The sequence below is a fragment of the Acinetobacter sp. 102 genome, assembly GCF_037028485.1.
In the GTDB taxonomy this organism is placed as follows: domain Bacteria; phylum Pseudomonadota; class Gammaproteobacteria; order Pseudomonadales; family Moraxellaceae; genus Acinetobacter; species Acinetobacter higginsii.
This window is the reverse complement of the sequence record NZ_JAZEZK010000021.1, coordinates 1-57,671: the sequence shown is the minus strand read 5'-3', so window position 1 is coordinate 57,671 and position 57,671 is coordinate 1. Positions and strand designations below refer to the sequence as shown.

Below are 57,671 nucleotides of genomic sequence, written 5' to 3'. Positions count from 1 at the left end.
TTAACACCTACCTATAGTGGCTGTCCTGCAACTGATTTATTAAAAGCGCAGATTGTCGAGGCGTTGGCAGCAGAAGACCTCACTCCCGCAAAGGTGATTGTTGATTTATCTGAAGCATGGACAACCGACTGGATGTCTGAAATAGGCAAGAAGAAGTTACAAGACTATGGTATCGCGCCGCCAGAGGGTTTAGCACATCAGTGTGGAACACATGTTCATTTAAAAGATGGTGTGGTGTGTCCGCGGTGTAAAAGTCGAAATACCAAGCTGCTCACGGAGTTTAGTTCGACCGCGTGTAAGGCCTTGTACAAATGTCAGGACTGTCTTGAGCCCTTTGATTATTTTAAATGTATTTAAAGTTTTAGATAAGGAAATCAGCCATGAGCCAATTTATTCCCTTAAAAGTAAAAAGTATTACCCCTCAGACAGATCAGGCCATTTGTATTGCGTTTGATCTTGTGCCTGAGCAACAAGAACAATTTAAATTTCAGCCAGGTCAACATTTAACGATTCGCCATTTAACTGAGGCAGGTGAGATTCGTCGTTGCTACTCGATCTGTAGTTATGCACCGAAAGAAGATATCAGTATCGCAGTGAAAAAGATGGATCAAGGCCAATTCTCAAATTGGGCCAATGATTATTTAAAAGTTGGCGATGTTCTTGATGTGATGCCACCACAGGGTGTTTTTTTTCAAAAAGCAGCCAGATCTGGCGGTCAAGCATTTTTAGGTGTTGCTGCTGGCAGTGGTATTACCCCAATTTTGTCGATTATTAAACAGGTTTTGTTTGAACAATCGACATCGAATTTTACCTTGCTCTATGGTAATCGTTCATGGAAACAAACCATGTTTGCTGAGCAAATTATGGATTTGAAAGATCAATTTAAAGAACGCTTCCAGTTGATCAATATTTTTTCCCGTGAATTCAACGAAAGTGAGTTGATGAATGGTCGAATAGATGAAACAAAATTAAAGCAATTGTTTGATCATGACGTGCTAGAAAGCAATTTTGATCATGTTTTTGCCTGTGGCCCAGATGAAATGATGGACACAGTCGAAAGCCTGTTACCGACCTATGGTTTAAGTAAAGACAAGATTCATACTGAACGTTTTAATACCGGTCATGTCCGTAAACGAGCAGTCGATGCTGATGCGAATCGTAAGGAAGAACAAGTCAATATTGTACTGGATGGTCGTGAACTGATCGTGTCAGTGTCTCAAGACGATGAAAGCATTTTAGATGCAGCATTACGTGCAGGTGCAGATTTACCTTATGCATGTAAAGGCGGCGTGTGTGCGACCTGTCGTTGTAAGGTGCTCTCTGGTGATGTTGATATGTTCTTGAACTACAGTCTTGAAGATGATGAAGTCGAAAAGGGCTATGTGCTGAGCTGTCAAACCTTACCTAAAGGCTCAAATGTCCGTTTGAGCTTTGATGAGTAGAGGTGGCTATGCAAGAGCTGATCAAAGCCGAAATAACAATTGATGGTGTAATGCTATTAACCCTCAATCGTGCTGAAAAACGGAATGCTTTAAATAATGCGACTTTGCAATATTTATGCGAATTGCTCGAAGAGGCAGAACACAATGCCAGAGTCAAAGCCATTATTCTAACAGGCAATCAATATTGTTTTGCAGCAGGTGCTGATCTTGCTGAGTTAGCAGAAATGGATTCAGTGGCTTTACAACTCGATATCCGTCCAAAACTATGGCAGAAGATTGATGCGTTTAGTAAACCAATTATTGCAGCTGTGAATGGTTATGCCTTGGGTGCGGGATTTGAACTGGTTTTACACACAGATATCGTACTATGTGGTGAAAATGCCAAATTCGCCTTGCCAGAAATTGGTTTAGGCATGTTACCAGGTGCAGGCGGCACACAACGCTTAGCACGCTTAGTCGGGCAACAATTGACCATGCGCTGGGCGATGACAGGGGAGATGCTTTCGTCACAACAGGCAGAGCAACACGGTATTTGCAGCGAAGTGGTCCCTACAGCATTAACTGTGGAATATGCCATTCAATTAGCCAAGAAAATTGCTCAACAAGCACCCTTGGCGATTCGGGTAATTAAACAATCGATCAAAAGTATTCATGAAACAACACTGAGTCAGGGGTTAAAGCTTGAACGCCAGAATTTTGTTTGGTTGGCGGCAACAAATGATCGAAAAGAAGGAATTAACGCATTCTTTGAAAAAAGAAAGCCTGTATTTAGAGGTGAATGATGGACTATCAAAATATTATCGTAGAAGAAAAAAATGCGGTGGGTTATTTAACTTTTAATCGACCAAAGGCACTGAATAGTTTTAACGTGGATATGCACCGTGAAGTCGCTGAGGTCTTGGGCTTTTGGAGTAAAAACCAAGATATTCGTTGTGTCGTGATTAGTGGTGAAGGCCGCGGTTTCTGCGCAGGGCAAGATCTTGGCGATCGTGTGGTTGATCCAAATGCTGCTGCGCCTGATTTAGGTTACTCGATTGAAACCTACTATAACCCGCTGATCAAAATGATTGTCAATATGCCCAAGCCCGTGATCTGTGCGGTAAATGGTGTGGCAGCGGGTGCAGGTGCAAATATCGCTTTGGCTTGTGATTTGGTTGTCGCCGCGAAATCTGCCAATTTTGTACAAGCATTTTGTCGTTTAGGTCTGGTTCCAGACTCAGGTGGAACCTGGTTTCTGCCACGTGCAGTAGGTCAAGCCCGTGCAATGGGGCTAGCTTTGCTGGGAGATAAACTTCCTGCGGAAACCGCAAAAGAATGGGGCATGATTTGGGATGTTGCCGAAGATGCTGAGCTGAAATCAAAAGTCACTGAACTGGCAGAACGTTTAGCCAAACAGCCCACCTTTGGCCTGTCACTGATTAAAAAAGCCATCCACCAATCCAGTAATAACAGCTTTGATGAGCAGATGTTCTTGGAGCGAGATTTACAACGTATCGCAGGACGCTCAGAAGATTATCGTGAAGGGGTGCAAGCTTTCATGAATAAGCGTGAGCCTGACTTTCAGGGGCGCTAAGCATGATGAATCTAGATTTGTCTCATGCCAAAATTGCCGTGATTGGTTCTGGAACAATGGGGATCGGTATTGCTCAATTGGCGATGGTCAATGGTCATTCGACGGTTCTCTACGATCTCGATCGTGAAAAGACCAAACAGGCGGTTGATGGATTGCATCAGACCTTCGCGAAGTTGACAGAAAAAGGCAAGCTAACCTCTGAGCAGGCACAGCAAGCACTTTCACGTTTGACCATTGCTGATCAAATCGAAGCATTGGCAAGTGTCGATTTGGTGATAGAAGCGGTGGTTGAAAAGCTGGAAGTGAAACAATCTTTGTTTAAGCAGTTGGTGACGATTTGTAGCGAACATACTATTTTAGCCACCAATACCTCATCTATTTCAGTGACAGCAATCGCATCTGCTGTTCCACATCCTGAGCGAGTGGTTGGACTGCATTTCTTTAATCCTGCACCTGTGATGAAGTTGGTCGAAATTGTACAGGGTTTAAAAACAACGGAAGTTTTATGTCAGTCATTAAGAACGCTCATGCTGGCTTGGAACAAAATTCCTGTGTTAACCAAGTCAACGCCTGGATTTATTGTCAATCGTATTGCCCGTCCGTTTTATGCAGAAGCATTTCGCGCTTTGCAAGAACAGGTCACAACCTATGACCAGCTCGACTATGCCTTAAAGCAGTGCGGTGGTTTTGCGATGGGGCCGTGTGAGTTAACCGATTTAATTGGGCAAGATGTTAATTTCTCAGTCACTCAAAGTGTTTATGAAGCCTTCTTTTATGAACCGCGTTATCGCCCAAGCCTGATTCAGAAAGAATTGGTTGATGCTGGTACATGGGGACGTAAATCAAAGCAAGGCTTTTATCGCTATGATGAAAAAAATCAGTATGCGACTTTTCAGCCTCAGCTTATTACTGCGCCGTCTTTTCATGCTGATGTTCAAGTCAAAGGTACATGGGCGCAATGCCCGAATTTATTAGAACGTCTGGGCTTAAGTCGTGCTTTAGCAAGCAATGAAAATATCATCCAAATTGATGATGTTGATTTGCGTCTAAGTCATGGAGAATCTGTCAATATCGATTATCCAAATCGTAAAACGGTATTGATGGATTGGCATCATCATTTTGAACAGGCACAGGCGGTGGTTCTTAGCCATAACCATCTTTGCCAAGCGGATGATCTTGCAACTGTTGAGGATTTCTTTGCCCAATCCCAGATCAAGGTACTTTGGATCAGTGATCATCCAGCACTATTAACCTTGCGTACTATTGTTTTACTGATTAATGAAGCCTGTGAAGCAAGTCTGCATGGTGTTGCGAGTATGGAAGATATTGATAATGCCATGAAATATGGAGTGAACTATCCTAAAGGGCCGTATCAATGGATGATGCAATTGGGTGCTGAATACGTCTTGGCAACGCTAAACAATTTATATGCCATCTATGGCGAAGAAAAATATCGTGCAAGTCTTTATCTCAAACAATACGTGGCGAAGCAGCAGTGTATTCGCGGTGATTATTCAAAAGATTTAAAAGCCTTTGCATAGACAGGAGTCAACATGGAAGACGTTTTAATTTGCGATTTTATTCGTACCCCAATTGGTCGCTATGCAGGTGCATTAAGTTCAGTGCGTACTGATGATCTTGCTGCATTGCCGATTAAATATTTAAAAGAAAAGCATGCTGATTTACCTTGGCAAGAATTGGATGAAGTGTTTTTAGGCTGTGCCAATCAAGCGGGTGAAGATAACCGTAATGTGGCGCGTATGGCAACCTTATTGGCTGGTTTACCTGAAGCTGTTCCTGCAATGACAGTGAATCGTTTATGTGCATCTGGTTTAGATGCAGTCGGCTTGGCTGCACGTTCAATTAAATCGGGCGAGTCTCAATTTGTACTGGCAGGTGGCGTGGAGTCAATGAGCCGAGCGCCCTTTGTTCAAGCCAAGCCGACAGAAGCATTTGGACGCAGTCCGGAAATATTTGATACCACGATTGGCTGGCGTTTTATTAATAAAAAGATGAAAGCCGAATATGGTACCGACAGCATGCCGGAAACGGCTGAGAATGTGGCTGAGAAATACCAGATTAGCCGACAAGATCAGGATGAGTTTGCGATTCGTAGTCAACAAAAAGTGGCAGTGGCGCAACAAAATGGTTTTTTTACAGATGAAATCTTGCCCGTTGAACTGGTCGATCGTAAAAAGAACATCACCATTTTTAGCCAAGATGAGCATCCAAGAGCAGAGACTAGCCTAGAAGGCTTGGCAAAACTCAAAGCCCCATTCCGTAAAGAGGGTGGTTCAGTCACTGCGGGCAATGCTTCTGGTGTCAATGATGGTTCGGCCTGTGTGTTATTAACCAATCGTCAGTTTGCCGATAGCCACGGATTAAAACCTTTGGCACGTGTGGTCGCGATTGCAAGTGCAGGTGTTGAGCCAAAATATATGGGCATTGGGCCTGTGCCAGCAGTTCAGAAACTTTTAAAACAAACAGGTCTTCGCTTAGATCAAATGGATGTGATTGAGCTGAACGAGGCATTTGCAGCTCAGTCTTTGGCCTGTATGCGTGAGTTGGGTTTAAAAGATGATGATGCACGTGTTAATCCGAACGGTGGTGCGATTGCCCTTGGACATCCACTGGGTATGAGCGGAACTCGTTTGGTGATTACTGCCACCAGAGAATTAAAAAGACGTGGTGGTCAATATGCACTGTGCACCATGTGTGTTGGTGTCGGCCAAGGTGTGGCCCTTATTTTAGAAAATTTAAATTAATGTAGATGGTTCTCGTGTAATAACGACATAGGAGATACGGCAGTGGATAGCCTGATAACACAAGATGTAGAAAAAATGACGCTTGCGGAGTTACGAGCGCTACAAACCAAACGCTTAAAAGACACCTTGACATATGTTTATGCCAATAGCCCTGTCTATAAGAAAAAGTTTGACGATGCAGGTGTACATCCCGATGATTTCGTCAACTTGGATGATCTGGCCAAGTTCCCATTTACCACCAAACAGGATTTAAGAGATAACTATCCCTTTGGAATGTTTGCGGTGCCACAGGAGCAGATTGTTCGTTTACACGCCTCTTCAGGTACCACAGGGAAACCCACTGTCGTTGGCTATACCCAAAAAGATATCCATACTTGGTCGGATATCGTAGCACGTTGCCTGCGTATGGCAGGTCTAAGTGCCAAAGATATGATTCAGGTCGCCTATGGTTATGGTCTGTTCACAGGTGGTTTAGGCGCACATTATGGCGCTGAACGCTTAGGTGCAACCGTGATTCCAATGTCAGGTGGGCAGACGGAGAAACAGGTGCAACTGATTCAGGATTTTAAACCGACGGCAATTATGGTGACGCCATCATATTGTGTCAGCATTATTGAAAAACTGGAGCAGCAATTAGGCAGTGCCCGTAATACCTCGTTAAAAGTTGGGATTTTTGGTGCTGAGCCTTGGACCAACGAGTTACGCCGTGAAATCGAAGAACGTTTAAATATCAAAGCGCTGGATATTTATGGTTTATCGGAGATTATGGGGCCAGGGGTTGCGATGCAGTGTCTGGGCGAAGGTGAAGGCTTAACCATTTGGGAAGATCATTTTTATCCTGAGATCATCAATCCTGAAACAGGTGAAGTATGTAAAGATGGTGAATTGGGCGAACTGGTATTCACCACCATCACCAAAGAAGGTTTGCCGATTATCCGCTATCGTACCCGCGATTTAACCCGTTTATTGGCAGGTCAGAATCTTGCCATGCGCCGTATGGATAAAATTGTAGGGCGTAGTGACGACATGTTGATTATTCGCGGTGTCAATGTATTCCCGACACAGATCGAAGAACAGATTTTACAAGTGCCGAGTCTGGTACCGAATTATGAAATTCTGGTGGCAAAGAAAGGGCATATGGATACTTTGCATATCCGTACCGAAATGTGCCATAACTGTGACAAGCAGGCGCAGCAATTGGCTCAGCAGTTAATGCAGCGGATTAAAACCATGATTGGGATTTCTGTTACGGTGGAAGTGGTGAATGAATTGACCTTGCCACGTTCTGAGGGTAAAGCAAAACGCGTCATTGATATGCGTCAGATTGCTTAACATTATAATCATTCAGGGTATAGTATTCCCTATATCCTGAATCTAAATGCCAAGATAAAAGTATGAGTGTAAAGTTACAGCAAATTATTGATTCAATTATTCAGAATGAACCCTTAAGTGGTACCTCATTGATTTCGACTATTTTTGGCGATTCAGTGCTGCATCGAGGTGGAAATATCAGTCTTGCCAGCTTGATTCAGTTAATGGAGTTGTTTGATTTTAATGATCGTGCTGTACGAACTTCTGTTTTTCGTTTGGTTAAAAGTGATTGGCTTGGTTCAGATAAAATTGGCAGGACCAGTTTCTACCGCATTACCGATGCCAGTCGTTCCAAATATTTGCAGGCTGAGCAACGGATTTATAATGATCAGATGAAAGAGTGGGATCATTCTTGGGACCTGATTTTGATGTCGAGTTTGGATACAGACAATAAGGCATTTTTAAAGAAAGAACTGGAATGGTTGGGTTTTGCTAATATTTCTACCAATCTGATGGCTTATCCAGGTTCAAACCGCTTGCAGCTACAAAAGCTGTTGGTTGACTTAAATATGAGTGAACAGGTGGTGGTGTTTAAGGCTGAGACCTTACAGCTGTTTAATAACTCAACCGAAACGATTGGCCGTATGTTAGAAACCAATTGGCCGATTGATGAGTTACGTCAACGTTATCTGCAATTTCTGGATATGTTTCGAGAGATTGGCGTGATTTTGATGCAGGATGACGAAAATATTGAACCGATTCAAGCCTTCCAGATTCGGACCTTATTGATTCATTACTATCGTCGTATTTTACTGAAAGATCCTGCATTGCCCTTAGAACTATTATCGGCGGACTGGCCTGCAGTCAATGCCCGTACATTATCCATGAACATTTACAAAAAAGTCTTTGAAGCGGCTGATGACTATTTCTTATCGGTTGCGGCAACATCGGAAGGGCCAATGCCAAATGCAACTGCACATTTCTGGCGTCGTTTTGGTGGCTTAACCCAAAGTAATGAGAGATTGAGTCATGCCTTGCTATAGCATTGATGGGGTGATTCCTGTGGTTCACCCCCGTGCATTTGTTCATCCCACTGCGGTTTTAATTGGTGATGTGATTATTGAAGCTGGAGCTTATATTGGGCCATTTGCCTCATTGCGTGCGGACTTTGGCCGTATTCATATCAAAGCAAATGCCAATGTACAGGACAGTTGCATCATTCATGGCTTTCCGCAAAGCGTCACCCTTGTTGAAGAAATGGGACATATTGGTCATGCTGCGACTTTACATGGTTGCCGTATCGGTAAAAATGTGTTGATTGGTATGAATAGCGTCATTTTGGATTATGCCGAGATTGATGAAAATAGCATAATTGGCGCAAATAGTTTGGTCAAAACCAAAGATCAAATTCCTGCCAATGTACTGGCAATGGGGAGCCCAGCAAAAGTTGTGCGAGATTTAACAGAACAAGAACGCGCATGGAAAATAAAGGGCACTCAAGAATATATTGAGCTTGCACAGCGTTGTTTAAACAGTATGACAGAAGTCCTGCCTTTGATTGAAAATTCACATGATCGTAAGACCTATCAAGATTTTCAGTCTGATCACCAAATCAAGCCAACAACGGCCTAAATAGACCATTTGAGCTGATCAATTTCTTTTGAACATTTGCGATAACAAGACATCAAAAAGCAACAGTTTGTTTTTAAATATTAGTTGATGATGGAGTGTAAGTTTTTCTACTTCTTCGTCAGAAAAATACAGGCAAGTATTTGCCAGTACATTTTTGGATGTAAACCCGCCTAAAAGTGAATACTTTATTTAAGGAAATACAACGAGGTTAATGATGTCTATTTTAACAAAAGAAATTTGGGATCAAAAATTATTTCGTGGTACATGGCAATCTGCCAAAAACGGTTATCAAGTGGTTGAAGTTGCGACTGGTGAGTCCTTAGGGCAGATTGGATATGCAGATACATCCGATGTGGTCGATGCAGCTCAGCAAGCCAAGATTGCACAAAAGCAATGGTGGGCGCTTAGTTATCAAGAGCGTCAGGTGGTTTTTGAGCGCGCAGTTCAGATCCTAACGGAGCATCAGGCTGAAATTATCGAGTGGCTGGTGAAAGAAAGTGGTTCGCTACAATTAAAAGCAGGTTTTGAGATTAATATCTCAATACAGGTATTAAAGCATTGTATTGGATTACCAGCCGTTGATCAGGGCACATTATTGCCAACTACGGCAGGTAAATTGAGTTTAGCCAAGCGAGTGCCTTTAGGTGTAGTTGGTGTCATTTCGCCGTTTAATTTTCCATTATATCTTGCGTTGCGTGCGGTTGCACCAGCCTTAGCGCTTGGAAATGCGGTGGTACTAAAACCTGATGAACGCACTGCAGTCTGTAGCGGTTATGCAATTGCCCGTATTTTTGAATTGGCTGGTTTACCACAAGGATTATTACATGTACTGCCTGGTGGTGCTGAAGTGGGTGAGGCCCTGACCTTGGATAAAAATATTGCCAGTATCCAGTTTACTGGTTCAACCCATGTAGGTCGTATTGTGGGTGCCAATGCAGCTAAAACACTGAAAAAAGTATCACTTGAGTTAGGTGGCAAAAACTCACTGATTATTCTGGACGATGCCGATATTGAGCTTGCAGCAGAGAATATCGCGTGGGGTGCTTTTTTGCATTCGGGTCAAATTTGTATGACTTCTGGAAAAATCCTGATTCAGGAGAAGATTTATCCTCAAGTCAAACAATGTGTGCTTGAGAAAGTCAAAAATTTTGTGGTGGGTAATCCTTTGCAAAGTGATGTCACGATTGGCCCACTGATTAATGCCAAGCAATCGCAACGGGTTGAGCAGTTGGTTAAGGATGCGATTGCGCATGGAGCAAAACTAGAAGTGGGTGGACAAGCCAATGGTGTTTTCTTTGAGCCAACGGTTTTAGCTGATGTAACACAGGACAATCCGATTTTTACAGAAGAGATTTTCGGTCCTGTTGCCGTTCTGATTCCTTTTAGCACGGATGAACAGGCAGTTGAACTTGCAAATGATGGTGACTATGGGCTTTCAGCGGGGATTATTACTGCAAATGTTGGGCGCGGCATGCAGCTTGGCCAACAATTGAATGTAGGTTTATTGCATATCAATGATCAAACCGTAAATGATGAAACTGTGAATCCTTTTGGCGGCTTTGGTGCATCAGGCAATGCTACACGGATTGGTGGGCCTGCAAATGAGGATGAGTTTACCCAATGGCAATGGATGACCATTCAGGCGCAAGCACCACATTATCCATTTTAAGTAGGGTTAACAAATTCCTTGTGATTTGTCCCTAAAACTTTAGGGACAAATGCTGCTAAATCACATTACGCAGTTCATTGGCGGTGTTGCGTAGTAGCGGTAAAATCTGTTGCACTAAATAATCCTCTTGTACACGATTGGTCTGTGACATGCAGTTTACAGCGGCAATCGCTTTTCCTTGAGCATTGATCACAGGTACTGCAATTGCGATGACACCGAGTTCATGTTCTTCTTTAGAAAGGCAATAATCTGCTTGTGAAATACCTTTCAGCACCTCAAAGAACTTATTTTCATCCGTTATTGTAAAAGGGGTTAAACGTTTTAAACCAAACCTTTTAATCCAGTCGTGTTGAGCTGTCTCTGGTTGGGCAGCCAATAAGACTTTCCCTGTTGACGTTGCGTGTGCAGGTAGACGATTGCCTAAATGCATGCCATAAGGACTCACCCTTAGATTATCTTGTTGAGGCAGATAGCTACGGGCGATCGGTACCACTTCATTATCATCTAAGACCACCAATGAAAAGGTCAATGACGTTTGGGCAGATAAAAGATTAAGGAAGGATTGGGCAATTTTAGGTAGATGTGCTGAACTTAAATAAGAACTAGAAAAACGTAATACACGATGCGTGAGCCAGTAATAATGTTCATCTGTGTCTAAATAGCCTAAATATTTTAAAGTTTTAAGATAACGCCGTGCTGCTGTTCGGCTAATTCCAGTCCGTTCAGCCACTTGAGTGACATTTAAACGTTGTCGATCAACCCCAAAAGCTTCCAGTAAAGCTAAACCTTTTGCCAAACCTGCAATGTAGTCTTCCTGACGAATCTGTTCATGCGAATTGGGGTGCTCTATCACAGCATCAACCTTAACCATGCTTCCATTCCTGTTATTGTGATGTTTTGTCCGCTATCCGGACAAATAAAATGATAAACGGTTCTTTTCGACTTGGCTATATCGTGCACAAAACTTAAAAGCAGTAAGTTAAATGACAGGAGATCACAAGGAAGATGTCATGGAAATTTTAACAACGCAGGTTGCGATTATTGGTGCGGGTCCAGCTGGATTGCTACTTGGGCAGCTTTTATATCAAGCAGGTATTGAGCATATTATTATTGAACAACGTAGTGCAGATTATGTCGCTTCGCGAATACGTGCTGGCATCTTGGAACAAGTATCTGTTGATTTACTTAAGCAGGCAGGTGTTGACCAGCATCTAAACGAGAAAGGATTGCCGCATTCAGGCATTGAGATACTCACCAATGGACAGAAGCACCGCGTTGATTTATCTGCATTGACAGGTGGAAAGCAAGTCACGGTTTATGGTCAAACAGAAGTGACCAAAGATTTGATGATGGCACGTGAGGCCGCACAACTTAAATCATTTTATGAAGCACACAATGTACAGGTTAGCGATTTTTATCAGACACCTAAAGTGCAATTTGAACATCAAGGGCAGGTATTTAAAATTCACTGTGACTTTATTGCAGGCTGTGATGGCTATCATGGAATATGCCGAGCCAGTGTGCCTCAGGATAAAATCAAGACTTATGAAAAAGTGTATCCATTTGGCTGGTTAGGCGTGTTAGCCGATGTACCACCTGTAGCCGATGAATTGATTTACGTCCAATCAGAACGTGGTTTTGCTTTATGCAGTATGCGTTCAGAAACACGTAGCCGTTATTACTTGCAAGTGCCGCTTAATGATCGAGTTGAAGATTGGTCAGATGAGAGATTTTGGGAAGAGCTGAAATTGCGTTTAGATGCTGAAAGCCGAGAAAAGTTGGTAACAGGTTCATCGATCGAAAAAAGTATTGCACCGCTACGCAGTTTTGTGACTGAACCGATGCGCTTCGGCAAGCTGTTTTTAGCAGGTGATGCGGCACATATTGTCCCGCCAACGGGCGCAAAAGGATTGAATCTGGCAGCCTCAGATATTGCTTATCTCTCCAGGGCATTGATTGAATATTATGTCGAAGGTTCAGATCAGGGCATTCAGGAATATTCAGAAAAATGTTTACAACGGGTCTGGAAGGCCGAGCGTTTTTCTTGGTGGATGACGCATTTGTTGCATCGCTTTGAAACAGAAAGTGAGTTTGAACATAAGATTAAACAAGCCGAACTTAGCTATATTCTTGGCTCTACGGCGGGCAAGACGACTTTGGCAGAAAATTATGTCGGCTTGCCTTATGAAATAAAAAATAGTACTGAAGAAGTTCGTGCCTAAGTCGGTTCTGTAAAGCAAATAAAAAAGGCCTGTCTAATCAGTTAGACAGGCCTTTTAAATACAGCATAGGTAAGTTATTCAGCAAACTGCGGAATCATTTTCCGTACATTGGTTTTCGCATCAATCACGGTCATAAAAGTATAAGCACCAATAAATTTACGGCTAATGAACATAAACTCTTTTGGTGGAACCGAGAAATAGCGTGAAGCCATCGATTGCCCAGCCTGTTGCATCACTCGATTATGCAATTGGCTCTTTTTCCAGTCATAACGGTCCTGATCATCCATAATACCAATTGGCATATCAGGATTGTTACTCGGGCAGCTAAATGCTTCTGTTGCAATCAGGAAAACATCTGCCATACCTGGTTTAACATTTTCAGGCATGGCATCAAAGAATTCATAACCTGTCATGGCTTTGACCATGGCATTCTTATCATGGTCATAACCCGCATGGATCAGATTGCGTGCAACCGTGAGCAAGTTATTGTCGAATTGTCGAATCGCACCAAAATCGAGTAGCACAATTTTATCTTTAACGTCATCACCATTGCCTAAACGAACCAAGTAATTACCAAAGTTCGGGTCGGTCTGCATTTCACCCCATTCAAATAGCTCACGTACCGCAATTTCTAAAGAAGCTTCGCCGAGTTGGTTGCGACGCTCTTGGGGCAGGGAAAGCATCACTGGACTATTGACTGGTACGCCACGCTCAAAGGTCATGCACAACACTTTTTCAGCGCAAAATTCCTCAATAATTTCAGGTACTACATAACGCGGATCATCTTTCAATCGCTCAGCAAAACGACGTGTGGTTGCCGCTTCAATGCCATAATCGACTTCACGATGCATCATTTCACGAACTTCATCGAACCACTGATCAAATTCACGGGTTTGAGGCACCATACGTGTTAGTTTCAGCATGTTTTTGAACAGATTCATGTCGGAATCAATGGCTTCAGCAACACCAGGATACTGGATTTTTAGGACCAGCTCTAAACCATCTGACTTACGTGTAGCACGATGTACTTGAGCAAGTGATGCTGTTCCAATTGGCTCATGATCAATAGTGAGATCATTTAATTTTGAGCCCAGTTGTTCTTGCAAATGTGTTTTGATTGCAGGCCAAGCCAGTGCAACTGTTTGGTTATTCAATGTGTTTAAGGCTTGTGTGATTTCTTCAGGTAAAAAATGTTCACCGTATAAAGCCATCATTTGTCCAATCTTAACAATTGAACCTTTTAATTTACCAATTTCAGAAACTAAATAGTGTGCCTGCTCAGCCATGGCCTTTTTTCGTTTCTTCTCTTTTTCTTCTTCGCTCGAGAATATAGAAGTGGCACTTGCTGTCGCCCAGCGTGTTCCAGCAAGTAGAGAAGCTTTTGCAATAGATAAGCGACGATCCACCGATGAGGTTTTTAGATTCTTAAGCTTATCGTTCTGATCTGACATGAAAGAAAAGTCCTATGCTGAAATCGGAGGGTTGAAAGCCGAGACTTGAATTGTAGCGGATATTACCGCTTTTGAACGTATTAAAATAGTTCAATCTCTTGAATTATCAGTCTAAATTTGTGCAATAGGGTATCTTCATAAAAATAGCCTAAGTAGAAATTTGCTATTTACTATACAAATGTTCTAAATTTTAAACTGAATCTTAAGTGAAGATTTCCTCATCAACGCAGCACGATTGCTGTGAATATGTTTCACTAGCATCTGTTTTACTTGACTGTGGTGAAACCCAACTGCATACGCTTTAACGATAATAATACTTGGCAGCGTAAAGAAAAAATACTTGGTGTCGTCTAAAGTCGCATCTTTGAAAACGCCTTCTTTAACAAGTATCTCTCTGAGAAATTGTTTTTCAGCTTGTACTGTGCTGGATGATTCATCATCCCAATAATTCTGACGCATCGCCATCAAATTATTATGCTTATAACTCATATAACCATTGAGCCTGTTTATTCCACCGTTAGCCAATATATGAGGTTGTTAGAGTATTTATCAAGAATAGATTTATATCAAAAATAGCCTAAGCAAATTTAAACCTTTATTTAAAAATGCTACACTTATCACACGACCAACATTAGACAAAAATACAGAATTGTTATGACACCTGCTTGTAAACTATTGGAAAAAAATAAAATACAATTTTCTATTCATGAATATGAACATGATGTGAATGCAAAAAGTTTCGGGTTAGAAGCTGCAGAAAAACTCAACTTAAAGGTGGAAGAAGTTTTTAAAACATTAATGGTGACCGATGAAAAGAATTATTTCATTGCAATCTTACCTGTGCACCATCAACTTAATCTAAAAAAAGTGGCGACAGCAGTAGGCTGTAAGAAACTACAAATGGCGAATCCTAAAGATGCGGAGCGCTTAACAGGTTATCTTGTGGGGGGGATTAGTCCATTGGGGCAGAAGAAGCGACTAAAGACGGTTATTGATGCAACGGCGCAAACATTCAATAAAATTTATGTCAGTGGTGGGAAACGGGGACTGGATATTGGTCTTAATCCACAGGACCTCGCAAAATTACTGAGTGCTGAATTTTTTGATGTTTTAGACTAGAAAAATAATTTTTACAGACAATGTTTTTTATAAATTATTGTTATATCTATTTTTTTTAAGAATCTACAAAAGCAATTAGCAATTAAAAAGTTATCATTTTATTTAATGAGAATTATTATTATCTTTTTGTATCTTTATTAAGCTAAATTAATATTTAAAACAAATTAATTCAATAAATTAGATCGCATTTTTCAGGTTCTTTTATGGAATTGAAATAGTAAATGATAATAATTATCATTAGTTCTATCTTAATCGCAAACTCCCTTGTGCTTAAGATGTGTTTCAGGCCTAAAACATTTCGAAAAACAAATTAACTCTCTTGAAAGAGGATACCGTCAGATGCAATCACTTGCCAATCGGTTGGCGATGCAACATTTCGTCAATGCATATACGCAAGAAACTGGCAAAGGTCACTTGCTAGATAACAGTCAGCAAAGTCCACAACAACAAGCGTTTAGCCAAGGTTTGACGCTGTTATCAATCCCTATCCATTCTATTCAAGCGCAATGTAATTTCCCTTTATCTTATGTCAGTCGAGTCGGGCGACATCGTTTAGCAGATCTTCCACAAATTATTATCCATGGACAAGTCAAACCATTTAGTACTGTTGCAATTGTCGGGCTATTGCTTGAGGAATTGGTTTTTGAGTCCTCTATTCCATTAGATGCAGCTTCTTTGCTGGAGAAGTGGATTCAGAGTCGTGATGCATTACAACAGTTTTTAGCGCAGCGCGAAGCTGATTTCGACGACTTGGTAAAAGCAGGCCAGAATTTTATTGAAACCGAACAGGCACTGATTCTAGGGCATAGCATGCATCCAGCGCCGAAAAGTAGAACAGGTTTTGTACATGAAGACTGGTTAAAGTTTTCACCTGAACATAAAGGCAAGACGCAACTACATTATTGGCTGGTTCATCAGGACTATATCTCAGAAGGCAGCGCTACGGATGAAAGTATTTCAGCTCAATTAAAAACAGCGTTACAGTGGTATTTGTCTGAAAATGATCTCAATCTGCTCAAGACCCACACAGCATATAAATTACTCCCATTACATCCTTGGCAAGCCCGCTATTTGCAAAGTAAGCCTTGGTTTGAACGTTTAAAACAAACGGGACAGTTAATTGATGTTGGCTTACGAGGCTGGCAATTTTCTCCAACCACTTCGATCCGAACACTTGCGAGTTTTAATGCGCCGTGGATGGTAAAACCATCGCTTTCGGTGATGATTACCAACTCTATTCGAGTCAATTTAGCGAAAGAATGCCACCGTGGTGAACTCACTCATCGTCTATGGCACAGTGAATTTGGTCAGAATATTTTAAAGCATTGCCCAAGCTTAAAAGCAGTGAATGATCCAGCATGGATTGCTTTGAAAATTGATGATGAGGTTGTGAACGAAAGTATCTGTATTTTCCGCGATCAGCCATTCCATCCTCAACAGCAAGTCACTTGTATTGCATCCTTATGTCAGGATCATCCAAATAAACCTCTAAATCGTTTTAATGCTTTATTCGCAAAAATTGCAAAAGCACATCATGAAACCGATTTCTCAGAAATTGCTTTGGATTGGTTTAATCGTTTTCTCGAAGTCAGTTTGCAACCGTTGATGTATGTCTATCATCGCCATGGTATGGCATTTGAATCGCATCAGCAAAATGTGCTGTTGGAACTAGAGAATCATTTCCCAAAAAGCTTATGGCTACGTGATAACCAAGGTTTTTATTATATCGAAGAGTTCGCCACTGAAATTCTGCAAGCGCTGCCTGAGCTGAAAGAAAAAGCGTTTGCCGTCGGGCCTAAAGATTTCGTGGATGACCGTTTTAGTTATTATTTCTTTGGCAATACCTTGTTCGGCATTATCAATGCGATTGGTGCAACAGGCTATATTACTGAGGATGAATTACTTGGGCATCTAACAAGTTTCTTGCAGGAACAATTGCAGCAATATCCAGACAGTACTTTATTACAGGGATTATTGTTCAATGCAACCTTGCCTTATAAAGGTAATTTGCTCACACGTTTACATGAATTAGATGAGTTGATTGCGCCTGTCGAGAACCAATCTGTCTATGTCGAACTGCCAAATCCGCTGCGTATTTCACAGAAGGATGTCAGTTATGCTTGATTTTATTGGAATTGGTCTAGGGCCATTTAATCTGAGTCTGGCCAGCCTACTGCATAATAAAAGCACACTGAACTATGCAATTTTTGAGCAGAAAGCCCAGTTTGACTGGCATGCAGGAATGCAGTTACCCAATACGGTATTGCAAGTGCCGTTCATGGCGGATCTGGTCTCAATGGTTGATCCAACCAGCCCATTTAGCTTTTTGAATTATCTGCGCCATCAGCAACGTTTATATAAATTTTACTTTTTAGAACAACCGCATATTCCACGTTGTGAGTATAACCATTACTGTCAATGGGTTGCAGAACAACTTGATTGTATCGAATATCAATCTCGTGTTTTGAAGATCGAACCTCAAACCATTGGCTTTAAAGTTGTGGTGGAATCGGAGGGTGTTCAGCACAGTTATTTATGCCGTCATCTGGTTATCGGAAGCGGTAATGTGCCTTACTTGCCTGAATGCTTGGCCAAAGTGCAGCAACAGCAACCACAAAAATGTCTGCATTCTGCACAATATATGACGCATGCCGATACAGATTTACACGGCGATGTTGTGGTACTTGGTTCAGGACAATCCGCAGCCGAAGTCTTTATTGATCTGTTTGATGAGCAGCAAGATACAGCCAATCATCAGTTCGACCTACACTGGTTTACTCGTTCTCAGGGCTTCTTTCCAATGGAATATGCACCATTGGGGCTGGAACATTTTAGCCCAGACTATGCACAGCATTTTTATGCTTTGCCAGCTGAAAAGAAAGAGCAACAATTGCAGCAGCAGTCTTTGTTATACAAGGGCATTAGTGCAAAGACCATCCGTGAAATCTATCAAAAACTTTATCACCGTAGCATTGCGGGTCAAAGTTTGCAGACACATTTACATAGCCAATGTGATTTGAAAGATGCAGAAGTCTTAGATACGCAAAAAATTCGACTGCATTTCCAACATCGTGCCACGACACAGGCTTTCCATTTAGATTGTGATTTCCTGGTTGCTGCAACAGGTTACTTTACCCCTGATTTTGGTTTTATGCAGTTGCTGAAACCTTATATTGAATTTGATCATAAACAGCGTTGGCAAATCACTGAAGACTATCGTGTTGTACATCATCTAAATGGTCATATTTTTGTCCAGAATCAGGAAATGCATAGCCATGGGGTCGGTACACCAGACTTAGGGCTTGGCGCTTACCGTGCAGCGACGATTATTAACCAGTTGCTTGGTGAGTCGCTTTATGAACTCGATCAGCAGGCGCAGACCTTCCAGCATTTTGAGCTCAATCAGAATCCTAAAATCCAAATGGCAGATGACCAAGCACTTTCAGTCGAGGGTGTTTCTGAAAAAGCTGTGAGCCAAAACCAGTCTATTTTAAAGAAAACAGAACAGAGCACGATTACAACGCATGCAGGTAGTCGTTGTGCAAATACACGTACACAAACTGTGTCTGTACATTCAACTTATGAGAAATTGATATGAACTTTGCAACTTTAAAAATTAATCAGCAGCAATGGCGTGCCGCTGGACAGCGTCTCATTGAAATGGCGATTGCAGAGTTTCTATATGAAGAAATTATTGAAGTTAAAGCCTTATCAACAGGACGTTATCAGTTGGATTTAGGCAATCGTCATTATGAATTCCAAGGCCACCCATATTTGCTTGGACACTGGAATATTCAGGAAGGCTCAGTACGTGATGTAAGCAACGGTCAGCACAGTGATCAGCCTGCTTGGAATTTACATGAGTTTATTGTCGCAATGTCTGACAAGGCAAACGTAAAGCCTTTCACCAAAGCGTATTTGATTAAGGAAATGAATAATACTTGGTTGGCAGAAGCGCATTTATTTAATGAAGCGCGTTTACCAAGCACAGCCGTGCTGACTGAACCGCACTATAAAGTTGAAGGCATGCTACGTGGTCACCCTTGGTTGATTATGAGCAAAGGCCGCATGGGCTTTGGTTATGACGATTATTTAAGTGCTGCACCAGAGCTATCACCAGAAGTCAAAGTATTATGGTTGGCCGTACATCGTGATTTGGCTGAGTTCCGTAGTACAAAGCAGTGGGATGCTTGTGGTTTATATCAACATGAATTTGATGCTAATGAGCTGCAACAGTTCATCCAAATTTTGAAAGAAAAGAATTTAGATCCGCAAAATTACTTTTTGATTCCTGTACATGCTTGGCAATGGCATCAATGGCTGGTTCCAACTTATGCCAATGAAATTGTTGACCAAAAAATTATTGAGCTGAACATTAGCCAAGACAGCTATGTGCCAATGCAGTCTATTCGGACATTATGCAACACATCAAACCTACAACGTCATTACATTAAACTGCCTGTTAGTATTTTCAATACCGCTGTTTATCGTGGACTCCCATCAAAACGTAATCTTGCAGCCCCAGCTGTAACCGCGTGGTTAAAGCAAATCCATCAGCAAGATCAAGACTTACAAAAAACTGGCGTGATTTTCTTGGGTGAAGTGGCGAGCTTAACCATTCACCAACCTTGTTTTGACCGAATTGAAGGTGCACCTTATCAATTTAAAGAATTGTTTGGTTGCTTGTGGCGTGAAAGTGTCGATCGCTATGTTGATCCATCACAACAAGTGCTTTCTCAAGCAGCACTATTACACCGAGATATTTCAGGTCAATCGATCCTAAGTGTACTGATTCAAGCGTCTGGTTTGAGTCCTCTGGCTTGGTTAGCACAATTTGCTCAAGTCTGCCTCAGTCCGTTACTGCTTTGCCTGTATCGCTACGGCTTGGCTTTTTCACCGCATGGCGAAAATACCATGTTGGTACATGAAAATGGTGTGCCAAAAGCCTTGGTATTAAAAGACTTCATTGATGACATCAATTTAGTGGATGAAGATTTCCCTGAATTGGCTCAATTGCCATCTGAAGGCGGTTTGTTATTACGTCATGAAGCAACAGATTTAAGTCATTTCATTTTCACTGGGCTGTTCATGGTGCATTACCGTTATATCTGTAATGTGTTCTTACAAGATTATCCAGAATATTCAGAACTCGATTTCTGGCAGACCATTTCCAACACCATTGTTGCGTTTAACCAACAACATCCAGAACTGGCTGAACGAGCTGAAAAATTTGCCATGCTGCGCCCAACGTACACCAAAATTTGTTTAAACCGTGTTCGTTTATTTACCACCAGTTATAACGATGAAGCAGAGCGTCCTGTGCCTGTTTTCCTTGATCCAATTGCAAATCCCGTGAGCCCTGAAACATTGGCTGAATGGTCAGCTCAACAAGCTGAATCTAAAGCGGGTTAAGTCTTTTTCTAAATTTATAAAGGTTCGATATGAAAACTATTTCTCAGCAATTACCAGATTATTTTGAATACCACGAAGATGGCACACAATACTACTTACGCCAAGTGCAATACCCACAAGATATTCCTTTGCTACATCAATGGATGCATGAGCCACATGTCATTCCACAGTGGCAATTGAATAAGTCAGAACTGGATTTACAGGTTTACTTCGACAAGATGCTGGCGGATGACCATCAACGTTTATTGATTGTGGGTGTGGATGGCAAAGATGTGGGCTATACCGAGATCTATGAAGGTAAGCGTGATCGTTTAGGTCGTTATTACGAAGGTGATGACAATGATCTCGGTTGGCATTTGCTATTTGGTGATAAATCTGTGTTTGGTAAGGGCTTTTTACGTCCAACCATTCGTTTGCTCAGCTTCTATATTTTTGAACATTCACAAGCCAAGAAAATTGTGGGTGAGCCTGATCATACGGTTAAACCTTATGCCGCTGTGGTTGCAGAACTCTGCTACGAAACTCAACGTTTAATTCCTATGCCAGAAAAAACGGCAATGTTGTATTACTGCTTTAGAGAAACTTTTTATAACAAGTTTGGTGAATATTACCAAACGTCACAACAACAGCTAGCCAATCAGCCAGCCAAAATCCTGAGTGTTACATGAGCCTATCTATCAATGAGATGCACATCTTGGACATGCGCTTTGCCGAGCATGTCTCAGTGGCAGAATTTGAGCAATGGTTAATGCATATTCAACAATATTTCGAACAAAAAAGAAGTTTTGTGCTGATTATGCAAACCGAGCCAAACACTGAATTTCCAGAAGAATATCGGGTGATTCAGGGGAAATGGTACAAACAATATAAACAAGATTTTTACCAGTATTGTTTAGGCCTTGCCCGAATTGCCCAAGATGAGGCAGATCGTATTCGATTAGACACGCCAGCTTTGCAAAAAGCTTGGCATGTTCCTTATTTTGTCAGTTTAGAAAAGACCGCTGCCGTGCAATGGGCGATGCAGAGGTACTTATGAATCAACAAATAAAACCTGACCAAGATTTTCCAATCAAAACAGTCTCTGCACTGAGCTTATCTGTGGTGGTGGTGTTGTACCTTGCACATGCATTGCCGCTGTACTTTTACAATGTTGCCTTACCTGCAATTCTACGTCATCAAGGGGTCGATCTACGCTGGATTGGCATGTTGTCGCTGCTATATATCCCATGGGCATTTAAGTTTTTTTGGGCACCCTTAATTGATCGTTTCTATTTTAAGGCACTTGGAAAACGCAAAACTTGGCTTTTATTCACCCAAATAGCCTTGGTATTAGGTGTCGTTGCCTTGGCTTTGACACAATTCGATTATGGTCTAAGTGTATTTGTTATTGTCGGTTTATGGATTTCAACCTTTGCCGCAACCCAAGATATTGCGATTGATGGTTATACCGTCGAAACCTTTTCTGAATCCGAATACCGATTAGGCAGTATGGCACAAAGTATTGGCGTGGCGCTGGGCAGTATGATTGGTGGTGCTGCAACTTTGTGGCTTTATCAATTGTATGGTTGGCAAACAGCGCTGATTTGTTTAGCTGCAATGACAGCATTCACCATGCTTGCAGTGTTTCAAATTAAAGAAAAAACCAATACTGAAAAAATTGCCAAACAAGCGCCGAGTCTGATTCGAGCCTTTAAGCGCCCTGAGATGCTTTGGGCCTTGGCTTTGATTGTCTGTTATCGCGTAGTCGAAGCGCCAGCAATGGCCATGCTCAATCCGATGTTGATTGATCAAAAATGGTCATTGGCAGAGATTGGCGTACTGATGTCTGTGATTGGCGCGGGCATTGGGTTATTGGCAGCAGTGACAGCCGCATTCCTGTTAAAAAAAATTGCAGCAACACAATTACTGATTTGGGCTGGTTGGGCACGCAGTTTGGTCTATGCCTTACTGGGCATCGCGGTCTTACTCAGCTGGTTTAATCAGTGGCAAATGTTATTGGGGCTATTTGTTGTAGTTATTTTGGCGATTCGTTATATCGCGATGACTGCTTTATATGCGCACTTCATGCATACCAGCTCTAAGGAACAAGCTGGAACAGACTTCACCATTTTGGTCTGTTTTGAACTCCTGGTTTATTTCATTGGCGGTGCAATGTCTGGTTTCTTGGCCAAAGCATTTGGTTATGGAAATTTCTATCTCATTCTCGCAGCAGCATCTGTGTTGAGCGTCTTGCTCAGCCAAGTGTTAATCCACAAAGCAAAACAAACGAAACAACTCACCTAGGGGTAATTTATGAAAGTACGTTCACTTTCGACATCATTAACGCTGTTAAGCTTAGCAATCAGTACTCAGCTATATGCTCAAACAGTTGAAACAGATGCATCTGTTCAAACGACTGCTGCTGTTACAAGTCAGAAACCAACACAACTTGCACCTATTGTGGTGACAGCCTCGCGTTCAGCACAAAGTATTGCTGAAATTGCAGGTACGGTGTACCGCATTGAACAAGAAGATATTGCAAAACAAGCCGCTGCGGGTAAAAGCACAGCAGATATTTTAGGCTTATTAGTTCCATCGCTTACACCAAGCTCTGGTACAACCAGTAACTATGGAATGACCATGCGTGGTCGTACAGTCCAGTATATGATTGATGGTGTACCACAAACGGGTTCGCGTGATAGTTCACGTCAATTAAATAGTATTAGCCCTGATATGATTGAGCGTGTTGAAGTGGTCTCTGGTGCAAGTAGCATTTATGGCTCTGGTGCAACAGGCGGGATCATCAATATCATTACTAAAAAAGGGTCGACCGAGGGTGTTCATTTTGAATCAAAACTCGGTGTAACTTCAGGCGATAACTTTAAAAATGATGCCTTGGCTTATGAAGCATATCAATCTGCTGCATTTAAACAAGGGGACTGGAATGGTTTCTTAGGGGCAAGCTATACCAAGCGCGGTGAGATTCAAGACAGTCATGGCGATCGAATTGGACCTGAAGTTGCTCAGACTGACCGTCAAGATACGGAAACCATCGATGTCAATGGTCGCTTGGGATGGCAGTTTGCTGATAAGCAAAGTATTAGTATTGGTGCACAATATTATAATGATGAACAAGACAGTGACTATGGTGCAGACTATGGACCAGGCTTAGCTGTTTTACTTAGAGGTGCAAAACCAAGCCAGAAAGCAGTGAAAGGTTTGGAACTAGACAGTCAGCCAAGAACAAAACGTGCAGCTGTAAATGCGCAATATGAAAACCAAGATTTCTTTGGTCAGACTTTAAATGCAGAAGCTTACTATCGTACTGAAAAAGGTCGGTTTTATCCAAGTGCAAACTATTTAGCACATGCAGCCCATCCTCAAAAAGGGATGTATATTGTTACTCAATCGGAAACTGATATTGATGTATTTGGTGCGCGTTTAGCTTTACAAAGCAAATTAAACCTTGCGGAACGCGCTTTACATCTCACTTATGGTGTCGATTATGACAAAGAAAAAGGCAAGCAAACCGCACAGCTTTATGATCTAAATACTTTTATGAGTAGTAATGGTCTGAAGTTCAAACCATTAAATAATTATGGTTTTGGTCCAGATGTAGATACTGAGAAGTTAGGTTTCTTTTTACAGAGTCAATTTGAAGTCACTGATCGCTTAAATTTACAGGCAGGCGTGCGCCATGAGCGAATTGATAGCCAAGTGCAGGATTCTGTTCCTTATTCTGAAGCGATGATTGCAGATTTTATTCCAACATATAATCCAGTAACTTTAAAAGGTGGGTCGGTCAAGCATGATGCGACTTTATTTAACTTAGGGGCTGTTTATCATTTAACAGATGCTCAACAAGTCTTTGCCAATTTCTCTCAAGGTGCAAACTTGCCAGATGTACAACGTATGCTCAGAGACGTTCCAGCAAACTTTGTCGTAAGCAATCAAACCATTGATCCAATTAAAGTGAATAGTTTTGAGCTAGGTTGGCGTCTACAAGACAATGCTCTAACCACAGGGCTTACTGCGTTCTATAACAAGTCGGATAAATCTTTGAAATTTGGTCCACCAAACTTTGCAATCGAAGTGATTGATACCGATGAGCGTGTTTATGGGCTAGAAGGTAATGTGAAGTATGCGGTGACTGATGCATGGAATGTCGGTGGTACTTTGGCTTATACACGTGGTCAATTTAAAAATACCAGTGGCAAATGGCAAGAGTTAGATGCCATCCGTGTTGCACCCTTAAAAGGAACTGTCTATTCAGATTGGCAATTTAACGATGGTCTAGGTTTGCGTGTTCAAACCTTGGCAATTGGCGGTACAGACAAAGCGCGTAAAGAAGCCATTGAAAATGGTAGTCGCCCACCTGCTGAAATTAAAGGTTTTGCAGTTATGGATGTGATTGCCAATGCGAAAGCCGGTCCGGGTACTTTAGGATTTGGTGTTTATAACGTTTGGAATACTGATTATAAGTCTGTATATAGCCAAGCAGTTTCGACAGTGTATGGCGATATTTCTAGTCTAGCTGCACAAGGTCGTACTTATGGTTTGAGTTATACCCTCAAATACTAATCTAATCAAAAAGGCATCTGTTTTAGATGCCTTTTCTTTTGATGATTTTCATGATGAACAATAATTTAAAGTTTTTAGCGCTAGCTGCTTTGATCAATGGAACTTGTTTTTCCATGATTCTCCCTTTACTTGCCCCATTGACACGACAATTACATTTATCTGAATTCCAAGGTGGTGTGATTGTTTCAGCAGGGGCAATCTGTATGGCAATTGCCTCGATCTGGATTGCGAAAAAGAAAAATCAGCTATCTCCCAACCAACTCGTCAATTATGGCTTTTGGGGAATGACCTTTACTTGGGCTATTTTCACCTTGATTCTGTATTTTGGATCACAAGCGATTTTACCCACGTTATTGATTTTTATCTTACTGGTATTGAGTCGTGCTTCTACAGGTATTTTTATGGCTTTGCCACAAATTGGTCTGCAAAGCTATGTAATGACACATGCGAGTGAAGCCGCTGAACGTAGCAAGCAAATGGCGATGTTTGGTGCGATGAATAGTTTTGGGATGATTATCGGCCCGTTTGCAACCTCAGTTTTATTGTTTGGTGGTTTACTTTTCCCAATGTGGATTGCTGTGGCTTTACTTGGCTTAGTCAGTATTGCACTCGGCATCCTGTTTAGTAAAAGTCCGCAAGTTCAGGCTGAGTCATTCAATCCGCAACAAGATAAAGATAATGCACGAGCGAATGAGCCAATTCTGAAGCAAAGTCTGATCTGGTTAACTCTAGGTTTTGTCACTTATGTTGCAATTGTGACTTTAAATATGACGGCAGGTTTTTATATTCAGGATAAGTTTTATCTCAGTAGCCAACAGAGTGCAGTTTATTTTTCTCAATGCATGTTGGTCGTTGGCATTTGTCTAGTACTGACCCAACTTTTAATCGTGAAAGTGTTTAAACTCAAATTAAATAGTTTGGTGATTATTGGTTTAGTCACAATGTGTTTTGGTCTATTACTTTCACTCTACGCACCTACAATTTTTGTATTTCAGGCAAGTTATATTTTTTATGGTATTTCTGTGGCGTGTTTATTACCTGCATTTACCACAGGTGCTGCTCAAGCCGTATCCCAGCAATCACAGGTTAAGATGGCAAGTTTTTGTACGGCAACACAGGCATTGGGTTTAATTGTTGGCCCCTTACTCAGTACATTCCTGTACCGCTTTAATACCCATTTCCCATTCTATCTATTACTGTTTTTAACCATGTCGATTGGCCTTTATTTTAGTTGGATGTTGATTCGAAAAGAGGATGAAACCGCATTGCTATTTGATGAATAAAAGGGATTTTGGCTAAAAATGACTCATCTTTTTCCTCATAATGCAAGTATTCCGACTGTTTCAGTCATATATTGCTATGATGAGTCGCCTTTGTGTTTATTTTTTGATCAAATTTATTTCATTTATTGACGTTTTGGATTTTAACGGGATTTTTTATGTACCCTATAAAACGTCATAACAAGATAGATAAAGGAGTAAAGATGCTTATTTTTCATGATTATCCTGTTCAAGGAGCACTTTTTGACATGGATGGAACAATGTTTGATACCGAGCGCTTACGCTTTCAGACATTGAAACAGGCATCAAAAGAGCTGATTGGACAGGAATTTTCTGATGAATATTTGATGCAGTGTCTCGGCTTAAGTGCCAAAGCATCGGAGCAACTGGCACAAAAGTTTTATGGTACAGATGTTCCTTATACTGCCATTCGCAAACGTGCAGATGAGGTGGAATTGGAGTCTGTACGTAAAAATGGTGTGCCGATTAAAAAAGGTTTGGTTCAAGTTTTAGAACGTTTAAGAAAGTCTGGTCTAAAAATGGCAGTTGCGACCTCAAGTCGTCGAGCAATTGCAGAAGAATATCTAATTAATGCCAATGTTTATAAATTTTTTGATTTGTTGGTCTGTGGGGATGAAGTTGAAAAAGGAAAACCACATCCAGAAATCTTTTTAAAAGCGGCGCAGAAGCTAAATTTACAACCGCAACAATGTTTAATGTTTGAAGATTCGGAAAACGGGATTTGTTCAGCCTATGATGCTGGCGGTATCACGATTTTATTCAAAGATATTAAAGAACCCAATGATCATATGCTCTCTAAAGCAAATTTTTACTATCAGGACATGTATGAGTGCCTGAATGCTTTGGATCAATATGTCCCTGAAATGGGTATGCCACAATTACAAGAATTATTTCCGCAAAGTGTCAATCAATTGACTGTTGGGATTCATGGCTTTGGTGCCATTGGTGGGGGATATGTAGCACAGATCTTGTCCTATTGGGATGGTTACACACGCCCAAAACGGATTCTGGCATCAACCCGAAATCGTCTTTATTTGGAATCCGTGAACAGTTTTGGCAGCTATAGTATTCGATATGGTCAGTCTTCCTATGATGAGCGTATTGATAATCTCACTGTGATTGATGCTGACAATGAACAGCAGATGTTAGAGATGTATATGCAATCTAGCCTGATCGCACTGTGTTTGCCAGAACAGGCAATTGAGTCCGAGGCGAAAACGATTGCGAAGGGACTATTGGCCCGTTTTATGTCAGCTGATGCAGACAACAATGAGCCGATTACTTTTTTGATTATTCTGAATAAAGTGTGCGCAAAGTATTTGGTCTTAAAACATATCCGTGAAGCCTTACTTTCTATGACGGATGAAGATATTGCAGAACATATTTTAAGTGAACATTATTTTTGCGATACCGTGGTCAATCGAATGGTGTCAAAACTGACGGATCAAGCCTTATATCGTCAGCTCAATATCAAGCACAATTTATTTAAACAATATCAAAATGATCTCAATCCAGAAACGATTGAACTTACAGAGGAAACCGCCCTCACTGAAAAGCAAGAACAGCAGATTACTCATTGTTTAGAAGACATGCGTGGGCAGTTTCAAACAGGGCAATTCTTACAAAATATGGACTTGATCCTATTCCATAGTGAAATGGATATGCCGATTTACGTGGAAAATCGCAGTCCATTGTTGAGCAAAATGCGCCAAATGATTTTGGTGGATCAGATTTCTGAGATTCAAATCATTAAAAATCGACTATGGAATGGATGTCATGCCATGTTAGCGTGGTATGCCAGTGCACTTGGACATGAAACCATTGGTATCGCCATGGCCGATTCCAAAATCATGAAATATGTAGAGCAGGTGGTCAACGAAGTTAAATTGGGTTTGGCTAATATGATTCCCAACCAAGCCAAAGAACTGGATCGGATGGCGGAAAGTTTTCTGCATTCTTGCCGAGCCGCCTATAAAGATCCATGTGAGCGTGTAGCTCGTGATCCGCTTAGAAAACTCAATCTGAATGAGCGTGTTTTAGGCAGTTTAGAATCTCATGTGCAGCAACAACTTCCTTACCAGAAGTTAATGCAAGGTGCAATTTATGGCTATGCTTATGCGCTGAAAATGCTTGAGCTGGACGAGATTAAGATTGTAAAACATGTCCAGACCAATATTGAGCATATGGACATTACTGAAAATCAGAAGAAAGCCTTATTAAACCAGCTCTATCACGGAATTCAGGCGCAACTCAATGATAATGCATTCATGTCACAGTTGGAGGAATTGAAACCTCTAACTGTATAAGCGGCAATGATCACGGTGAAAGTACCTTAACTTCTATCTGGGTTTATGTTTGAATAACACAACTTTATCTATGATGCTGAAGTTGTGTTATTACAAGCAGACACCCAGTTGATTGCGACCGCAATACGCGATTATCCTGAATGGCACAAGGGTCGCTCAGATTATGGGCTTTGGTATATAGAGATTGATCAACCTGAATTGATTCAATATTTAGATGAAATCCAGGCACAATTTTCAGATCTATTACTTCCTGCACAGCAACGCCAATATCACATTACTTTATTTGTGTGTGGTTTCTTGCAGCCTGCTGTCAAGCAATACGACGATGATTTTCAGATTCAACAATTACAGCAGCAGATTAAGCAGATTGAAGCATTACAGCTCACAGCTTTTGAGCTGGAAATCACACAGATCGATAGCTTTAGTAGTGCTTTGTTCCTACAGATTAAAGATCAGCAGGGTGTACTAACCCAAATTCGGCAGCAATTTGCCCATGTATCTGAAGAGATCGCAGCACTTGAATATTGTCCGCATATTACTTTAGGTTTGTATGATGAAGCTTGGCCGAGTGATAGGGTATTGCAGCGGATACAACAGCTTCCGTTAAAAACCATGAAGATTCAGGTCAAAAAACTGACTTTCGGCTATTATAAGGCACAGATTTTACAAGGATTACTGTATCCTTATCAGCAAATTGAACTAGGTTAGATATGTTGCAACTAATTTTAGGTGGGGCCCGCTCAGGTAAAAGTCGTTTGGCAGAACAAACCGCCAAAGAGACAGGTTTATCGGTCATTTATATTGCAACGGCGCAGGCCTTAGATGCAGAAATGCAGCAGCGTATTACGCATCATCAACAGCAACGTCCAGCCCATTGGCAAGTGTTTGAAGAACCGATTTATCTTGCCGACCGGCTTTTACAATTGGATCAGCCTGATCAGCTGATTTTGGTCGATTGCTTAACCTTGTGGCTGAGTAATCTTTTATTGGCTGAAGACCCAGCCTTGCAACAACAACAGATGCAAAAACTATTTGAAGTCTTACCGCAACTACACTCTCAAATTATTTTGGTCAGTAATGAAACTGGACTTGGAGTGGTACCGATGGGAGAAATCAGCCGTTGTTTTGTCGATGAAGCAGGGCGTTTGCATCAGACCTTGGGGCAACTTGCCAATAAAGTCATGTTTTGTGTCGCAGGCTTTCCAATGATTTTAAAAGATGAGAAATAACATGACTGAACAAGCACAATGGTTTTTAGCTGCAGTACAACAACCAGATTTAGATGCCAAACAACAAGCTGAACAACGTCAACTGCAATTGACCAAACCTACAGGGGCTTTAGGGCAACTTGAGCAGCTAGCCATTCAATTGGCGAGCTTACAGGGCACAGTACATCCTCAAATTCAACAACCTTGGATTACGATTTTTGCAGGCGATCATGGGGTGGTTGCAGAAAATATTTCGGCTTATCCGCAAGCCGTGACCCGTCAAATGCTGCAAAATTTTGCCTCAGGTGGTGCAGCTATTAGTGTGATTGCCAAACATCATCATGCACATTTACAGGTTGTGGATTGTGGAACTGTAGGTGAGGCCTATGATTATGTAGGGGTTGAGCGCCATTGCATTCGTGCAGGTACAGCCAATTTCGCTCAACAAGCTGCAATGACGGAGCAAGAATGCTTAGCAGCTTTGCAATTGGGTAAAGACAGCGTTGATCGCGCCAAAGCACAAGCTGCTGATATTTTTATTGCAGGTGAAATGGGGATTGGTAATACCTGTTCAGCTTCAGCACTGGCGTGTTTATTGTTGAATGAAGATGCCGCACAACTGACCGGTGTGGGAACAGGGATTAATAATCAACAGCTGCAACATAAAATCTCTGTCATTGATCAGGCAGTGAAACAACATCAAGCAGCTGTTGCTGACGATGCTTTAAAAATCTTGGCTGCTGTTGGTGGTTTGGAAATTGCTGCAATGACGGGTGCCTATATTCGCTGTGCACAACTTGGTTTGCCAATCGTGGTGGATGGTTTTATTAGCTCGGTTGCCGCTTTATGTGCGGTACGCATTCAGCCCCACAGTCGTGCATGGATGCTGTTTGGGCATCAATCGGCTGAATATGGCCATCATCGTGTGCTAAAAGCCCTAGAGGCTCAGCCTATTTTAAATATGAATTTGCGTCTTGGTGAAGGTAGTGGTGCAGGAGCTGCATTGTCGATGCTGCAACTGGCTTGTGTGTTGCATAACCAAATGGCCACCTTTGCTGAAGCTGCTGTGACAGGTGATAAAGTTGCACCTTGATTTGCTGCGGCACGGTGAAACCACACTGAGCCATACTTTGCGTGGGCATCTCGATGATGCCTTGACTGAACACGGTTGGTTGCAAATGCAATCCACCGTTCAACAGCAGCTTGATGCTCAGGTACACTGGGATGTGATCATCAGCTCGCCCTTGCAACGCTGCCAAAACTTTGCGGCCGCATTAGCCAAACAACTCGAATTGCCCTTACTACTCAATGTTGAAATCAAGGAAATGTATTTTGGTGATTGGGAAGGTGTTGCGACTCAAACTATTTATGAAACAGCACCTGAATTATTGGCAAATTTCTGGCAATTCCCAACTCGATATCATGCGCCGAATGGAGAGTCGTTGAATCAATTTCAACAGCGTGTCATGCACGGTTTTACTGAAATTTATGTTCAAATGCAGCAACATAACTGGAATAGAGCATTGATTGTGACGCATGGTGGGGTGATTAAGTTGCTGACCTGTTTGGCACGTCAGCACAAACTAGATGAACTATTAACCATGCCCGCAGAGTTAGGAACGTTATATGCTTTAAAGCTAACTCAAGTTGACAATCAAATTCACTTTTCTGAAATGACAGCAACTTAGTAGTCATAAAATCTTATTCTGTTTCCAGTATTTGCTTGGGTCATGTAATCGAATTGTCATTGCGACTGCCTATGATACATGGCATTTCTTGACCTATAAGCAAATCATTCATGAATATATTATTGAAAAGCAGTGTGTTATGCGCGAGCATTGTATTAGCGGCATGTAATAACGACGATCACTCAGAATCGCAAACAACCCCTGAAAATAACGCTGAATCAAAATATTATCAGACTAAAACTCCATACCAACCACAACAAGATTTCAAAAAATATGAAGCCATTCCGCAAGGCTTTCAGCCTGTATTTACAGAACTGGTTGCACGTCATGGCTCACGCGGTTTATCCAGTATTAAATATGATTTAGCGCTGTATAACCTTTGGAAACAAGCCAAAGCTGAACATGCACTCACACCTTTAGGCGAAAAGCTGGGAGCAGATTTAGAAAGCATGATGAAAGCCAATATTCTTTTGGGTTATGGTGTGGATGGCATTCGTCAGTTTGGCTATGGCAATGAAACGATGCAAGGTATTCAGGAGCATCGTGGTATTGCTGATCGCTTATTACAACGCTTACCAAATCTGTTTAAAACCGCAGCACAACAACCGACATCAATTTTAGTGCAAAGTTCGGGTGTAGACCGTGCGGTAGATAGCGCCAAGTTTTTTACTGCTGAATTGATTCAACAGCAACCGCAATTAAAGGCACACATCACCCCAATTTCATACACCAGTTTAGCTAGTAGTAGTGTGCCAACGATTGAAGATGGTGGGGTGGATCGTTTTAAGCTTTATTTTCATAGTTTGAATAAAGATCAAGATTTAGCACAGCCTTTATCAGGACAACAACAGGCAATTTACGATGCCAGCCAAGCCTATCAGCATTTTGAAGAAGAGGATGCAGGTCTGGTCAATAAGTTAAATGAACTTGCGAAAAATAGTCGTGCTGAACAAGTGGCAAAGAGCGTATTGAATCCACTGTTCAAAACAGAATTTATTCAAAAGTTGGGAACCACGGGCTATGTATTTAGCAATACTGGTTCATATAGCGTCACTTCGCCTAAAGGTGAAACCATCACTGAAAAAGGTAAGGGTAAAAACAGTATTGCCAGTGCTGTGGATGCTGCGGCCTATGTCTATGAGTTATATTCAATATCAGGCGGTATGAAAACTGAATTGAAGGGTGTGAATTTTGATCAGTATATGCCTGTAGATGCTGCAAAATTTTATGCTGAATTTAACGATGCCAATGATTTTTATAGCAAAGGGCCAAGTTTTACCGAATCGAAGAACGTCACCAGTGCAATTGCTCAAGGCCTAAAGCAGGACTTATTTAAACAAGTCGATGCGATTGTAGATCAGCAGCAAGCACATCGTGCGGTATTACGTTTTGCCCATGCCGAAATTATCATTCCATTGGCGACCAGTTTAGAGTTGCACAATATGATGCAACCTTTGCCTTTACGTCAAACCTATAGCTACAACAGCAGCACTTGGCGAGGTGAGGTGGTGTCACCCATGGCAGCGAATCTACAGTGGGATATCTATCAAGACAAGCAAGGCACAACCTTGGTAAAAATGTTCTATAACGAGAAAGAAACGTTGTTTAAGTCGAGTTGTAACTACGCACGTTATAGTACGAACAGTTTTTATTATGATTATTTGAAGCTTAAACAATGTTATCAAATTCAATAAACTAAGATATTCAGTCTTTTCATTTGGGAATAGCTTGCTATTCCCAATTTTATTTCTTCATAATCCATGCATGATAAACCCGTTGTCATTGAGAGGTTGCATGACACCTTTTTGGATTGCCTTGCAGTTTTTGACTGTTTTACCAATTGAACTCAAAACGATGCCAAGCGCAAAACAGAATGGTCAGGCCATGCTGTTTTATCCTTTGGTGGGTTTATTGCTTGGGTTGATTTTGTTTGCATCTGCCATGTTATTGGCAAAGCTTCCGATCATCTTGAGTGCGGCAGTGATTCTCGTACTCTGGATTTGGCTGACAGGTGGATTACATCTGGATGGTTTAGCGGATACAGCCGACGCATGGGTCGGTGGATTTGGTGATCCTGAACGAACCTTGAAAATCATGAAGGACCCTGCATGTGGTCCAATCGGGGTGCTGAGTTTAGTTGTCGTCTGCTTGCTGAAATTTGTGGCCTTATACGTTTTGCTTGAACAACAAATGGCTGTTTTTTTAATCGTCTTGCCTATGCTTGGGCGCAGTGTGCCACTGTTTTTATTCCTTACTACGCCTTATGTACGTGCTCAAGGCTTAGGCCGTTCTATGACAGATTTTATGCCTAAAAAACAACTTTGGATGGTTTTTGTCATTACAATAGCATTGCTTTGTATGTTTAAATGGCTTGGATTAATTGCCTTACTGGTTTTTTTAGTGCTGCTTTTTTATATGCGATCATTATTTATTAAAAGAATTGGCGGGATTACTGGGGATACTATAGGTGCTGCAATTGAGCTGGCTGAAACTGGCGTGCTTCTCAGTGCTGTGATTGCTTCGTTCTATATCATTTAAAAAAATTGATCACTTGGATTGGCGTGATCCTCCTGTAAACAGAAGAATCACTTTGAGTGATGTTAGCGTTTATGCAGTTGAACCCAGAAACCCAACACAGCGAGTAAGGCAACCAGTGCTGCAATCGTAGCTAGAATGATATCTCGAAGCGTTTTATCTATCGGCAACCATGTCCATTTGTGTAAATAAGCAAAACTAAATCCTTCTAAGGCATCTTGTTGTGTGACCTGAGCTGCAATCACACCGCTGCTCGGTTCTATATACAGTCTGAGTTGATTCTCTAACTGGGTCTCAACCTTGATCACAGGTAAGCGTTTGTTGATAAATCCATATTCTCCTCCAAAACTTGTCACCCATGAGGATTGTTTAATCTGCTCTGGCTTTAAATCTAAGTAGCTAGCAGCTAATTGTTTGCTTTGTTCGAGAATATCAAGCGCTTTACCATTACCCGCATCTATAAACTGAATCGCGGGAGCTGCTGTTTTGGTCACGTGATGATCATGCGCTTTGTTTGCCGCCGTCATGCTGCCTTGTAAAGGAGCTTGTCCGATAGCTTGAATCATCCATGCAGCACGAGTATGTGTCTGGCTAAAGGTGGTGGGCACAAGATCCAGACGCTGAATGGGCTGCTGAGTAACCTGCTGCCATACTTTGGTACTTAGATCAGCCGTATGGAACACAGGTTGAATATTTTTTATATCGGGCTTTTTTTGCCAGATATGATAGAAACCACTGAACACCCAGAGCAGAATAAAGACACTTAAACTGATACCTAAATAGCGATGTAGAAATTGGATCGGTTTTTGCCCTAGACGGTGATTGCGCCGATTATGAATCTTAAAGAATAAGCCAATCCCCATAAAAAGCATGCACAATATGCCAATCAAAGCGATTTGCATGAGAATAGTTTGACCTGTCCAAGTTTGATCACCCCACGTCCAGGTATGACCTAAGCGGAATATTTTTGCCATCCACATCATTTGATCATTAGACAGCGTGGCCAGTCGTGCTTGTGAAGGATCCACATAGGCACGTAAACCATTTTGAAAATCAACACGCCAAACTGGCAGTAAACGATTGACACTCGGATAATCATCGCTGAATTCGGTGATGATTTGACTGGATACAATTTCTTGTTGAGAGAGACCCGTGTACCAGCGCGCTAAACGTTCGGCATCTTGTTGTTCTGCATTAACCAGCAATTGACTGGTCTGACTATCATAGTATTCAGCAATCTTTTGATTAGGCTGTAATATGCGATAGGCAATCTGCTGATTTTCTAATTCAATTACCTGCAAGGCTGAAAATTGCACGATTTTATGTTGCTTGAGAACATCTGTTGCCGCTAAGGCATGTGTTAAATCCAATTGTTGAGATGGAGGCATTCGTTTTACAGGCTGAGGTTGTGTTGCACTCATCATCGGATGCAACACACCTGTTAAAGACCAAAGTAAAACGAGAACGCCCAACACCATCCCAAAACTACGGTGCAATGCCAGTAGTTTTTTCAGTTGTTTGGCATTCATTGCTTATTTCCCAAAATGATAACGTAAACCTAATAAATAGGTACGTGGTGCAGCGGGGGTATAACTGACTTGGTTATTACTAAATGAGGTACTTTCCGCATAATGCTGATCTGTGGCATTCAGGATTTGCCCGTAGATTTCATAAGCATTTTTACGGTAATTGGCGCGCAGATTCAGCAAAGTATGGCCATCATACTTTTCCGTATTGGCATCATTAATCCAGTAAGAACCGACATAAACCGCTTCTGCAGAGAGTAATAGCTCAGGTATTGGTTTGATCTGGTATTCAAGCGTACCAAATGTTTTAGGCGCACTTGGCATGGTGTTGCCGCTATAATCTAAAACACTCGACGGTTGAAATTGCTGATATTCATGTTTGGCCACACTACCTGAGAGTTTTAAGCGCTGATTATATAAATCACTGAGTTTCCATGTTCCCCCAATTTCAATTCCCTGATGTAAGGTTTTGCCTGCATTGCGTGGCTCGCGTGTGTTATCTGGCTTGGTATAGCTCATCACTTCATCTTCGCCTTCTAAGCGATATAGGGTGATTTCACCATCTAAGCGATCATCGAATAATTTAAAGCGCAGACCTGCATCAATATTATTAAATGTGGCTTCTTTCAAGTCAGGTGTCACCAGATTCGCCCCGTATAAACTGCTCACCTCTGGCGGTACAAAACCTTGCGACCAATTACTATAAAGATCAAGCGCTGGGGTGATGTTCCAGACAAAACCGACTTGCGGGCTAGCTTTCTGAAAATCACGTTTCTCATTCGGTGCGCCTGTGGTTTTTGATGGAATTAATTTATTTTCATAGTCATAACTAATCCAGTCATAGCGTGCACCACCAACTAAATTTAAAGTCGGTAACACTTGCCAATTGGCTTGTGCATAGAGGGCTTGGTTATTGACGTCTACATTAAAGTCGCGTAAGCGCTGGCGTTGTTGATAACCGGTATATACCAAGGTATTCGGGTCACGGAATACCTGAATATCATTGGTTCTGGCTTGGTTAGGAGAATGGTCAGCCATCGCCCCAACAATCAGTTTGACCTGATCAAATGTCGCTGAATGCTGCGCATTTAAGCCATAGGACTGAAAGGCGTTATAGGTAGTTTGACCGCTATAAGTACCCGTCGGTGTGCCATTTTTAACATCGGTACGGATGTTATAACTTGGATTTTGTTCGGTAGTATTGTCACGATAATATAAGGTAACTTGACTCTGTTGCTGATCATTCCATTGATGGCTAATTTGAGAAGAAAGCCGTGTGGCATCGACTTCACGATAGGTGAATGTTTGGTAGCTGTATCCAGGACGTTTGCGATAATCATCCGGATTTAAGCTACCGGTCATATCCGCTTTTAAATGGTTATAGCTGAGGATATTTTTGATTTGGGTGGCATCAGAGATATGCCAGTCGTGTCTGAGTGTCACACTCTGTTTATTGCTTTCAGCATGGTCTTGCCAGCTATCACCACGATCACTGGCATAGGCAGAAAGTCTTAACCCATGCTCACCCCATTCGCTATCAAAGCTATTCGATGCACCGACATCGACACGGCGATACCCTTTAGAACTGGCACTGATGCCCAGATTGGCTGTGGGTGTAGTACTCGGTGCTTTGGTGAGGAAATTAATGGTTCCACCAATCGCATTGCTGCCATATAAGCTGCTAGCAGGGCCACGTAAAATTTCGATACTATCAATGCCCGCCAAATTCACCTCATATAAGGCATTGTGGTTAAACACACCCACAGGACGAATCGAAATACCATCTTCTAAATATTGATAAACGGCTGCTGTGGTAATCGGTTGGCGAATGGACATCATATGCTGTTCATTGCCCAAGTCATTCATTAACACGCCTGGGGTTTGATTCAGCACTTGTCCAATAAAGGTTGCATGTTTATCTTCAATCTCCTTGCTATTCATTTTACTGATCGCAGCAGGGGTATTATTAATCGATTCACCTTCACGACTTGCGGTGACAACAATGGTGGCTAAGGTTTTGGTGGTATCAGATGGCACAGTTTCAGCAAAAGTAGCAGAACTATAGCCAACAGACAGGCACGCAGCCGCTAATACAGACAAACGGAATTGAGTATTCATTATGAACTCTATAAAAAGCAATAACTAAGGGCGCACCAACGTTATTAACGGGGCACGAAGTAAAATTTGCGATTTATAAAGTCAGTGGTGGGGCTTGTTTGATCGGAAAAATATAAAAGATGCGGGCGATGTGCAGATCTTCTGTCCACGTATGGCACAGGCAGCGAACACGACTGAACCAAGCCAGTAGAAATATAATAATGAATGCAATCAGCGGGACGATCACAGCGGCATCTAAACCATGGGAGCATAATGGACAATGCTTCATGATTTGGCTGGCCAGTGCATACACGTGTTGTGCATATTCACTCAGCTGGGCATGTTTGACATGCTCTAGCTGCGGTCCGTGATGCATGTCGTGCATACTCTGTTGATGATGACCTGAATGTGTCTGTGACATCAACGAGACATTTTGAATTTCTGTGACTTGGCAATGGCTTGGCATTGCATAAAGTGCAGGAACGACGCCTGTATGGACCATCGTTGGTAGGAAGATATGCCAGAGTAAACATAGCAAAGTAATCGCGCCAAAATAGGCACGCCACTTAAGCAAATGTTGACGAAAACTGGACTTCATATCAGCGATACGTCGTAGGAGAAATGTGGCAGCAGTATAATCAAAAAATGACTTATAGATCAAAGCAAAATTAAGGTATTCTGAGACTGCTGAATTCAATTTTTTATAGGCAGATCAGCGTGTCAAAAATAGCAAATCATTCTGATTGGATTGTCAGAGCTTCAGATAGTGATCGCTTGGAAAGGATTGAAGCTTTCTTTTCTGATCATGCATATGAGTCACATCAACATGATACCTTTGCGATTGGTCGAACCTTGTCTGGTGTGCAAAGCTTTCATTATCGTGGTGAGGTTAGACATAGCCAGCATGGCATGACCATGGTATTGCATCCAGATGAAAAACATGACGGTAGTGCAGGGACTCAAGACGGCTTTCACTACCGAATGATGTACGTTGAACCTGCGTTGATTCAAAAGATCATGAAAGGCAAACCACTGCCTTTTTTCAAAGATGGGCTGAGTGATGATCCACGGCTTTATCGAGTCACCCACACACTTTTGCAAAATATGCAGGATCCATTGGATCTTTTAGAAGAAGAAGATGCTTTATATGACTTGGCGACAACCTTGTATGAAGTTGCAGGTCAGCCAGTACGTGCGCGGCAACGCTATGATTATATTGCGGCGGAGCGTGCTAGAGAGTTTATACACGCTTCACTGGGTCAGAACATCAGTTTGGATGATTTAGAACAGAATATCCAACGTGATCGTTGGAGCCTTTCTCGTGATTTTAGACTGCTATTTGGCACCAGTCCGCATCGTTATATGACCATGCGTCGGCTAGATATCGTGAAAAGGTGTTTGATGTATGGAGAGTCACTGACTCAGGCCGCCATCATTGCTGGTTTTTTTGACCAAAGCCATATGACTCGGCACTTTAGCAAAGCCTTTGGAATTACCCCAGCAAGATGGAAAGAGATTTATACACATCAGAAATAAGCTGTGCTTGCGACTAAAAAAGCTTTAAATAAGATGCATACCTTTTAAGAAATCACTCAACATAAATAGACCTGAAATAATTAAAAAGATACCCAGTATTTTATTTAGATGATTGAGCCAAATTGGATTACTCAATTTTTTGCCAATTACTGTTCCAGCAAATGAATAAAGCAACGGAGCACCCGCTGCACCGAGAGAAATGAGTAATGAAACAATCAGAATCAAGCTACCAGTGATATGTGCTGCAGGGTACATAATGGTGGTCACAGGTAAAATCACCAAAATCGCTTTCGGATTCAAGCTTTGAATCCAGAAACCATTCCAAAAGCTGAGGCTTTTGTATAGGGTTTGATCTGTTTTTAATTCGGTATGCGCTGTCATCATTTTATAGGCGATATAAAAGGTATAAAGCGCCCCGATCAAGGCAATAAAATGCAAATACGCATGGGGAATCAGTGCCGCACCTGCATAACCAAATACAACAAATAGCATCAGCATGGAGCAGCCCACACCTGCAAAAAAGCCTAATGTTCTGGAGAATTGTCCTGTTAGCCCAGCATTTAATCCCATAAAGTTCACTGGACCTGGGCTGTACATCACACTTAAGGTATAAAGAAAAATTTCCATGACCAACCTAAATGAATCAATAACAAAGGATGATCAAAATAGGGCAAAGTACTATGGGCTGTATTGTACGTTTGTGCAAGCTAGCCGAATTGACGAACAAAAAAAACAGGCTCATAAGAGCCTGTTTTCATCGCAGTTAAAAGATCGAATTAACGTGTTGGTAAGACGTCTTTCAATGCTTCATGCATTTCGAGTAATGCTTTTTCTGTGGTTTCCCAATCGATACAGCCATCAGTCACTGACTTACCGTATTCAAGATCGCATAGATTTTCAGGAATATCCTGACGACCACCTTTTAAGTGACTCTCTACCATGATCCCAACGATTGATTTGTTACCATCAAGGATTTGTTCCGTGATGTTTTTCAAAACCAAAGGTTGTAAGTACGGGTCTTTGTTTGAGTTGGCATGACTAGTATCAATCATGATCTTGTTGCTTACTTTAGCTTTTGCCAAAGCTGCTTCCGCTTCAGCAACTGAAGTTGCATCATAGTTAGGTTTGCCATTACCACCCCGTAATACCACGTGTGCATAAGGGTTGCCTTTGGTATTGATAATCGCAACTTGACCATTTTCATTCAGGCCCAAGAAGCTGTGACCATGTTTAACTGATTGCATCGCATTGGTCGCAACAGTTAAGCCGCCATCTGTACCGTTTTTGAAGCCAACAGGAGATGATAAGCCAGAAGACATTTCACGGTGAGTTTGGCTTTCCGTGGTACGTGCACCAATCGCAGACCATGAAATCAAGTCTTGGTAGTATTGTGGTGAGTTTGGATCAAGTGCTTCAGTTGCACATGGCAAACCTTTTTCATTCAAATCAATTAGTAATCCACGACCGATATGCAAACCTTTTTCAATATTGAAAGAGTCGTTCATGTCAGGGTCGTTGATTAAACCTTTCCAACCAACTGTGGTACGTGGTTTTTCAAAATAAACACGCATCACCAAATATAAGGTGTCTTTTACTTTTTCGCTGAGAACCTTGAGGCGATCAGCATATTCATGTGCAGCTTTAGGATCGTGAATCGAACAAGGGCCAATCACCACAAACAAGCGTTTGTCGTTGCCATCTAAAATGTTACGTACAGTTGCACGTCCTTGTAACACAGTTTGAGAAGCAGCATCAGATAAAGGGAGGTCAGCTTTCAGTTCTGCTGGGGTAATCAAAGTTTGAATGCTTTTAATATTAACGTCGTCGATATCTGGCTGAGAAACTGGATTTGACTGTAGAGTATTCATTGCTGTCACAAATTCAATCGAAAGAAAAGGTTATTTTGTCTACGAATATAGCATGAAATGCCGATTGATTAACTAGCGAAAAGCATAATTTATGTAGAAATAATCGGCATTACAACGCTTAAACAGTTGTTGTTACGTGCTTTGTTTGCTGAACCACAACTGCTTGATGTGTTTCAACTGGCTTTGGTTTCGCCTTAATTGGGTTCACCATGAAGTTCACACCCAAAGCAAATAGGGTAATGCCTAGAATTTTACGGATTAGTCGTTCTGGCATACGTGAGCTGATGAGTGTACCGACAATAATGGCTGGAATTGAACCCACCAATAACCACATTAACAGGGTAAAGTCGACATTACCTGAGGACATATGACTTAGACCAGCAACTGCTGTCAGTAATACCGCATGTACCACGTCTGAACCAATGATACGGATCATAGGAAGGTTCGGGAACATAAGCACTAAGGCCATGATACCGAAAGCACCTGCACCCACAGAAGACAAGGTTACAAAGATACCGAGCACAATACCCATAATCACAATGTAATGACGTTTGTGTTGCAATGCATGCTGTTCACTTTCCATATCCGCTTGTTCACGGTTACGGAATTTGTCAAAGAACTTTTCAATTTGCGCACGGAACACAATTGAGATACCGGTCAAGGTCAGCATAAAGCCCAAAACCATGGTCAATACCGCTTTATAATGGGTGGACTGACTGAGATAATGTTCAAGTACCCAAGAGGTTGCAAAAGAGGCTGGAATACTGCCTAACGCGAGCCAGAGTACAATTGGCCAGACAATATTTAGTTTTTTGGCATGAACCACTGAACCACAGAATTTTGAGATTGAGGCATAAAGTAGATCAGTACCAATGGCAATATGCGGTTCGATCTTAAATAGACTGATCAGGATTGGGGTCATCAATGAGCCGCCACCGACACCTGTGATACCGACACAGAAGCCAACCAATACCCCAGCCATAATAAATTCTATAGGACCAAACATCGACAATATGCCTAATTATGCAAAAATCAGCATATCTTATGCTTTTTTTAGATAACTCGTTGTGATGAATAATGATTTGCTTATGCAAAAAAAAGCTAAAGAAAGCCAATTTTCTAGATTTTTAGATCATCTTTAGTCAGATCAGCTTGCTTTATGAACTGTGATTGGTTTATTTTGAGATTCATACACGGATTGTATGTTTGATCATTTCGCTCTATGTCTATCTTTATTCGAAGCCTCATTTCATTGCTGATTGCTATGTGTTTTATCACCAATAGCTATGCAATGGCTATGTCTATGAATGAAGTAAATCAACCTGTCGTAGAACAAGTCATGACAAATCACGATGCGATGTCTGATTGTAGAATGTCTATGATGACGAAGCATGACCGTATGGACAGTGGCAAAATGGATACATCACACTGTCAAAAGAGTCTGTGCTGTGTTGCTGCAACTTTTGAACACAGCCATCATTCCATTGAGCGAAGCATACAATCAATTAAAACAGCAAATTCAGCTTATTTAGATCAACTGACTTTAGGGATCTATCAGTTACCTTATCGCCCCCAAATCATGTTCTGTTTTTATAAATTCAAATTTCTTTTTTTATTTCAAGGACATGATGATGTTTAATATTAAAACCGTATTGCTTTCAACACTCTTATTGGCCACGACTGTACCTGCTTTTGCTGCGAGTGATTGCTGTAAGGAAAAAGAGGCTGCTAATAAAAAAGAGTGCTGTGAAAAAAAGATGAAATGTTGTGATGACAAGGACAAAACGGCTGCTCAGGAAGATCATAGCCATCACGGGCATTAATTTCTAAGTAATCAAGCTATCCTTGGCAGAAGCTAAGGGTAGCTGTTGTGAAAAATATAAAGAAAGTGATTAAGTTTTTTAGTCTGTGTTTATCGTGTAGGTCTAGAAAAATAAAACTAATACATATAAGAACTTAATTGTTAACGGATAATGCCAAAAAATAAAATGGAAAATGTAGATTAATTTAGGATTATTTAATCAATTTTTTGTTTTGTATGAATATATTTAAAGATAAGTCGTTTTTTCAAAAGGTGCGAATCAATTAAATAAAATATAAAAATTGTTTTTATACATGACTAGACTAAAATTATTGAACAAAGGGAATGTCGCTTAGTTATTCATAATTCCTTAATAGGGCTTAGGTCACCGATATTAAGCAATCATACAATAAGTATATAAAGAGCGTTAATTTATGTATTTCCATCATCTATTTGAGATAGAAACAGATATTTTTAAAGGTGTGGCACCCCGTCCTGATGCGATTAATGAACTCATAGGAGGGGATGAATTCGCAGTTTGGCTGCGTGAAAGGTTAATTCTACAACAAATTTCCTGCAAAGATATTTATGCTGAAGATCATGGATGGGACTTTGTGCTTAACGTCGTTGGCAGAAGTTATCTCATCGTATGTTCTTGTGAGTTTGAAGATGAGGAACTTTCAACGGAGTGGCATTCTGTACAGATTGCACAAATTAAGGGCGAAATAATAGAAGCTGATCCAATTCTAGATTTGCTACGTAAGTTACTTATAGACGCATCTGAATTAACAGTATTAGCTGACGAGTCTATATCTCGACGTTAACTCGCATTAATGACATAGATAAAATTTAGCCTTTGAGACGCTGCATCTTTATTTCTTTGTAGGCTTCAGCTCATTCACTGATAACACCAACACAAAGGTCACGGGTGTGGCGAAGATCCACCAACTGATAAAGCCAATTGAACTGCCAAAGGTGAAGCAGAGTAAACTACCTGCAATCAAAAAGCAGATATAAGCTAAAACTCTCAACTGGGCTTTATAGCGAATGAAAACTTGTTGTTTGGCTTTACTGATTTGCTTGGCGCTACATTTATACAGCAACAACATCCCGATGAGGGTCAATACAAGGCTCAACAGAATCATGCGTTGACCTCCAGTTGTTTCGCTAACTTAGTTTTAATTTTTTGAACGGATTTCGCTTGAATCGGCTGGATATTTCTAAAAATAAACACAGCAAATAGGGCACAGATCAGCAGGAACAAATCAATTCGCAAGAATATCCAATAGCTGTGTAAATCAGTGATGAGCTGATGTTGAATCAAGTACACCAAGTTATAGACAGGTAGAATCAAAGCAATCAACCCGAAAATACAAATCTGTGATTTCCATAAATAGTGTTTTTTGGTCAATAAAGCGATGATAAAGCTCAGTCCCCATACGCTGAAAAAGGTATAAATTTCATAGTTGGGTGTGGTTTCAGTGATATGGACCAATCGATTGGCGAATAGATAGCCGAGCATTGCCATAGGAAGGCCGACAAAGGCTGCAACATTTAAACGATCCACCAAATAATAGCCAAAATGAAATTGATTCGATTTATTTTGAATCTGGCGTTTTAAGCTCCAGAGCAAGAGGCCAGACGCAATCATCAAACATCCCAAAATGCCTGAGCAAAAGAAAGCGAAGCGCAGTATCGGCTGTGCAAAAGTCGCCATATGTAGGCCATAAACACCCGCATTTAAGGTCGCAACAGTACTTTCATTTCGGGTATTAGCCAATACCTGACCTTGTCCATCAAAGGTGATTTGTGCCTGATTTAAGGTAATCGAACGATCTTCTAATTGCTTAAAGGTAATGATGGCTTGGTCTGTATTTGGTTTTTTGACCTCAATCGATGCTAAGGCTTGATCTCCCCATTGTTGTTTTACTTTTTCTAATAAGCTGCTCATGGGCAACATTTCTGCTTTTTTAGGTTCAGCTTGATGCGTTGTGCTTTTTTCAGTGGTTCTGATCTCAGTAAAATATTGAAATGGATTCTCTGGATAGAGTTTCTGCATGCCCCAAGGCAAGTACAGATAGAAGAAAATTGCCAATCCTGTAAAAGTAATGGTCAGGAAAAAGGGCAATGCCAGTACAGAGGAGACATTATGAAAATCTAACCAAGAACGCTGTGATTTAAAGGTTCTAAGGGTAAAGAAATCGGTAAAGATCTTCTTATGCGTGATAATCCCAGAGACCAAAGCAATCAGCATAATAAAGGCAGCGAGACAGGCGATTAGCCGTCCGACCATGATGGGAACACCATAGAGCTGAAAGTGGAAGTTATAAAAGAAATCTCCACCTTGGGTCGCTGAGAGTTTTAGCTCTTGCCCCGTATTGGCATCTAAACTACGGCTTTCATAGCCGCCGCTGGCTTGTTGCCAGTACATTTTGTTGACAGGTTCTTCATGATTGGCAATGTTGAGATACCAAGATTTGGCATCAGTCGCATTTTTAGCTAAATAATCCGTTGCTGTACGAATAGCAGTATCTTGATTAACTTGATATTGCGCCAGCTGTGGTTGCATCCATAGATTAATCTGATGTCGATAATAGGAGCTGGTACCCATTAAAAAAATGGCAAATAAAAGCCAGCCAAAAATTAAACCTGTCCACGCATGCAACCATGCCATTGATTGGCGAACGCCTTTATTTTGCATTTTTAATTTAAACCCACAGATAAGCCAAACAAAGCGCCTGTCAAAACCAGACTAGTCAAGCTGAGTTTCCACAGTGAATGTGCGCAAAAACTCAAAATGATAAAGGCTAGATAAAATAGAATTGAAATAAATGCCGCAAGATAGATTGCCTCTGCCTTGTCTAATAGATGGCTAAACAATGAACCGAGTCCAAGGCTCAAATACATCATGCACACATAGCCAACAACAAAACTCAGCACAAAGCGATAAAAAATGCTCAGTCGATAGACAAGCGAAATAGATGCAGATTTAGCCATAAAGGGTCTTGAAGCGAAAGAAGGGGGAAATGAATCACATATGGAAATGATTCTTGTTTATATTAAATCTTAGCGGAATCTCAATCAATTCTTCATTCATCGTAAATCTAGATTGTATTTTGAATAATAAATGTCATCTTAGATCAGAACTAATGTTCACCAATCATGAACAATTTGCGCGGTATAGGGTGATTCGATGTAAAATCATTCTGTTAGAATCATTTAAACATTTCTGTGGGGCGTGGGTCTTGTTAAAGCAAAAACTAAAAATTGGTATCGTGGTGGGAGAAGTTTCTGGAGATACTCTAGGAGTGAAACTCATGCGCAGTTTTCGCGAACAAGGCATCGATGCTGAATTTGAAGGGATTGGTGGTCCACAAATGATTGCTGAAGGATTTCACAGTTATTATCCGATGGAAATTCTTTCAGTGATGGGAATTGTTGAAGTCCTTAAAGATTTAAAAAAACTGTTTGCTGTGCGTGACGGTTTAGTTGAACGCTGGACAGAGCATCCCGTTGATATCTTTATTGGTATTGATGCACCCGATTTTAATTTACGCCTCTCTAAAACTATTAAAGAAAAACAGTTACCGATAAAAACCGTGCAATATGTCAGCCCATCGGTATGGGCATGGCGTCAAGGTCGTGTTCATGGCATTAAACGCAGTATCGATTTGGTTCTATGTTTATTTCCATTTGAAAAAACCTTTTATGAAAATTATGAGGTTGCCGCTGCCTTTGTTGGGCATCCATTGGCAAAGCAACTGCCGTTAAAAAATCCAATTACTGAAGCCAAGCATCAATTAGGCTTGTCTGCGCATAAAACCCATATTGCTTTATTACCAGGAAGTCGCCGTGGTGAAATTGAACGATTGTTACCACTGCTCACGGGTGCTGCTGAAATTCTTCATCGGAAGCATCCTGATCTGGAGTTTTTAATCCCTGCAATTAATGATGCACGCAAGCATCAGATTGAAAAGGGCATTCAAAATCTAGATACCAGCCTGAAATCTAAAATTCATGTTCTGGAAAATAGCGATGCCGAGTCAAAAATTGGCCGTATGGTGATGAATGCCAGTGATATTGTGGCTTTGGCTTCTGGTACCGCGACTCTTGAAGCAATGTTACTGCACCGTCCAATGGTGACTTTTTATAAATTGAACTGGCTGACCTATCTGATTGCGAAATTCATGGTCAAAATTCCATACTACTCATTGCCGAATATCATTGCAGGCAAGAAAGTAATTGAGGAACTGATTCAGGCCGATGCAACGCCTCAGCATTTAGCCACTGAAATCGAAAAATTAATGGATCATGAAACGGCGCATATTCAAATGATGCAACATTTGAGCATGCATAAACAGTTGATCTCGGGTAATACCGAAGATCCAGTACAAGCGATTCTCAATTGTTTAAATGCAGGCTAAATAAAAAAGGTGGCGATTAAGCCACCTTTTTTATGCATATGCTTCAGGCACGAAGGATTAGTTCGTAACCTGTATATTTACGGATATTGATCACACCAATATCGAATAATAAGTATTGGCCTTTGATTCCTTGCAACACACCGCGAATTTTTGGGGTTTTATCCAAATTCAGTGATTTAATCTTTTCAGGATAATGTTCAACGGGATAAATAAATTCACGTGGCGTTTCATCTTCCAAGAATTCCAAGCTTTCGTTAAATTCAAGGTTCTGATTGAATTCTTCACGGATGCTTTGAATTTTCGGAGCGAATTCTTCAAGAATTTGATCACGTTGTTCAAGCAGATTTAAAGGTTCAGCTTCACCTTTCAGCAATTTGCGCCAGTCGGTTTTATCTGCGATTTGTGTACCAATTAACGTTTCCAAATGCCCAGACAAACGACGTGAACCGACTTTCATAATCGGTAAAGCTTGCGTTGCCCCTTGATCTAACCAACGGGTTGGCATATTGACGATACGGGTAATCCCGATCTTTAAGGCACTTGAGTTGGCTAAATACACAATATGTGGCTGGAAACAAACATCATGTGCGAACTGGTCTTCACGACAGGTTCCCAAGTGATAATGGCAGGTTTCAGGTTTCATGATGCACAGGTCACATTCGGCCTTGGTTTTAAAACATTTAAAACAATGACCCTGCGAATAAGACTTCGGTGTTTTTGCGCCACAAGAGGTACAAAAGATATTGCCAGTCCATTCGATCTCAATTTCTTGACCTAAAACAAAAGGAAGGTCAGTTTCTGAACGATCTAATATAAATTTATATTCAACATTTGCCTTGCTTGTTGATTGATCAGTTACACTATGCGTTTTGAGCGCTGCATGCATTTTATGACAAATGCCTTGTAGTTCCATTAATAAACTCTCATCTTTTCAATCAAGGGTTGCAGTTATGGCTGAACAAAATGTCATCACTTCTATGCTAGACGATTTATCTCAAGAACAGCCCATTCATACTGCACTTTGTATAGGTCAGCAGATTGACCAAAATGCTTCAATTCAATGGCATTATTTTAGCGTAACTGACTTTTTAAGTCTGCCATTTACGCAGCGTTATGATTTAGGTTTTGTATTATTTGATACAGAAGAAATGCAAAACATCACCGAAACGCAAAAATCACAGCTGTTGGTGAAGTTACGTGACCTGATGGCCAAACGAATTGTCGTGGTCAGTAAACTGGGCGATGAAAAATTATTGCGTTCGCTTGGCTTTACTCAATTGATTGATAAAACCACACACGGCAGTGATTTTGCTTTATGGCAATTTAATATTTTGACTTATAAGCATGTACCTGACTGGTTTAACTCCAAGTTCTGGGCGAATCCTGAGAATTGGAATAAATTCCGCTGGTAAAATAATCAGGCTGGAAAGAGTTGCAAGTTCTTGCAAAATTTAACAATTTAACTTTGTTTTGTGCTTTCAAAGCAGCGTATGCTTTTTGGATAAATAATTCCAAAGGAAAGTTTAAGTCATGACTGATTTAACCAACATTGTTGAAATTTTAGCAAAGCAAGCTTTAGGCGGTCAGCAACAATCAGGCCAAGCGGGTGGTTTAGGTGGAATTTTAGGTTCTGTTTTAGGTCAACTTGGTGGGCAACAGCAAAATACCCAAAGCCAGCAAGGTGGCTTGGGTGGTATTTTGGGTTCAGTTTTAGGACAATTGGGTGGTGGAAATACTTCAACCCAAAGTAATGCAACTGGTGGTAATACCGCACAAACTTTATTGATTGCAGTTTTACCATTGGTGTTAGCTTGGATTCAAAAACAAGGCGGTTTACAAGGTGCATTGGATAAACTAAAAAATGCCGGTTTATCGAATCAAGTGCAAAGCTGGGTAGATCCACAGCAACAAAATGCACAAGATGTGCCAGAGCAAAATATTCAAAGTTTATTTGATGACCAAGATGTAGAACAAGTTGCACAACAAACTCAAGCACCGAAACAAGCGATTTATGGTGCAATTGCTTCAGTTTTACCGCAAGTGATTGATTCTTTAACACCGCAAGGTAGCAGTACCAATCCACAAGAAGCCAACCAAGATATTCAGCAAGTTTTGAATTTGGTGAGTGGCTTCCTTAAAAAGTAAAAAATCCGATGCGAAAAAGCCTGTTCTCTTGAGCAGGCTTTTTTCTAAGTTATATATCTACATCATTGCGATTCTGACAGCAATGATCTATTACATTGCTGCTTGGTCTTTTTCGCCCTAGATGTTGCTTTGTATACAGTACTTGGTTCAGGGAACAGTTTGAGCAGTGAAATATAAAGCAGTGCTGCGAGTGTAATACTGATCGGTAAACTCAGATCAAGACCGTTGAATAAATGTCCCCAAATACCAATGAACTGATCTGGTAAATGAACAAAGCATAAACCGATAAGCGCACTGGGTATCCATGCGATGATGCCACGCCAATTCCAACCATGATGAAACCAGTAAATGCCACCCTTTAGGCCATTTGCAAACACCTGTAAATCATCATTTTTATAGTAACCTTTCCGTGTGATAAATCCGATAATCATAATGATGATCCAAGGACTGGTACACACCACTATTAGAGTGGCAAAAGTCATGACGCTTTGAGTCAGATTCGCTGCAAAACGACCTAGAAAAATAAACAGGATGGACAATAGGCCAACCCAGATCGTGGCTTTAACACGTGTGAGTGATTTTGGAAAAAGACTCGACATGTCCAAACCCGTACCGTACAAGGCTGTAGTTCCAGTAGATAAACCACCAATCAGTGCAATTAAACACAATGGAATAAAGTACCAAGCTGGCGCAATTTGAATTAGTCCTGCGATGTAATTATTTTGTTCAATAAACACGGGAGCACTGCGAGCAACAATGCTGGCGGTGACTAGACCAAACAGAAAGGGAATTAAGGTTGCAAGCTGTGAAGCAAATACGGCTACCATGATTTTATGGGAGGCTGTTTCTTTCGGAATATAGCGCGACCAGCCACCAAGGAAAGTACCAAAGGAAATTGGGTTACTGAATGCAATCAAGGCTGCACCTGTGAAAGCTGCCCAAAATCCAGCTTGTCCGAGTTGAATTTGTCCTGCGTAAGTTGAATCAAATTGCTTGGAAAAAGCAAACAGACCTAAAAAGAATAATAGACTTGATGCAATCACGGCCACTCGGTTCACCAGTAGCATAAAGCGAAAGCCATAGATACAAATCGTAAGTACCAATAAGGCAAAGCCACTATAAACCAATCCATATAGCCAGTTACTTTGATAAGAACTGTCAAATAGACGTTGGGTTGCACCAATCAGTGCATCGCCAGAACTCCACACGGAGAGCGAAAAAAATGCGATGGCGGTAAGTAAGGATAAAAATGAGCCGACAACTCTGCCATGTACACCAAAATGAGCGCCAGAAGCCACGGCGTTGTTGGTTCCCGTACGTGCACCAAAAATTCCCATTGGCGCTAAGATACAGGCCCCCAAGATAACCCCACACAAGATTGCCCAGAATCCAGCTTGAAAAGAAAGACCAAAGACAATCGGGAAGCTACCTAAGACACAGGTCGAAAAGGTATTAGCACCACCAAAACTTAAACGAAATAGATCAAAAGGGCTTGCTGTACGGGCATGTGCAGGTATTTCTTCGATACCATAACTTTCGATTGTTGTAATCTGTTTAGAACGATCTCTATGCATAATGCGCTACTCTTAATATCCATTTATCAAGTTCAGGTTTGCTTGTTTGCTCATCCATTAAGCGGCTTGTTTGGGGCTGACGTGCTTTTGTTCAGCCTGTTCCTGAGAAAGTTGCTTTTGTCTTAATCGGGTAATGCCACAAATGCCAATGAGGGACAGCAGCGAGAGAAAACTAAATAAGAACGCCAAAGGTAACCATTGGCCTGCATAATGTTGAGCCAAAAAAGTGCCAATGATGGGGGTGGTTCCACTGGTGATTGCCGCAATCATTTGATAGGAAATGGAAATCCCTGAATAACGGACATGTGTAGGAAAAGCTTCCGCCATAAAGCCAGCGACAACGGCATATAAAGAAGACAGCGCAATGACCGCAAGCGTAATCCCCAACACGATGTAATAGATATTTTGGGTACTCACCAGCATAAACATTGGATATGGAATGGCGATACAGAGGATTGCAGCCCAGAACAGAAAACGATGTGTCCCGACTTTACTGGCATACCAAGCCGCAATTGGCATGGCTAAAAATTCAAATAGGGTGACCCAAAACAAAGCATCTAAAATCGTGGGGCGGCTGATCCCCATATATTGGGTGACATAGCTAATCATGAAGGTATTGGTGAAAAAGAAACCCGCTGTCCCAATGGTAATCGCCAGCCCAGCAAAAACCACTTGAGGCCAATAGTTTTTAAGCAACTCTTTTACTGGGTATTTGGCTATTTCTTGTTTGGCTTGCATCTGTTTAAATTCAGGGGATTCTTCTACGCCTAGACGGATGGCTAGGCCAATAAGCATAAATACAAAGCTGAGTAAAAAGGGTATACGCCAGCCCCAACTCAGTAAGGCTTGTTCATCCAAAGACGTAATACCTTTAAAGACTAAAAGGCACAGAATCAGACCCGCTGGGCTGCCCATTTGGGCAAAAGAGGCGAAAAAAGTTTTTTTATGGGCAGGAGCATGTTCGCTGGCCATGAGTACTGCGCCACCCCATTCACCACCGACTGACAAGCCTTGCAAAAAGCGTAGTACGATGAGAAGAACAGGGGCCCAAATCCCAATATGCGCATAGCTGGGAATCAAGCCAATCCCAGTGGTGGCCAGTCCCATCAGCAGCATGGTAAATAACAACATTTTTTTGCGACCTAATTTATCGCCTAAATGCCCGAAAATAACGGCAGCGATTGGTCTGGCAATAAAACCGACAGCAAAGGTTGCAAAAGCCGCTAATGTCCCTGTTACAGGATCGGTTTCAGGGAAAAATACCAAGCCGAGCACGAGAGCTGCAGCTGTGGCATAAACATAGAAGTCATAAAACTCGATTGTTGTTCCAACGAAGGCCGCGGCGGCAGCCCGTTTTGATTGATCTTTTTTCATTCCATCTCGACCTATTTTTATCCATGTATTTTTCTTGTTTTATCGTGGGATGTTATTTACGTATTTTCACTCCTGGGAGGACGCACAACATTTCATACAGCAGATTCGCGCTAAGCAATGAGGTATTGCCTGTCGTGTCATAAGGCGGTGAGACTTCAACCAAATCACAGCCAATCAGATCTAGGCCCTGACAGCCGCGGATAATTTCCATGGCTTGAATGGTGGTCAAACCACCAATCTCTGGTGTTCCTGTACCTGGCGCCCAAGCAGGATCAATCCCATCGATATCAAAGGATAAATACACAGGCCCGCCAGCAACTTGCGCTCTCACTTCCTCCATTAAGGGAGCGAGCGATTTATGCCAGCATTCTTCAGCTTGAACGACCCGAAAGCCTTGTCGTCGACTCCAATTGAAGTCATCTGCACTATAGCCTTGAGCCCGTAAACCAATTTGCACAACGCGTTGACAATCAAGTAGTCCTTCTTCAGCAGCACGTCGAAAGGTGGTGCCATGTGCGACTTTTTCACCAAACATCTCATCATTGACGTCTGCATGCGCATCGATATGAACTAAACCAACAGGCCCATGTTTTTTATGGATCGCACGTAGGATTGGAAGAGTCAGCGTGTGATCACCACCAATCGTGAGCGGAATAATCGGATGGGCCAGTACGCGATCATAATGTTCTTCAATAATGCGTACCGCTTCTGTCAAATTAAAGGTGTTGATCGGGACATCACCAATATCAGCCACATTGAGTGAATCAAATGGTGCTGCGCCAGTTGCCATGTTATATGGGCGAATCATGACCGATTCGGCACGAATTTGCCGCGGGCCAAAACGCGTGCCTGAGCGCAAAGATGTACCAATATCTAGAGGGATCCCAATAAAAGCCGCATCCAGTTCGGCCAAACCTGCATCATTATCGACAACTGGTAGGCGTAACATTGAGGCAATGCCACCAAAACGCGGCATTTCGTTGCCACCGAGCGGTTGATTTAAGCGCTTGTTCATTTGCTTCTCCTTTTTCTTATTTATTGATCAGCTCGGAACAGGGTTAAATCCTATTTTTTAAAAACTTAGTTTTGATTTTTCTAAACTAAGTTTTACAAGAATGTTTTAAGATGAAGTGAGGCAGAGGGAAAATTGAGATAAAAGCCATGACGCATATGGATATCAAGTTAGTTCGAATTTTTGTCAGTATTGTAAAGAATCAAGGGTTTGCCAATGCACAGCAAGAGCTCAACCTATCAACCTCGGCCATTAGTACCTATATGAATCAATTGGAACATATGGTCGGTTTCAAGTTATGTGAACGTGGACGTGGTGGTTTTGCAATCACTCAAAAAGGTGAAATGTTTTTTCAGGAAGCCAAGCGCATACTGAATGAGTTAGAAAATTTTTCTAGGCACACTGCACAGATCAAGGGCGAACTGACAGGTACCATTAAAATAGGGATGCTGGATTCCATGGTGACAGATCGAAATATCCCTTTAGATCAAATCATCCAACAGTTTTCAGAACAGAATCCAAATGTTTATATTAAATTGCAGGTGCAATCTCCCTATGAGTTGCAGATGGGGATTTTGGAAAATCGTTTTGATGTTGCGATTGGATCTTTTTTTCTGAAAATGAATGGCGTGATGTATCAAGCTTTGCACAAAGAACAGCAATGGTTATTTTGTAGTGATACGCACCCCTTATATAAACAGCAAGGTCTAACGGCAGAAATTATTCGACGTGAAAAAATGGTCAGTCGTGGTTATTGGAGTCATACCGAATTGGCCAAACAAGGATTTAAGCATTCTTTTGCTACAGTTGATTCGATGGAAGCACAATTGGTACTTATTTTATCAGGGCAATATATTGGTTATTTGCCAGAGCATTTTGCTCAATATTGGGTGGAACAACAACGCTTAAAAGTGCTACTTCCAGCAACATTTGGTTATACAGCACCATTTTCGCTTATTTTTAGACGAGGCAGAACTAAAGATCCTGTTATTCAGAGTTTCCGTAAAATTATCAAAGGCTTTTTTTGATGGGAGCTCCCGAGTTAGGAAATATCAAAGTATTGTGAGTGTAATACAAAAGAAAAAGGGCTGATCAAGATCGCCCTTTTTCTTATAAGATAGGAGGTAGCTTCAAATTAGAAGTTATATTCCATACCTAAACCGATGTTTGTTTTCTTATCATCTTTCACTAACCAATCACGTTTTTGTTGACCTACAACACCGTAGAAACGTGTTTGTTTATTGATTTGGTAATCAGCGCCTACACCATAAAGGTCTTGTTTACGATCATCACGACCATTTACTTCAGTTGTTGCAGAGATATATTCTGCTTTTAACTTAATTGGCGTTGATGGAATTACGTATGCAGCAGTTACGCCGTAAGCATCTTCTTGCAAGCCTTTATAAGACGTTACAACAGCTGGAGTACCGCTTGTCGTAATTACTGTGTCATCAGTTGGTTGAGTTGTTTGCCATAATGCACCAAACACTAGGCCATCAACACCTGCAGGTGTTAAGTCTAAAGAACCTGTTACACGGATTGCATCAGAGTAAATGTTTCCACCTAATTCGCTGTTATAAGCATTGTATTTAGATGCAACACCAAAGTTACCTGCAACTGCTGCAGCTAAACCGAAGTCTTTGTTTTCATAAGTGATTGAGGTTGAAACACCATCACCAAAGCTATCACGGCTGCCTTTTTGGCCTTTTGCATTGTTCGATACAGTAGATGATTCTTCACCTTGTTGGAACATGATGTTGAATGCTAGGCCACCAAGTAATTTTTTATCAGTTTCAAAACCGATCACGTTTTTTAAACGATCTTCACCAGCCAAAACAGCGGTCATATCCAGTTCGTTGTGATCGTTGAAAATATCTTGGTTGTTACCCGCAGCAGTTTTAAAGTAAGAGTCATATTGGCCTACTTTTAAAGTACCGATACCATCTGACTTAATACCGACATAACGGTTACGGTTACTAAATACATCACCGTCACCATCTGCACTGATTTGCCATTCAATTAAGTAAACTGCTGAAAGGTTATCAGTCAGCTTTTCTTCACCTTTTACCCCGATACGAGAAGCGTTTGAGTTTACTTTAGTTACGCTTTCGTCTTTAAAGCCATTCTTATCAATTTGATCTAAAGTCACATTGAGCTTACCATACAATGTTGGTGCTGCTTGCGCTGCATTCATGGCTAAAGTTGCTACAGTAGCAGCAAGAAGCAATTTTTTCATTGAGATTTCTCCAAAACACTTTTTGTAAATGGCTGATGCCTTAGTTACTGTTATGAGCTTGCTTATGTACATAAAGTTACATAGCTCACTGACTTGTATGCAGTATCGGTAAACTTTGTGACAGAGAAGTGAAAGAAAAATGACAGTTTGATGACGATTCATATTTAGTAATAATTATATTTCTTATTATTTTTTATATAATTAGCAAACAATAAAAAACGGAGTAAAAACTCCGTCTTTATAAAAATAAGAACTTAAAGTGCAGCTTTGATTTTTCCAGCGAGTGCTGTAATTTTTTCCTGATCACCCATTTTTGCCGCATGGCGACCAAGTTCATGCACTGAACTAGGGATCAGATGGAAATGCACATGAGGGACAGTTTGTCCCGCTGCTGCACCAGAAAGCTGCATAAGTACGATACCTTTGGCATCTAAGGCAGTTTCCATTGCTTTGGCAATTTTCTGCACGATCTGGATGGTATATGCAGCCGCATCGGCAGGGAGGTCCAATAAGGTAACTGCTGGTGTCTTTGGAATCACTAAAGCATGACCATCTGCTTGGGGCATAATATCCATAAACGCGAGAACCTGATCATCTTCATAGATTTTGATTGCAGGTAATTCACCACGAAGGATTCGTGCAAAAATATTTTGGTCATCGTATGCCATGATTCATCCTTTAGATAGGCTTATTTTTTCAATAATAGCATTCACTCTCCGTGATCAGAGAGTGAATTGGGGCGTTTAAAACACGATATTTGGCTGCTTATTTGCAGTTAAGCTCTTTTTGACGAGCTTTGATTTCATCAAGACGTTGTTGTTCTTTATCAGAAAACTTTGGCTTAGTCGTATGGCAATTTTCGTTACCAAACTTCGCTTTAGCATCCGCGTCTTTAAAACAGAATCCTTTAGATGCATAGATCAGGTTCGAGTCATCCTGTAACTTTTTACATTCTTGTTCTGGTGTTGCAGCTTGTACACTAAAACCTGTGAGGGTAATTAAGCCAGCAAAAACCGCAACCATTAACTTATTCATGAGGTGTTCCTCTAATCAAAAAAGTATAAATCAATGCTGTATGAAATAGATCCATATGGCGCTTGATCGCTACGCATATACCAATATAAGGTTTATTAATGAAATTTCAATGAAACTGTATGGTACGAGTGTAAGTTTACTCCATAATTTATCCTTATAATATGGAAAAGCCTTATATATCAAGAGCTTTATTATAATTTTATATAAAACAAATGATTAAGATGATTTTTATTGTGCATTAAATTGCTTGTTTTATAGTATTTCGCTCTTTTTAAAGGTTTATTTATATATTGATTGCTGCCATATATGTTTTAACAAAATAAAATGTACATGATATTCTGGGTTGTATTTTGTTCAATTGCAGAATAAACAATGAAGATTGTAAATGGATTTGAAATCATAAAAATTGGATCGTGAATGCTTTATTCAAAATATTTAGAATGAATAAGAGTCAACGCGGATTAAAAAATAAAGGCTCACTAAATAGTGAGCCTTTGGGGTGGCGTCCTTCGTTCTTTCGATTGACTACGGGCTTATCTTAATCAATTTAAATAATTGTTAATTACCGCTTGTGTCAATGGGAGTAAAATTACTGACCCAACGGCAGGAACCCTGTGAAGTATCAATACAACCATCGGGAAGTCCTTGCTCCTGCACGGCTATTATAGTGAATACAGGACTTGCATTGGAAGTAATTCTAATCTTTTGATTGCGAAGCGTCTTAGATTTAAATATAATTGATTGATATTTATGTGGTTTTTTAAATTAATTTTTTGATTTATTATCTAAACGCCATTGAAAGCTAAGTTTTTTAACAAGAATATGAAAAATGCTGAAATATATTAAAAC

The 57,671-nt window shown here is 41.1% G+C and carries 53 protein-coding genes and 1 pseudogene (1 of these 54 running past the window's edge); 35 read left to right on the top strand and 19 right to left on the bottom strand.

Features of this window, described 5'->3' with window-relative positions:
* The 10 genes from paaD to WA352_RS17960 form a co-directional block, all read left to right on the top strand.
* Window positions 1–357, top strand: partial view of a 1,2-phenylacetyl-CoA epoxidase subunit PaaD gene (gene paaD / locus WA352_RS18005; protein ID WP_005188886.1) — the 3' portion only. Its footprint begins 144 nt before the window's first position; only the last 357 of its 501 coding nucleotides appear in the window; its start codon lies beyond the left edge, outside the window; the stop codon is at window positions 355–357.
* A gap of 23 nt (window positions 358–380) precedes the next feature.
* A complete protein-coding gene (locus WA352_RS18000; protein WP_005188882.1) occupies window positions 381–1,442 on the top strand; it encodes a 2Fe-2S iron-sulfur cluster-binding protein in 1,062 nt (353 codons plus the stop codon).
* Window positions 1,443–1,450: 8 nt separating this feature from the next.
* A complete protein-coding gene (locus WA352_RS17995) occupies window positions 1,451–2,224 on the top strand; it encodes an enoyl-CoA hydratase-related protein (protein WP_033133074.1) in 774 nt (257 codons plus the stop codon).
* Window positions 2,224–3,015, top strand: coding sequence for a 2-(1,2-epoxy-1,2-dihydrophenyl)acetyl-CoA isomerase PaaG (gene paaG, locus WA352_RS17990; protein ID WP_005212165.1), 792 nt, complete (start codon window positions 2,224–2,226; stop codon window positions 3,013–3,015). Before WA352_RS17995 ends, paaG begins: the two co-directional genes overlap by 1 nt.
* Before the next feature lie 2 nt (window positions 3,016–3,017).
* Window positions 3,018–4,556 (top strand): 3-hydroxyacyl-CoA dehydrogenase, encoded by a 1,539-nt coding sequence (locus WA352_RS17985; RefSeq protein WP_033133075.1) that lies wholly within the window; start codon window positions 3,018–3,020, stop codon window positions 4,554–4,556.
* A 12-nt stretch (window positions 4,557–4,568) separates the two neighbouring features.
* Entirely contained in the window at window positions 4,569–5,780 is a 1,212-nt protein-coding gene (pcaF, locus tag WA352_RS17980) for a 3-oxoadipyl-CoA thiolase (protein ID WP_016163594.1), read from the top strand.
* A gap of 42 nt (window positions 5,781–5,822) precedes the next feature.
* Entirely contained in the window at window positions 5,823–7,112 is a 1,290-nt protein-coding gene (gene paaK / locus WA352_RS17975) for a phenylacetate--CoA ligase PaaK (RefSeq protein ID WP_033133076.1), read from the top strand.
* A gap of 62 nt (window positions 7,113–7,174) precedes the next feature.
* Entirely contained in the window at window positions 7,175–8,134 is a 960-nt protein-coding gene (locus WA352_RS17970; protein WP_033133077.1) for a PaaX family transcriptional regulator, read from the top strand.
* The gene (locus WA352_RS17965; protein WP_033133078.1) at window positions 8,121–8,723 is read left to right on the top strand and encodes a carbonic anhydrase; all 603 of its coding nucleotides are present in this window, start codon (window positions 8,121–8,123) and stop codon (window positions 8,721–8,723) included. Before WA352_RS17970 ends, WA352_RS17965 begins: the two co-directional genes overlap by 14 nt.
* A 214-nt stretch (window positions 8,724–8,937) precedes the next feature.
* Window positions 8,938–10,392 (top strand): benzaldehyde dehydrogenase, encoded by a 1,455-nt coding sequence (locus WA352_RS17960; RefSeq protein WP_033133111.1) that lies wholly within the window; start codon window positions 8,938–8,940, stop codon window positions 10,390–10,392.
* A gap of 55 nt (window positions 10,393–10,447) precedes the next feature.
* On the opposite strand, the gene pobR is transcribed toward WA352_RS17960, so the two are convergent.
* Window positions 10,448–11,263, bottom strand: a complete 816-nt coding sequence (gene pobR / locus WA352_RS17955; protein ID WP_033133079.1) for an IclR family transcriptional regulator PobR — start codon at window positions 11,261–11,263, stop codon at window positions 10,448–10,450.
* A 139-nt stretch (window positions 11,264–11,402) separates the two neighbouring features.
* Between pobR and pobA the strand changes: the two genes are divergently transcribed.
* Window positions 11,403–12,614, top strand: coding sequence for a 4-hydroxybenzoate 3-monooxygenase (pobA, locus tag WA352_RS17950; protein WP_033133080.1), 1,212 nt, complete (start codon window positions 11,403–11,405; stop codon window positions 12,612–12,614).
* A gap of 74 nt (window positions 12,615–12,688) precedes the next feature.
* On the opposite strand, the gene WA352_RS17945 is transcribed toward pobA, so the two are convergent.
* Both WA352_RS17945 and WA352_RS17940 read right to left on the bottom strand, forming a co-directional pair.
* Complete coding sequence (locus tag WA352_RS17945; RefSeq protein WP_243306764.1) at window positions 12,689–14,065, bottom strand: ABC1 kinase family protein; 1,377 nt, start codon at window positions 14,063–14,065, stop codon at window positions 12,689–12,691.
* Window positions 14,066–14,248: 183 nt separating this feature from the next.
* The gene (locus tag WA352_RS17940; protein WP_004807329.1) at window positions 14,249–14,554 is read right to left on the bottom strand and encodes a hypothetical protein; all 306 of its coding nucleotides are present in this window, start codon (window positions 14,552–14,554) and stop codon (window positions 14,249–14,251) included.
* Window positions 14,555–14,719: 165 nt separating this feature from the next.
* Here WA352_RS17940 and ybaK point away from each other — a divergent pair, with 165 nt between their 5' ends.
* From ybaK to WA352_RS17860, 16 genes are all read left to right on the top strand, one after another.
* Window positions 14,720–15,184, top strand: coding sequence for a Cys-tRNA(Pro) deacylase (ybaK, locus tag WA352_RS17935; protein WP_005315694.1), 465 nt, complete (start codon window positions 14,720–14,722; stop codon window positions 15,182–15,184).
* Between the two features lie 339 nt (window positions 15,185–15,523).
* Window positions 15,524–17,308 (top strand): IucA/IucC family protein, encoded by a 1,785-nt coding sequence (locus tag WA352_RS17930; RefSeq protein ID WP_033133082.1) that lies wholly within the window; start codon window positions 15,524–15,526, stop codon window positions 17,306–17,308.
* Window positions 17,301–18,782, top strand: coding sequence for a lysine N(6)-hydroxylase/L-ornithine N(5)-oxygenase family protein (locus tag WA352_RS17925; RefSeq protein ID WP_033133083.1), 1,482 nt, complete (start codon window positions 17,301–17,303; stop codon window positions 18,780–18,782). Before WA352_RS17930 ends, WA352_RS17925 begins: the two co-directional genes overlap by 8 nt.
* Window positions 18,779–20,596 (top strand): IucA/IucC family protein, encoded by a 1,818-nt coding sequence (locus WA352_RS17920; protein WP_005315685.1) that lies wholly within the window; start codon window positions 18,779–18,781, stop codon window positions 20,594–20,596. Before WA352_RS17925 ends, WA352_RS17920 begins: the two co-directional genes overlap by 4 nt.
* A gap of 29 nt (window positions 20,597–20,625) precedes the next feature.
* Window positions 20,626–21,264, top strand: coding sequence for an acinetoferrin biosynthesis acetyltransferase AcbD (gene acbD / locus WA352_RS17915; protein ID WP_004807319.1), 639 nt, complete (start codon window positions 20,626–20,628; stop codon window positions 21,262–21,264).
* Window positions 21,261–21,632: a hypothetical protein gene (locus WA352_RS17910; RefSeq protein ID WP_033133084.1), complete on the top strand. Its 372-nt coding sequence runs from the start codon at window positions 21,261–21,263 to the stop codon at window positions 21,630–21,632. Before acbD ends, WA352_RS17910 begins: the two co-directional genes overlap by 4 nt.
* A complete protein-coding gene (locus WA352_RS17905) occupies window positions 21,629–22,879 on the top strand; it encodes an MFS transporter (RefSeq protein ID WP_033133085.1) in 1,251 nt (416 codons plus the stop codon). Before WA352_RS17910 ends, WA352_RS17905 begins: the two co-directional genes overlap by 4 nt.
* 9 nt (window positions 22,880–22,888) lie before the next feature.
* Window positions 22,889–25,156, top strand: coding sequence for a TonB-dependent receptor (locus WA352_RS17900; RefSeq protein ID WP_004807313.1), 2,268 nt, complete (start codon window positions 22,889–22,891; stop codon window positions 25,154–25,156).
* A 26-nt stretch (window positions 25,157–25,182) separates the two neighbouring features.
* Complete coding sequence (locus tag WA352_RS17895) at window positions 25,183–26,439, top strand: MFS transporter (RefSeq protein WP_033133086.1); 1,257 nt, start codon at window positions 25,183–25,185, stop codon at window positions 26,437–26,439.
* Window positions 26,440–26,639: 200 nt separating this feature from the next.
* A complete protein-coding gene (gene mtlD / locus WA352_RS17890) occupies window positions 26,640–28,763 on the top strand; it encodes a bifunctional mannitol-1-phosphate dehydrogenase/phosphatase (RefSeq protein ID WP_033133087.1) in 2,124 nt (707 codons plus the stop codon).
* Window positions 28,764–28,847: 84 nt separating this feature from the next.
* Window positions 28,848–29,471 (top strand): 2'-5' RNA ligase family protein, encoded by a 624-nt coding sequence (locus tag WA352_RS17885; RefSeq protein WP_033133088.1) that lies wholly within the window; start codon window positions 28,848–28,850, stop codon window positions 29,469–29,471.
* Window positions 29,472–29,473: 2 nt separating this feature from the next.
* Window positions 29,474–29,992 carry a bifunctional adenosylcobinamide kinase/adenosylcobinamide-phosphate guanylyltransferase gene (gene cobU, locus WA352_RS17880; RefSeq protein WP_033133089.1) on the top strand — a complete coding sequence of 173 codons (519 nt, stop codon included), beginning with the start codon at window positions 29,474–29,476 and terminating at the stop codon, window positions 29,990–29,992.
* A gap of 1 nt (window position 29,993) precedes the next feature.
* Window positions 29,994–31,064, top strand: coding sequence for a nicotinate-nucleotide--dimethylbenzimidazole phosphoribosyltransferase (cobT, locus tag WA352_RS17875; RefSeq protein WP_033133090.1), 1,071 nt, complete (start codon window positions 29,994–29,996; stop codon window positions 31,062–31,064).
* Window positions 31,054–31,659: a histidine phosphatase family protein gene (locus WA352_RS17870; protein WP_033133091.1), complete on the top strand. Its 606-nt coding sequence runs from the start codon at window positions 31,054–31,056 to the stop codon at window positions 31,657–31,659. Before cobT ends, WA352_RS17870 begins: the two co-directional genes overlap by 11 nt.
* Before the next feature lie 110 nt (window positions 31,660–31,769).
* On the top strand, window positions 31,770–33,353 hold the full coding sequence (locus WA352_RS17865; protein ID WP_033133092.1) for a histidine-type phosphatase: 1,584 nt from the start codon (window positions 31,770–31,772) through the stop codon (window positions 33,351–33,353).
* A 100-nt stretch (window positions 33,354–33,453) separates the two neighbouring features.
* A complete protein-coding gene (locus WA352_RS17860) occupies window positions 33,454–34,197 on the top strand; it encodes an adenosylcobinamide-GDP ribazoletransferase (RefSeq protein ID WP_033133093.1) in 744 nt (247 codons plus the stop codon).
* A gap of 62 nt (window positions 34,198–34,259) precedes the next feature.
* Here the strand turns inward: WA352_RS17860 and WA352_RS17855 are convergent, their stop codons facing one another.
* The 3 genes from WA352_RS17855 to WA352_RS17845 all read right to left on the bottom strand — a co-directional run bounded on the left by WA352_RS17855 (window position 34,260) and on the right by WA352_RS17845 (window position 38,415).
* Window positions 34,260–35,723: a PepSY domain-containing protein gene (locus tag WA352_RS17855; RefSeq protein WP_033133094.1), complete on the bottom strand. Its 1,464-nt coding sequence runs from the start codon at window positions 35,721–35,723 to the stop codon at window positions 34,260–34,262.
* 3 nt (window positions 35,724–35,726) lie between these two features.
* On the bottom strand, window positions 35,727–37,838 hold the full coding sequence (locus WA352_RS17850) for a TonB-dependent receptor (protein ID WP_033133095.1): 2,112 nt from the start codon (window positions 37,836–37,838) through the stop codon (window positions 35,727–35,729).
* Between the two features lie 73 nt (window positions 37,839–37,911).
* Window positions 37,912–38,415, bottom strand: a complete 504-nt coding sequence (locus WA352_RS17845; RefSeq protein WP_033133112.1) for a hypothetical protein — start codon at window positions 38,413–38,415, stop codon at window positions 37,912–37,914.
* Between the two features lie 119 nt (window positions 38,416–38,534).
* On the opposite strand from WA352_RS17845, the gene WA352_RS17840 reads away from it, so the two are divergent.
* Window positions 38,535–39,353, top strand: a complete 819-nt coding sequence (locus WA352_RS17840; RefSeq protein ID WP_033133096.1) for an AraC family transcriptional regulator — start codon at window positions 38,535–38,537, stop codon at window positions 39,351–39,353.
* Between the two features lie 24 nt (window positions 39,354–39,377).
* Here the strand turns inward: WA352_RS17840 and WA352_RS17835 are convergent, their stop codons facing one another.
* The 3 genes from WA352_RS17835 to WA352_RS17825 form a co-directional block, all read right to left on the bottom strand.
* Window positions 39,378–39,980 carry a LysE family translocator gene (locus WA352_RS17835; protein WP_005315656.1) on the bottom strand — a complete coding sequence of 201 codons (603 nt, stop codon included), beginning with the start codon at window positions 39,978–39,980 and terminating at the stop codon, window positions 39,378–39,380.
* A 149-nt stretch (window positions 39,981–40,129) separates the two neighbouring features.
* A complete protein-coding gene (locus WA352_RS17830) occupies window positions 40,130–41,221 on the bottom strand; it encodes a 3-deoxy-7-phosphoheptulonate synthase (protein ID WP_004653380.1) in 1,092 nt (363 codons plus the stop codon).
* A gap of 118 nt (window positions 41,222–41,339) precedes the next feature.
* Window positions 41,340–42,227: a sulfite exporter TauE/SafE family protein gene (locus WA352_RS17825; RefSeq protein ID WP_033133097.1), complete on the bottom strand. Its 888-nt coding sequence runs from the start codon at window positions 42,225–42,227 to the stop codon at window positions 41,340–41,342.
* Window positions 42,228–42,443: 216 nt separating this feature from the next.
* Here WA352_RS17825 and WA352_RS17820 point away from each other — a divergent pair.
* The 3 genes and pseudogenes from WA352_RS17820 to WA352_RS17810 all read left to right on the top strand — a co-directional run bounded on the left by WA352_RS17820 (window position 42,444) and on the right by WA352_RS17810 (window position 43,846).
* Window positions 42,444–42,817, top strand: a pseudogene (locus WA352_RS17820) (hypothetical protein).
* Between the two features lie 35 nt (window positions 42,818–42,852).
* On the top strand, window positions 42,853–43,044 hold the full coding sequence (locus tag WA352_RS17815; protein WP_005188714.1) for a hypothetical protein: 192 nt from the start codon (window positions 42,853–42,855) through the stop codon (window positions 43,042–43,044).
* Between the two features lie 412 nt (window positions 43,045–43,456).
* Window positions 43,457–43,846, top strand: coding sequence for a hypothetical protein (locus WA352_RS17810; RefSeq protein ID WP_033133098.1), 390 nt, complete (start codon window positions 43,457–43,459; stop codon window positions 43,844–43,846).
* Window positions 43,847–43,894: 48 nt separating this feature from the next.
* Here WA352_RS17810 and WA352_RS17805 read toward each other — a convergent pair whose 3' ends face one another.
* Genes WA352_RS17805 through WA352_RS17795 form a run of 3 tightly spaced genes read right to left on the bottom strand, consistent with a single transcriptional unit; the run spans window position 43,895 to window position 46,019 of the window.
* Window positions 43,895–44,167, bottom strand: coding sequence for a hypothetical protein (locus WA352_RS17805; protein WP_033133099.1), 273 nt, complete (start codon window positions 44,165–44,167; stop codon window positions 43,895–43,897).
* Window positions 44,164–45,723: a PepSY-associated TM helix domain-containing protein gene (locus tag WA352_RS17800; protein WP_033133100.1), complete on the bottom strand. Its 1,560-nt coding sequence runs from the start codon at window positions 45,721–45,723 to the stop codon at window positions 44,164–44,166. Before WA352_RS17800 ends, WA352_RS17805 begins: the two co-directional genes overlap by 4 nt.
* Window positions 45,724–45,725: 2 nt before the next feature.
* Complete coding sequence (locus WA352_RS17795) at window positions 45,726–46,019, bottom strand: hypothetical protein (protein WP_033133101.1); 294 nt, start codon at window positions 46,017–46,019, stop codon at window positions 45,726–45,728.
* 248 nt (window positions 46,020–46,267) lie between these two features.
* Here WA352_RS17795 and lpxB point away from each other — a divergent pair, with 248 nt between their 5' ends.
* A complete protein-coding gene (gene lpxB, locus WA352_RS17790; RefSeq protein ID WP_162180563.1) occupies window positions 46,268–47,446 on the top strand; it encodes a lipid-A-disaccharide synthase in 1,179 nt (392 codons plus the stop codon).
* Window positions 47,447–47,489: 43 nt separating this feature from the next.
* On the opposite strand, the gene WA352_RS17785 is transcribed toward lpxB, so the two are convergent.
* Window positions 47,490–48,359, bottom strand: a complete 870-nt coding sequence (locus tag WA352_RS17785; RefSeq protein ID WP_004653389.1) for a DUF2797 domain-containing protein — start codon at window positions 48,357–48,359, stop codon at window positions 47,490–47,492.
* A 37-nt stretch (window positions 48,360–48,396) separates the two neighbouring features.
* Here WA352_RS17785 and WA352_RS17780 point away from each other — a divergent pair, with 37 nt between their 5' ends.
* Complete coding sequence (locus tag WA352_RS17780) at window positions 48,397–48,858, top strand: DUF6231 family protein (RefSeq protein WP_016540206.1); 462 nt, start codon at window positions 48,397–48,399, stop codon at window positions 48,856–48,858.
* A 118-nt stretch (window positions 48,859–48,976) separates the two neighbouring features.
* Window positions 48,977–49,591 carry a YidB family protein gene (locus WA352_RS17775; RefSeq protein WP_004653391.1) on the top strand — a complete coding sequence of 205 codons (615 nt, stop codon included), beginning with the start codon at window positions 48,977–48,979 and terminating at the stop codon, window positions 49,589–49,591.
* Between the two features lie 62 nt (window positions 49,592–49,653).
* On the opposite strand, the gene WA352_RS17770 is transcribed toward WA352_RS17775, so the two are convergent.
* The 3 genes from WA352_RS17770 to speB are packed head-to-tail and all read right to left on the bottom strand — an operon-like array spanning window position 49,654 to window position 53,554.
* Window positions 49,654–51,165: a purine-cytosine permease family protein gene (locus WA352_RS17770; RefSeq protein ID WP_033133103.1), complete on the bottom strand. Its 1,512-nt coding sequence runs from the start codon at window positions 51,163–51,165 to the stop codon at window positions 49,654–49,656.
* 57 nt (window positions 51,166–51,222) lie between these two features.
* Window positions 51,223–52,539, bottom strand: coding sequence for an MFS transporter (locus WA352_RS17765; protein ID WP_033133104.1), 1,317 nt, complete (start codon window positions 52,537–52,539; stop codon window positions 51,223–51,225).
* A 52-nt stretch (window positions 52,540–52,591) separates the two neighbouring features.
* Window positions 52,592–53,554, bottom strand: coding sequence for an agmatinase (gene speB, locus WA352_RS17760; RefSeq protein ID WP_033133105.1), 963 nt, complete (start codon window positions 53,552–53,554; stop codon window positions 52,592–52,594).
* Between the two features lie 146 nt (window positions 53,555–53,700).
* On the opposite strand from speB, the gene WA352_RS17755 reads away from it, so the two are divergent.
* Window positions 53,701–54,579 (top strand): LysR family transcriptional regulator, encoded by an 879-nt coding sequence (locus tag WA352_RS17755; RefSeq protein ID WP_004807253.1) that lies wholly within the window; start codon window positions 53,701–53,703, stop codon window positions 54,577–54,579.
* Between the two features lie 107 nt (window positions 54,580–54,686).
* Here WA352_RS17755 and WA352_RS17750 read toward each other — a convergent pair whose 3' ends face one another.
* The 3 genes from WA352_RS17750 to WA352_RS17740 all read right to left on the bottom strand — a co-directional run bounded on the left by WA352_RS17750 (window position 54,687) and on the right by WA352_RS17740 (window position 56,822).
* Window positions 54,687–55,787 carry a porin gene (locus WA352_RS17750; protein ID WP_336143485.1) on the bottom strand — a complete coding sequence of 367 codons (1,101 nt, stop codon included), beginning with the start codon at window positions 55,785–55,787 and terminating at the stop codon, window positions 54,687–54,689.
* A 254-nt stretch (window positions 55,788–56,041) separates the two neighbouring features.
* Complete coding sequence (locus tag WA352_RS17745; protein WP_005203514.1) at window positions 56,042–56,455, bottom strand: HIT family protein; 414 nt, start codon at window positions 56,453–56,455, stop codon at window positions 56,042–56,044.
* 97 nt (window positions 56,456–56,552) lie between these two features.
* The gene (locus WA352_RS17740; protein ID WP_004807247.1) at window positions 56,553–56,822 is read right to left on the bottom strand and encodes a YARHG domain-containing protein; all 270 of its coding nucleotides are present in this window, start codon (window positions 56,820–56,822) and stop codon (window positions 56,553–56,555) included.
* Window positions 56,823–57,671 lie beyond the last annotated feature (849 nt).

Bases quoted from the DNA above. Each gene is read 5' to 3' on its own strand.
- WA352_RS18000 (WP_005188882.1), top strand. From the start codon at position 381: ATGAGCCAATTTATTCCCTTAAAAGTAAAAAGTATTACCCCTCAGACA.
- WA352_RS17995 (WP_033133074.1), top strand. From the start codon at position 1,451: ATGCAAGAGCTGATCAAAGCCGAAATAACAATTGATGGTGTAATGCTA.
- paaG (WP_005212165.1), top strand. From the start codon at position 2,224: ATGGACTATCAAAATATTATCGTAGAAGAAAAAAATGCGGTGGGTTAT.
- WA352_RS17985 (WP_033133075.1), top strand. From the start codon at position 3,018: ATGATGAATCTAGATTTGTCTCATGCCAAAATTGCCGTGATTGGTTCT.
- pcaF (WP_016163594.1), top strand. From the start codon at position 4,569: ATGGAAGACGTTTTAATTTGCGATTTTATTCGTACCCCAATTGGTCGC.
- WA352_RS17970 (WP_033133077.1), top strand. From the start codon at position 7,175: ATGAGTGTAAAGTTACAGCAAATTATTGATTCAATTATTCAGAATGAA.
- WA352_RS17965 (WP_033133078.1), top strand. From the start codon at position 8,121: ATGCCTTGCTATAGCATTGATGGGGTGATTCCTGTGGTTCACCCCCGT.
- WA352_RS17960 (WP_033133111.1), top strand. From the start codon at position 8,938: ATGTCTATTTTAACAAAAGAAATTTGGGATCAAAAATTATTTCGTGGT.
- pobR (WP_033133079.1), bottom strand. From the start codon at position 11,263: ATGGTTAAGGTTGATGCTGTGATAGAGCACCCCAATTCGCATGAACAG.
- pobA (WP_033133080.1), top strand. From the start codon at position 11,403: ATGGAAATTTTAACAACGCAGGTTGCGATTATTGGTGCGGGTCCAGCT.
- WA352_RS17945 (WP_243306764.1), bottom strand. From the start codon at position 14,065: ATGTCAGATCAGAACGATAAGCTTAAGAATCTAAAAACCTCATCGGTG.
- WA352_RS17940 (WP_004807329.1), bottom strand. From the start codon at position 14,554: ATGAGTTATAAGCATAATAATTTGATGGCGATGCGTCAGAATTATTGG.
- ybaK (WP_005315694.1), top strand. From the start codon at position 14,720: ATGACACCTGCTTGTAAACTATTGGAAAAAAATAAAATACAATTTTCT.
- WA352_RS17930 (WP_033133082.1), top strand. From the start codon at position 15,524: ATGCAATCACTTGCCAATCGGTTGGCGATGCAACATTTCGTCAATGCA.
- WA352_RS17925 (WP_033133083.1), top strand. From the start codon at position 17,301: ATGCTTGATTTTATTGGAATTGGTCTAGGGCCATTTAATCTGAGTCTG.
- WA352_RS17920 (WP_005315685.1), top strand. From the start codon at position 18,779: ATGAACTTTGCAACTTTAAAAATTAATCAGCAGCAATGGCGTGCCGCT.
- acbD (WP_004807319.1), top strand. From the start codon at position 20,626: ATGAAAACTATTTCTCAGCAATTACCAGATTATTTTGAATACCACGAA.
- WA352_RS17910 (WP_033133084.1), top strand. From the start codon at position 21,261: ATGAGCCTATCTATCAATGAGATGCACATCTTGGACATGCGCTTTGCC.
- WA352_RS17905 (WP_033133085.1), top strand. From the start codon at position 21,629: ATGAATCAACAAATAAAACCTGACCAAGATTTTCCAATCAAAACAGTC.
- WA352_RS17900 (WP_004807313.1), top strand. From the start codon at position 22,889: ATGAAAGTACGTTCACTTTCGACATCATTAACGCTGTTAAGCTTAGCA.
- WA352_RS17895 (WP_033133086.1), top strand. From the start codon at position 25,183: ATGCCTTTTCTTTTGATGATTTTCATGATGAACAATAATTTAAAGTTT.
- mtlD (WP_033133087.1), top strand. From the start codon at position 26,640: ATGCTTATTTTTCATGATTATCCTGTTCAAGGAGCACTTTTTGACATG.
- cobU (WP_033133089.1), top strand. From the start codon at position 29,474: ATGTTGCAACTAATTTTAGGTGGGGCCCGCTCAGGTAAAAGTCGTTTG.
- cobT (WP_033133090.1), top strand. From the start codon at position 29,994: ATGACTGAACAAGCACAATGGTTTTTAGCTGCAGTACAACAACCAGAT.
- WA352_RS17865 (WP_033133092.1), top strand. From the start codon at position 31,770: ATGAATATATTATTGAAAAGCAGTGTGTTATGCGCGAGCATTGTATTA.
- WA352_RS17860 (WP_033133093.1), top strand. From the start codon at position 33,454: ATGACACCTTTTTGGATTGCCTTGCAGTTTTTGACTGTTTTACCAATT.
- WA352_RS17855 (WP_033133094.1), bottom strand. From the start codon at position 35,723: ATGAATGCCAAACAACTGAAAAAACTACTGGCATTGCACCGTAGTTTT.
- WA352_RS17850 (WP_033133095.1), bottom strand. From the start codon at position 37,838: ATGAATACTCAATTCCGTTTGTCTGTATTAGCGGCTGCGTGCCTGTCT.
- WA352_RS17845 (WP_033133112.1), bottom strand. From the start codon at position 38,415: ATGAAGTCCAGTTTTCGTCAACATTTGCTTAAGTGGCGTGCCTATTTT.
- WA352_RS17835 (WP_005315656.1), bottom strand. From the start codon at position 39,980: ATGGAAATTTTTCTTTATACCTTAAGTGTGATGTACAGCCCAGGTCCA.
- WA352_RS17830 (WP_004653380.1), bottom strand. From the start codon at position 41,221: ATGAATACTCTACAGTCAAATCCAGTTTCTCAGCCAGATATCGACGAC.
- WA352_RS17825 (WP_033133097.1), bottom strand. From the start codon at position 42,227: ATGTTTGGTCCTATAGAATTTATTATGGCTGGGGTATTGGTTGGCTTC.
- WA352_RS17815 (WP_005188714.1), top strand. From the start codon at position 42,853: ATGTTTAATATTAAAACCGTATTGCTTTCAACACTCTTATTGGCCACG.
- WA352_RS17810 (WP_033133098.1), top strand. From the start codon at position 43,457: ATGTATTTCCATCATCTATTTGAGATAGAAACAGATATTTTTAAAGGT.
- WA352_RS17805 (WP_033133099.1), bottom strand. From the start codon at position 44,167: ATGATTCTGTTGAGCCTTGTATTGACCCTCATCGGGATGTTGTTGCTG.
- WA352_RS17800 (WP_033133100.1), bottom strand. From the start codon at position 45,723: ATGCAAAATAAAGGCGTTCGCCAATCAATGGCATGGTTGCATGCGTGG.
- WA352_RS17795 (WP_033133101.1), bottom strand. From the start codon at position 46,019: ATGGCTAAATCTGCATCTATTTCGCTTGTCTATCGACTGAGCATTTTT.
- WA352_RS17785 (WP_004653389.1), bottom strand. From the start codon at position 48,359: ATGGAACTACAAGGCATTTGTCATAAAATGCATGCAGCGCTCAAAACG.
- WA352_RS17780 (WP_016540206.1), top strand. From the start codon at position 48,397: ATGGCTGAACAAAATGTCATCACTTCTATGCTAGACGATTTATCTCAA.
- WA352_RS17775 (WP_004653391.1), top strand. From the start codon at position 48,977: ATGACTGATTTAACCAACATTGTTGAAATTTTAGCAAAGCAAGCTTTA.
- WA352_RS17770 (WP_033133103.1), bottom strand. From the start codon at position 51,165: ATGCATAGAGATCGTTCTAAACAGATTACAACAATCGAAAGTTATGGT.
- WA352_RS17765 (WP_033133104.1), bottom strand. From the start codon at position 52,539: ATGAAAAAAGATCAATCAAAACGGGCTGCCGCCGCGGCCTTCGTTGGA.
- speB (WP_033133105.1), bottom strand. From the start codon at position 53,554: ATGAACAAGCGCTTAAATCAACCGCTCGGTGGCAACGAAATGCCGCGT.
- WA352_RS17755 (WP_004807253.1), top strand. From the start codon at position 53,701: ATGACGCATATGGATATCAAGTTAGTTCGAATTTTTGTCAGTATTGTA.
- WA352_RS17750 (WP_336143485.1), bottom strand. From the start codon at position 55,787: ATGAAAAAATTGCTTCTTGCTGCTACTGTAGCAACTTTAGCCATGAAT.
- WA352_RS17745 (WP_005203514.1), bottom strand. From the start codon at position 56,455: ATGGCATACGATGACCAAAATATTTTTGCACGAATCCTTCGTGGTGAA.
- WA352_RS17740 (WP_004807247.1), bottom strand. From the start codon at position 56,822: ATGAATAAGTTAATGGTTGCGGTTTTTGCTGGCTTAATTACCCTCACA.